The following is a 53,810-nucleotide window of genomic DNA, read 5'->3' as shown; positions in this document are numbered from 1 at the left end:
GCTTCTCGCGGTCACGTTCCGGCAGGGTGGGCGCACTCTGCGTTCCGCCGGAAAACTCCCCGTAGCCTCCCCGTAACACGACTGGTGTTGCCTACGGACCGGAGTGTTCCGGTCTGGCGGGAGTTCAGCATGGCTGTGGAACAACTCCCGGCTCAGGTGCGGGAGTTCGCGAACTACCTGAACGGTCTGATGGCGCGCCTCGATCAGGGCGGCGGCTGGTGCGGGGTGTTCTGGCAGCGCGATCCGGACGGCATGCGCGCCTGCCTCGACGGCCGTGAAATGCCGCCGTGGGACGTGGTGGAGGCGCTCCTCCAGGACCTCGCCTCGGAGTACGGCCCCGAAGCCGCCCGCGCCGAGGCGGGCGGAGCGCGCACGCGGCACGCCGCCGCGCTCCTGGCCCACGACACCCGCCCCGGCGGCCGGGACGCCCTCGGTGACCGGCTCGACGTGATGCTCCGCGAGCAGCGGTACGCCGCGGAACGGCAGGCGGAGCTGGGTCGTTCGCTGGCCGCGGCCACCACGCAGGATCACGCGGACGCACTGCGCCTCGACCTCGCCTGGGCCCGCGACGACCACGCACGAGCCACGGCCCGTTGCGCTGAACTCCGTTCGAGAATGGCCGAGTTGGACCGCCGCTCGGCGCACGCCCCCGCCCCCGGCTCTCAGGCACCCAACGCGCACGCCCCCGCCCCCGGCCCTCACGCGCCCAACACACACGCCCGCACCCCCCGCCCCCAAGCCCCCGGCACGAATACCGCGCAACCCCCTGGCCAGGCGTCCCCCTCCTGGGGCGCCGGCAGCTCGGCCGGGGCTCCCGCCCCCGTCCCCGTCCCCAAGCAGCGCAAGCGGCGTCGGGGCGGCGCTCGTTTCGCCGGGATGGGGGAGGAGGCCGCCGCCCCCGTCGTCGTACCGCCCACCGCCGTACCGTCCCTCCCCGAGCCCTCCGACGCCCCGGGCCGTCGCACCCCCAGGGGTGCCCGCTTCGCCGGGGCCGCCGAGGTCGTGGAAGCAGCCGCGCAGCCGCTGGTCGAGCCGGTGGACGGCGCGGACCGGCGCGAGGTCGCGGGGGCCGTCGAGAGGCTGCTGCGGCTGCGGCGCGAGGGCCGTAGCGGTGAGGCGCACGCGCTGCTCGCCGAGATCACGTACTCGTCGCCCGGCCGGTACCCCCTGCTCGCCGTCGAGCTCCAGCGGGCCGGGCTCGGCGCGGACTGGGCCACCCTGCTGTGGGAGGCCGCCTCGCTGCCCGCCGACCGGCTGGTCGCGGCGGCGGACGCGCTGGTCGCCGCGGGCCGCGAGGGCGACGCGGAGCAGATCATGCGGCAGGGAGTCGTCCGGTCCGCCGACGAGATGGGACAGGTCGTGCTGGGGCTCGCCGGGGAAGGGCGCCGGCGCGAGATCGGCGCCCTGCTGGACGCCTACGTACGGGTCCGCACGCCCGCGGAGGCCGCCCGCAGCGTGGCCGCGGACCCGGGAACCCTCGTACCGTTGCTGCTGGAGGCCGCACGGGGTGTGTCGGACGAGCGGCACTGGGATCTCGTCCACGCGCTGCGGGTCGCCGGCTTCGCCGCCTGATGGGCCGCGGGACTCACCCACAGGAGTGTGAAACCGGATCGCCGCAGCGGGTTGCCGACGATGGTCTTGGCAAGCCCGTCCAGGAGGCTTACGTTCGTGCCTCTACGGCCTGCATCTACGGGCGTAGAGGCTCTGACGTCCCGTCGAAGGAGCAGCTCATGGCCAACGTCGTACGCGCCGCTCTGGTCCAGGCCACCTGGACCGGCGACACCGAGTCCATGGTGGCGAAACACGAGGAGCACGCACACGAGGCGACCCGCCGGGGCGCCCAGGTGATCGGGTTCCAGGAAGTCTTCAACGCCCCCTACTTCTGCCAGGTGCAGGATCCGGAGCACTACCGCTGGGCCGAGCCCGTCCCCGACGGGCCGACCGTGCGCCGGATGCGCGAACTCGCCCGCGAGACCGGCATGGTGATCGTCGTGCCGGTCTTCGAGATCGAGCAGTCCGGCTTCTACTACAACACCGCGGCCGTGATCGACGCCGACGGCTCCTACCTGGGCAAGTACCGCAAGCACCACATCCCGCAGGTCAAGGGCTTCTGGGAGAAGTACTACTTCAAACCCGGAAACGCCGGCTGGCCGGTTTTCGAGACCGCCGTCGGCAAGGTCGGCGTCTACATCTGCTACGACCGCCACTTCCCGGAGGGCTGGCGGCAACTGGGTCTGAACGGCGCCCAGTTGGTCTACAACCCGTCCGCCACCCACCGCGGGCTCTCCTCCCACCTGTGGCGTCTGGAGCAGCCCGCGGCGGCCGTCGCCAACGAGTACTTCGTCGCCGCGATCAACCGCGTCGGCGTCGAGGAGTACGGCGACAACGACTTCTACGGGACGAGCTACTTCGTCGATCCGCGCGGACAGTTCGTGGGGGAGGTCGCCAGCGACAGCAAGGAGGAACTCCTCGTCCGCGACCTCGACTTCGACGTCATCGAACAGGTGCGGCAGCAGTGGGCGTTCTACCGTGACCGCCGCCCCGACGCCTACGAAGGGCTGGTGCAGCCGTGACGGCCGACGATCTGCTGGGACGCCACCGCCGGGTGCTGCCCGACTGGCTCGCCCTCTACTACGAGGAGCCGCTGGAGATCACCCACGGCGAGGGCCGCCATGTCTGGGACGCCGAGGGCAACAAGTACCTCGACTTCTTCGGCGGCATCCTCACCACGATGACCGCGCACGCGCTGCCCGAGGTGACCAAGGCGGTGAGCGAACAGGCCGGGCGGATCGTCCACTCCTCGACCCTGTACCTGAACCGCCCGATGGTCGAACTCGCGGAGCGGGTGGCCCAGTTGTCGGGCATCCCGGACGCCCGGGTCTTCTTCACCACCTCCGGCACCGAGGCCACCGACACCGCCCTGCTGCTCGCCACCGCCCACCGGCGCAGCAACACGCTCCTGGCGATGCGCAACAGCTATCACGGCCGCTCCTTCAGCGCGGTCGGCATCACCGGCAACCGCGGCTGGTCCCCGACCTCCCTGTCCCCGCTGCAGACGCTGTACGTCCACGGCGGGGTCCGCACGCGCGGCCCGTACGCCTCGCTGAGCGACGAGGACTTCATCGCGGCCTGCGTCGAGGACCTGAGGGACCTGCTCGGCCACACCCGGGCGCCCGCCGCCCTGATCGCCGAGCCCGTCCAGGGCGTCGGCGGCTTCACCTCCCCGCCGGACGGCCTGTACGCGGCCTTCCGCGAGGTGCTCGCCGAGCGCGGCATCCTCTGGATCGCCGACGAGGTGCAGACCGGCTGGGGCCGCACCGGCGACCACTTCTGGGGCTGGCAGGCGCACGGCAGGAACGGTCCGCCGGACATCGTCACCTTCGCCAAGGGCATCGGCAACGGGATGTCCATCGGCGGGGTGATCGCCCGCGCCGAGATCATGAACTGCCTGGACGCCAACAGTATCTCGACGTTCGGCGGCACCCAGATCACCATGGCGGCCGGGCTCGCCAACCTGACGTACCTCCTGGAGCACGACCTCCAGGGCAACGCCCGGCGGGTCGGCGGACTGCTCATCGAGCGGCTGCGGGCGGTCGGCGCGCAGGTGCCGTACGTACGAGAGGTGCGCGGGCGCGGCCTGATGATCGGCATCGAGCTGGCCGAGCCCGGGACGGACCGGGCTGCTCCCGAGGCGGCTGCCGCCGTCCTGGAGGCGGCCCGCGCGGACGGGCTCCTGATCGGCAAGGGCGGCGGTCATGACACCAGTGCGCTGCGAATCGCCCCGCCGCTGTCGCTGTCCGTCGCGGAGGCCGAGGAGGGTGCCGCGATCCTCGAACGCGCTCTGCGGAGCCTTCAGTAACGCGCTCCGCGGAGCCTTCAGCAAGGGACACCGCCATGACCACCACCCTGGAACCCGCCCTGTCGGTCCGTCAGGTCCTCGCCCTGGAGCGGGTGCTGGCCGGGGAACCCGAGGTGGTGGCCGGCGCCGGCCAGCTCGACCGGCCGGTGCGCTGGGTGCACGTGGCCGAGGCCGCCGACGTCGGCGTGATGCTCAGGGGCGGCGAGATGGTGCTGACCACCGGGGTGCTTCTGGCCGGTGACGACGGCGCCCAGGCCGAGTACATCCGGTCCCTGCACCGCGCGGAGGCCGCGGCCGTGGTCCTCGGACTCGGCCGCGCCTTCCCTGCCGCCCCGGACGCGATGCGCCGGGCGGCCGAGCGGTGCGGGCTGCCGATGGTGGTCCTGCACCGGCCCTTCCCCTTCGCCGAGCTGACCGAGGAGGTCCAGTCCCGGCTGGTGCGGCGGAAGTTCGCCGCCGTCAGCCTCTCGGAGTCGGTACGGACCGCGCTCACCGCCCTGATCACCTCGGGCGCCCCGCTCCAGCGGCTGCTCGACGAGATCGCCCTGCACAGCGCCTGCCCGGTCGTCGTCACCAACCTCGCCCACCGGGTGCTGGCCACCGCGGGCGAGCGGTCGGCCGTGGACGACGTGCTGCGCGACTGGGACCGCATCGCCCGGCAGGCATGGGGGCACCACCCAGGCCTTTCAGGCACTGGGGGAGGCAGTGCGGGCGACGGCTGGATCCGGGCCGAACTCGGCGGCCGGGGCGAACGCTGGGGCCGGATCGTGCTGTGCGGCCACCGCGGCGACACCGCCACCGGACGGCTGCTCGCCGACCGCGCCGCCGAGGCCCTGGTGCTGCACCGCATGCTCGGCGGCACCTCCGCCCGCACCTGGGAGGAGCAGTCCGCGCAGGGCCTGCTCACCGACCTGGTCAGCGGGATCGTACCGGCCAGGCAGCTGCTGCCGCGGGCGCGGGCGGCCGGACTGCCCGTCAACCGGCGCACCTTCGTGCCGCTGGTCGTCCGGGGCGGCGACCCCGTCCACCTCGACCGGGTGCTGCGGACGCTGGGACTCCCCGGCATCGTCGCGGAGCTGGCCGACCCGGTCACCGCCGTCCTGCTGAGCCTCGCCCGGGACCAGGACGCGGGCGTGCTCACCGCCAACTTCGCGACCCGGCTGCGCGCGGAGGCACCCGGCACCGTCGTGGCCGCCGCCGACCCCCGCGCCGCCTGGGACGACGTGCCCGCGGGACTGCGCGAGGCGCGGCATGTCGCCGACGCCGTGACCGACGTCCTCGACGTCCCCGCGGTGGTGCGCCTCAGGGACGTCCATCTGCGCGGCCTGATCCGGCTGTTGAGGGACGACCCGCAGGTGCAGTCCTTCGCGGAACGGGAGCTGGACGGACTGCTCCGCGGCCCGGAGGAGGACCTGCTGGCGGTGCTGCGCACCTACCTCGCCACCGGCCGCAACAAGTCCCGCACCGCCCAGCTCCACCATGTCTCCCGGCCCGCGCTCTACCGCCGGCTGGAAGCCATACAGGGCCGCCTCGGAGTGGACCTCGACGACTTCGAGCAGGCCGCCTCGGTGCACATCGCCCTGCTCGCCCACGATGCGCAACAGAGCTGAAACATGCCACGACCTGGGAAAACGGCGGTGAAACATGGGCCTGAGACAGGGTGACACCGTGGCACGCCGGATGCCCGCAGACGTGACACCGTGCCAATCGAAGCACGCGCCCGGACTTCCTAGTCTCGCTGCACACCGAGCGACCGGAGGTCCCGATGAGCCGAGTGATCCGTGCCGCCCTCTTCCAGACCGCGTGGACGGGCGACAAGGAGTCGATGATCCAGGTGCACGAGCAGGCGGCCCGCGACGCCGCCGCCCAGGGCGCACAGGTGCTGTGCTTCCAGGAACTGTTCTACGGACCGTACTTCTGCCAGGTGCAGGACAAGGCGTTCTACGAGTACGCCGAACAGATCCCCGAGGGCCCGATCGTCCGGCGGTTCCAGGCGCTCGCCAGGGAGCTGGGCATCGTGCTGATCCTGCCGATGTACGAGGAGGAGCAGCCCGGCGTGCTGTACAACACCGCCGCCGTGCTCGACGCGGACGGCTCGTACCTCGGCAAGTACCGCAAGCACCACATCCCCCAAGTGCCCGGGTTCTGGGAGAAGTTCTACTTCCGGCCCGGCAACCTCGGCTGGCCCGTCTTCGACACCCGGGTCGGCCGGATCGGCGTCTACATCTGCTACGACCGCCACTTCCCCGAGGGCTGGCGGGCACTGGGCCTCGCGGGCGCCGAGATCGTCTTCAACCCCTCGGCCACCTCGCGCGGCCTGTCCGCCTACCTGTGGCAGCTGGAGCAGCCGGCGGCGGCCGTCGCCAACGAGTACTTCGTCGGGGCGATCAACCGGGTCGGCGTCGAGGAGCTGGGCGACAACGACTTCTACGGGACGACGTACTTCGTCGACCCCGAGGCCCGGTTCGTGGGCGAGGTGGCCTCCGACAAGGAGACCGAACTCGTGGTCCGCGAACTGGACATGGCCAAGCTGCGCGAGGTCCGCGACCGCTGGCAGTTCTACCGGGACCGCCGCCCCGACGCCTACCCCCCGCTGACCGCACCCTGAGCACACCGCCCACCCCGGGAGGAGAGGGACCATGAGCAGCCGTACCGTCATCCGCGGCGGTCTCGTCATCACCGCGTCCGACGAGGTCCACGCCGACGTCCTGATCGAGGACGGCCGCGTCGCCGCCCTCGCCGTGCCCGGTACGCAGAGCTGGAGCGCGGACCGCACGATCGACGCCACCGGGAAGTACGTCATCCCGGGCGGCGTCGACGCCCACACCCACATGGAGCTGCCCTTCGGCGGCACCTTCGCCTCCGACACCTTCGAGACCGGCACCCGGGCCGCCGCCTGGGGCGGTACGACCACCATCGTGGACTTCGCCGTGCAGAGCGTCGGACACAGCCTGCGCGAGGGCCTGGACGCCTGGCACGCCAAGGCCGAGGGCAACTGCGCGATCGACTACGGCTTCCACATGATCGTCTCCGACGTGAACCAGGACACGCTCAAGGAGATGGACCTGCTGGTGGAGGAGGGCGTCACCTCCTTCAAGCAGTTCATGGCCTACCCGGGCGTCTTCTACAGCGACGACGGCCAGATCCTGCGCGCCATGCAGCGCTCCGCCGAGAACGGCGGCCTGATCATGATGCACGCCGAGAACGGCATCGCCATCGACGTGCTGGTGGAGCAGGCCCTGGCGCGCGGGGAGACCGATCCTCGCTACCACGGGGAGGTGCGCAAGGCGCTGCTGGAAGCCGAGGCCACGCACCGCGCCATCCGGCTCGCGCAGGTCGCGGGCGCGCCGCTGTACGTCGTGCACGTCTCGGCGATGGAGGCGGTCGCCGAGCTGGCGCGAGCGCGCGACGACGGGCTCAACGTCTTCGGCGAGACCTGCCCGCAGTACCTGTTCCTGTCCACCGACAACCTCGCCGAGCCGGGCTTCGAGGGCGCCAAGTACGTCTGCTCCACTCCGCTGCGCCCCAAGGAGCACCAGTCCAGGCTCTGGCAGGGGCTGCGCACCAATGACCTCCAGGTCGTCTCCACCGACCACTGCCCGTTCTGCTTCGTGGGCCAGAAGGAGCTCGGCCGGGGCGACTTCTCCAAGATCCCCAACGGTCTGCCGGGCGTGGAGAACCGTATGGACCTCCTCCACCAGGCCGTCGTCGACGGGCACATCTCGCGCCGCCGGTGGATCGAGATCGCCTGCGCCACCCCGGCCCGGATGTTCGGCATGTACCCGAAGAAGGGCACCCTGGCGCCCGGCTCCGACGCCGACGTCGTCATCTACGACCCGGGCGCCGAGCAGGTCATCTCGGCGCAGACCCACCACATGAACGTCGACTACTCGGCCTACGAGGGCAGGCGCGTCACCGGCCGGGTGGAGACGGTCCTCTCGCGCGGCGAAGTCGTCATCAGCGAGCGGGAGTACACCGGCCGCGCCGGGCACGGGGTCTACACGCCCCGCTCCACCTGTCAGTACCTCATCTAGGAGTGGCGCACATGGACTTCGGACTCGTCCTGCAGACCGACCCGCCCGCCTCGAAGGTCGTCAGCCTGATGAAGCGGGCCGAGCGCAACGGCTTCACCCACGGCTGGACCTTCGACTCCGCCGTGCTGTGGCAGGAACCGTTCGTGATCTACAGCCAGATCCTCGCCCACACCACCAAGCTGACGGTCGGGCCGATGGTCACCAACCCGGGCACCCGCACCTGGGAGGTCACCGCCTCCACCTTCGCCACCCTCAACGACATGTTCGGCAACCGCACGATCTGCGGCATCGGCCGCGGCGATTCCGCGATGCGGGTGGCCGGCCGCAAGCCCAACACCCTCGCCCGGATCAGCGAGGCCATGAAGGTCATCCGCGCCCTCGGCAGCGGCGAGGAGGCCGACCTCGGCGGCACCGTGATCAGGTTCCCGTGGATCAGACCGGGCGCCGAACTCCCCGTCTGGATGGCCGCGTACGGCCCGAAGGCGCTGAAGATGACCGGCGAGGAGGCGGACGGCTTCATCCTCCAACTAGCCGACCTGTACCTCACCGAGTACATGGTCAAAGCGGTCAAGGACGCGGCCGTCGCCGCTGGACGTCCGGCCGACGACGTCAAGATCTGCGTCGCCGCCCCCGCCTACGTCACCGAGGACGACTCGCCCGCGGCCCTCGCCCACGCGCGCGAGCAGTGCCGCTGGTTCGGCGGGATGGTCGGCAACCATGTGGCCGACCTGGTGTCCAAGTACGGCGAGCACTCCGCCGCCGTACCCGATGAACTCACCGACTACATCAAGGCCCGCGAGGGGTACGACTACTCCCACCACGGACGGGCCGACAACCCCGACACCGCCTTCGTGCCGGACGAGATCGTCGACCGGTTCTGTCTCATCGGACCCGTCGACAAGCACATCGAGAAGCTGACCGCCCTGCGCGAGCTGGGCGTCGACCAGTTCGCCGTCTACGACATGCACGACGCCCAGGAAGCCGTCATCGACGCGTACGGGGCCCACGTCATCCCCGCGCTCCGCGGCTGACCTTCCTCCCCGAGACCCCCCTCCCCGCCGTCCCGGGGAGGGGGCCCAGGGCGCATTCCCTCAGCGCACCCCCATCGGCGCCACCCGCACGGCCTTTCCCGTCCCACCGTCCCTGATTGGCCTGCCCATGACCGACACCGCTCCCACGGCGATACCGCCGTCCTCCCAAGTCACCCTGGCCGACGGCCGGGTGGAGCTCGCCCCGGGGTCCCCGCCGCCCAGCGGCCGTTACGCCAACGACGACCTGCTCCCGGTTCCGGTGGAGAAGCGGACCTGGACCACGTACAACTTCTCCGCCCTGTGGGTCGGCATGGCCCACAACACCGCCTCCTGGACCCTGGCCTCCGGGCTCATCGCCGTCGGCATGGACTGGAAGCAGGCGGTGTTCACCATCGCGCTGGCCAATGTGATCGTGCTGGTGCCGATGCTGCTCACCGGGCACGCCGGACCCAAGTACGGCATCCCCTTCCCGGTGTTCGCGCGCGCCTCCTTCGGCATCCGCGGCGCCAACCTGCCCGCCGTCGTACGGGCGTTGGTGGCCTGCGGCTGGTTCGGCATCCAGACCTGGATCGGTGGCGAGGCGATCTTCTTCCTGGCCGGGAAGCTGATCGGGGACGGCTGGGCCGACGCGGGGAGGATCGGCGGGTACGCCTGGACCATGTGGCTGTCCTTCGCGATCTTCTGGGCGATCCAGGTCGCGATCATCTACCGGGGCATGGAGACGATCCGCCGGTTCGAGAACTGGGCGGCGCCCTTCGTGCTGGTCGGCGCCTTCGTGATGCTGTGGTGGATGAGCGAGAAGGCCGGCGGCTTCGGTCCGCTGCTGGACCAGCCCTCCAAGCTCGGCTGGGGCGGTGACTTCTGGAAGCTGTTCTGGCCCTCCCTCATGGGCATGATCGGCTTCTGGTCCACGCTCTCCCTGAACATCCCGGACTTCACCCGGTACGGGAAGAGCCAGAAGGCCCAGACCTGGGGACAGGCTCTCGGACTCCCTACGACCATGACGCTGTTCGCGTTCCTGTCGGTGATGGTCACCTCCGGCTCGGCGGCGGTCTACGGCGAACCGATCTGGGACCCGGTGCAGTTGGCCGCCAAGACCGACAACGTGGTCGGACTGCTCTTCGCCCTGGTGACCGTGCTGGTGGCGACCCTGTCGGTGAACATCGCCGCCAACCTGGTCTCCCCGGCCTTCGACTTCTCCAACATCGCGCCCCGGAAGATCAGTTTCCGCGCCGGCGCGCTCGCCACCTGTGTCCTCGGCGTGCTGATCTTCCCCTGGAAGCTGTACTCCGACCCGCAGGGCTACATCTTCACCTGGCTCGGCCTGGTCGGCGGACTGCTCGGCACGGTCGCCGGCATCCTCATCGCCGACTACTGGATCCTGCGCCGCGCCCGGCTCGACCTGGCCGACCTGTACCGCACCGGCGGGCGCTACTGGTACGAGGGCGGCTGGAACTGGCGGGCCGTCGTGGCCTTCCTGGCCGGGGGTGTGCTGGCCATCGGCGGCGCGGACTTCGACCCGCTGATCGACGGCACGCCCGTCCCGGCGCTCTCCCCGCTCGCCGACTACGGCTGGGCGGTGGGTCTGGGCACCTCGATGGTGCTGTATCTCGCGCTGATGCTGCCGCGCCGGCGCAGCGCCTAGCGGACCCGCGGGAGGACGGTCACCCCTTCCGACCGTCCTCCAGCGCCGCCACCGCCTCCTTGGCGGCCTTGATGGCGCCCTTGTTGATCTCGTCCGAGCCGGGCGCCTGCTTCGTCTCGAAGTCGCTGCCGTTGTAGGTGACGACGACCAGCGCGTTGGACACCTGGGCCAGCACCACGCCCTCGCGGGTCTGCTGCTTGTCCTCGGTGGTCAGGTTCACCACCGAATACCCCGCGTCCCCGAGGCCCGGAACATCCCCTCCGCCGCTCTTGTCCTCGACTCGCTGCTGGTACGACTTCTGTGCCGCTTCGTCCGAGTCCATGATCTCGAAGGAGACGTCGAGCCAGCGGTAGTCGTACCCCTGGAGCGCGTTCCAGGAGCAGGTGCGGCGCAGCTCGGTGTCCGTGGACGGGATCTCCTTGCCGGCGGCCTTGGCGCCCGGAACCAGCGACTTGACCGTGGCCGAGGAGACGCTGTCGCAGGGCGCGGGGGCCCCGGTGTACGTCTTCGACGCGGCCGAGGTCGAGGGTGCCGAGGCCGACTTGTGCTCCGTCCTCTCCTGCGCCTGCGGCGCGGCGGCCTCCGGTTCCGCGGCGAACGGGCCGGACGTCAGCGCCCAGCCCGCCACGGCGAGCACCACGACGGGGGACAGACGGGCGGTGAGGGCGAGCGGGAGGGGGTAGGAACGCACGGCGCACTTTTCGTGGGGGACGGTGCGGAGGGGGTCCGCACTGCGGACGGGACGGCAGTTTCGCACGGCTGACTGTGGGGCGGAAGTGTCAACTCGCTCCGTGCACGGGCGGTGACGCAGGCCCACCGCCCGTGCGCCGTCTGCCCTGTTATGTCCGTGCGATGGACCGGCTCAGCGCGGACTCGATCCGGTCCACCGCCGTGAACGCCCCGTAGGCCACGAGGTGCACCAGACAGTGGTCGGTGTGCTCGGGCCGCCGCCAGGCCGCCACGTCCTCGTCGGTGATCCGGTACGGCGCGAGGGCCGCCAGCAGCGCCAGCCGCGCCCCCGGCCGCTCCCGGCGGTCCGGGAACCCCTCGAGCACCGGTCCCGGATGCCGCCCGTCCCAGTGCCACAGCCGCTCCCGTACGACGGCCTGCTCGTCGGCGCCGAGCAGCTCGGCGCCCGCCATGGCCGCCCGCAGCAGCGCCGCGTAGGCCGGTCCCACGGCACGGTCGCCCGCCCACGCGGGAGCCTCGCCGGGCTCGGGGCCGTCCAGCAGCGCGAGCGACGCGCCGGGCACGGCCGTGCGGCGCACGGTCCGGGAGAGCGAACGGCCGGCCAGGCTGCGCACCACCCTCAGCCGCTGGGCGTTCGCCGGCATCAGGCCCCCGCTCACCAGGGCCGACACCATCCGGTTGATGAAGTGGAAGGCGAGCGCCGTGCCGACGTACCCGGGAGCGTGCTCACGGGGGAAGGGGTACGGCTGCGACGCGGGGCTCGGCACTCGGGTCCGCCTGCCCCACTCCAGTACGCGCGCGTGCTCCTCGTTCGCCGGGCGCTCTCCCCGCACCAGGCGCTCGGCGAGGGCGTGGTCGCCGGTGGCGTGCAGCAGCACGGTGTGGGCGTCCACGCAGAACGGGCACTGGTTGGCCTGGGACACCCCGAGCGCCGCGAGCTCCTTGCCGGTCCGGCTGCCGGGGCCCGCGATCAGCGACTCGCGCAGCAACGCCCAGGTGCCGGTGAGGATGTCCGGTGCCGAGGAGAGCACCACGAAGGTGGCCGGTTCGTCGATGCCGAAGTCATGGGAGAGCTGCCGGTAGACCTCGGCGACACGACCGGTGGCCGCCTTGGGCGGCACGGGCCGGGTGTAACGGAAGGGTGTGGTCATGGGCAGCAGCGTGCTCCGGGCGGGGGCCCGCGGTCGTCGTACGGCCGAAGGGAGTTGACGCTGCTCCGGCCGGGCCGCCGGGGAGCGGGAACTACTGCGGGGGGAGTAGTGCCGGAGTTGTCCACAGGGCTGACGCCGGTGTCGGCGCGGGCGTCTACTGTGCCGTCATGAGCGGGATCACGGTCACACGCGCGCAGCTCGCCGACGCGGCCCTGGCGGTCGTCGTCGGCGCCCTGGTGCTGGCCACCGCCGCCGGTGCGGCCCTCGTGGACTACGCGCTCGCCGCCGCGGGCTGTGCGGCGCTCGCGTTCCACCGGGCGGCGCCCCGGGCCGTGCTGGCGGTCGCCACCGTGAGCGGCGCCGCCTACGTGCTGCACGCCCAGCCCGGAACCCTGGCCGCCCTGCCCGTCATCGGCGCCGTGCACACGGCGGCCCGGGTCGGGCACCGGGCCCTCGCGGGGGCGGCGGCCGGGGGCTTCCTCGCCGCGCACCTCGCCACCGGACCCGGCACCCAGGAGGTGCTGGAGAAGTCCGCGCTGCTCGCGGGCTGGTTCCTGTGCGCGGTGGTGACCGGGCTCGCCGACCGCAACTGGCAGGCCTACCTGCGCCAGACCGAACAGCGCGCCGTGGAGGCCGAGCGCACCCGAGAGGAGGCCGCCCTGCGCCGGGCCGGTGAGGAACGCCTGCGGATAGCGAGAGAGTTGCACGACTCGCTCACCCACAGCATCTCCATCGTGAAGCTGCAGGCCGGCGTCGCCGTGCACCTCGCCCGCAAGCGCGGCGAGGAGGTGCCGCCCGCGCTGCTCGCCATCCAGGAGGCGAGCGGGGAGGCCATGCGCGAACTGCGGGCCACCCTGGAGGTGCTGCGCACCGACGAGCCGGGCGGCGACCCGGCGCTGCTGGTGGAACGGGCCCGGGCGGCGGGCCTCGCGGCCGAGCTGGCGGTGACCGGGGACGCCCGCCCGCTGCCCGCGACCGTGGACCGGGCCGTCTACCGCATCGTCCAGGAGGCGCTCACCAACGCCGCACGGCACGCGGGACAGGCACAGGTCAGCGTGGAACTCGCCTACGGCCGACAGGACGTGACGATCCGGGTGGACGACGACGGCAACGCCGTCCCGGACCGCCCGCCGGTGCCCGGCATCGGGCTCACCGGCATGCGGGAGCGCGTCACCGCCCTCGGCGGCACGCTGCACGCGGGCCCGCGCGCGGAGGGCGGCTTCTCGGTGCGGGCGCAGCTGCCGCTGGGGGAGGCGGGATGATCAGGGTGGCGCTGGTCGACGACCAGGCGCTGATGCGGGCCGGGTTCCGGGCCCTGCTGGACGCCGAGGACGGCATCGAGGTGGTCGGCGAGGCGGCCGACGGGGAGCGGGGCGTGGCCCTCGTCCGCGCGCAAGCCCCCGACATCGCCCTGATCGACGTACAGATGCCGGTGATGACGGGTATCGAGGCGACCCGCCTGATCGCCGCCGACCCCGCCCTCGCGGACGTCCGCGTGGTGATGCTCACCAACTACGGCCACGACGAGTACGTCTTCGAGGCGCTGCGCGCGGGCGCGAGCGGCTTTCTGCTGAAGGACACCGAACCGGCCGACCTGCTCCAGGCGATCGAGGTCGTGGCGCGCGGCGAGGCACTGCTGTCCCCGTCGGTGACCCGCACGTTGATCGGCGAGTTCGTCGCCCGCCCCCCGGACCGGGCCACCGCTCCCGGCCTGGAGGGCCTCACCCGCCGCGAACGCGAGGTGACGGCGCTGGCCGCCCGCGGCCTGAGCAACGAGGAGATCGCCGAGCACATGGTCATCAGCCCCTTCACGGCCAAGACCCACGTCAGCCGCGCCATGACCAAACTGGGCGCCCGCGACCGCGCCCAACTGGTCGTATTCGCCTACGAGTCGGGACTGGTGGCGGCGCGTGGCGGGAACTGAGTCGGGGCCGGCGACAGCGCGCGGCGAGACATGAGTCAGGGGCCGGCGGCAGCGCGCGCCGGGAAGTGACCCGCGTACGATCGCCCGACCGGCAGCCGCGCAGTGAGGAGCCCGCCCGTGTTCACCTCCCGCCCCACGCTCCAGGGCACCTTCGGCATGGTGTCCACCACCCACTGGCTGGCCTCCCAGTCGGCGATGGCGGTGCTGGAGGACGGCGGCAACGCCTACGACGCCGCCGTGGCGGGGGCGTTCGTCCTGCACGTCGTCGAGCCGCACCTGAACGGCCCGGCCGGCGAGGTCCCGATCCTGCTCGCCCCGGCGGGCGGCGAGGTGCGGGTGCTGTGCGGCCAGGGCGTCACCCCGGCCGGCGCGACCGTCGCGCACTACCGGGGACTCGGCCTGGACCTGGTCCCGGGCACCGGCCCGCTCGCCGCCGCGGTGCCCGGCGCCTTCGACGCCTGGATGCTCCTGCTGCGGGACCACGGCACCAAGTCCCTCGCCGACGTGCTCAAGTACGCCGTCGGATACGCCGAACACGGACACGCGCCCGTGGAGAACGTCGGCGCCACCGTCGAGGCCGTACGGGAACTGTTCGAGACGGAGTGGACGTCGTCGGCCCGCGTGTACCTGCCGGACGGCACGCCGCCGCGCCCCGGAAGGCTGTTCCGCAACCCCGCCCTCGCCGCCACCTGGAAGCGGCTGCTCGCCGAGGTGGAAGGGGCCGGCGACCGGGAGGCGCGGATCGAGGCGGCCCGCCAGGTGTGGCGCACCGGATTCATCGCCGAGGCGCTCGTCCGGCAGGCCCGGCGGCCCACCCTGGACACCAGCGGCGAGCGCCACACCGGCACCCTCACCGCCGACGACCTGGCCGCCTGGTCCGCGACGTACGAGGCGCCGGTGACGTACGACTGGAACGGCTGGACGCTGTGCAAGGCCGGCCCCTGGAGCCAGGGCCCGGTGCTGCTCCAGCAGCTCGCGCTGCTCCCCGCCGAGCTGCCGCCCTACGGCTCCGCCGACTACGTCCACCTGCTGATCGAGGGCTGCAAGCTCGCCATGGCCGACCGGGAGGCCTGGTACGGGGACGCGGGCGAGGTACCGGTCGGGGAGCTGCTGTCCGCGCGGTACAACGCGCGCCGGCGGGCGCTCGTGGGCGCCGGCGCCTCCCACGAACTGCGGCCCGGCAGTCCCGGCGGTCGGGAGCCCAGGCTGGCGGCGCACGCGCGCGTGGTGCTCGACGACGCCTCCCTCCCGGCACCCGGCGCAGGTGAGCCCACGGTCGCCCGGCACGCGGCCTCACCCGTGCCCGGCGAGCCCCAGGTGGGCGGGGACGGGGCCACCCGGGGCGACACCTGCCACCTGGACGTCGTCGACCGCTGGGGCAACATGGTCTCGGCCACGCCCAGCGGCGGCTGGCTCCAGTCCAACCCCGTCGTGCCCGAACTGGGTTTCCCGCTCGGCAGCCGGCTCCAGATGACCTGGCTGGAGGAGGGACTGCCCGCCTCGCTGACCCCGGGGCGTCGCCCGCGCACCACGCTCTCGCCCTCGCTCGCCCTGCGCGACGGGGAGGCGGTCCTGGCCTTCGGTACGCCCGGCGGCGATCAGCAGGACCAGTGGCAGCTGCACTTCTTCCTGGCGGTGGCGCTGCGCGGGCCGGTGCGCGGCGGCCTCGACCTCCAGGGCGCGATCGACGCCCCGAACTGGCACAACGACAGCTTCCCCGGCTCCTTCTTCCCGCGCGGGACGCGGCCGGGCAGCGTGACCGTCGAGTCGCGCATGGCCGCGGACGTGATCGAGGACCTGATCGGGCGGGGACACCGGGTGACGGTCGGCGAGCCCTGGTCGGAGGGGCGGCTGTGCGCGGTCGCACGGGATCCGCATACGGGGGTGCTGTCGGCGGCGGCCAATCCGCGGGGGATGCAGGGGTACGCCGTGGGACGGTGACGGCCGGGGGAGGCCCGTCATCAACCGACGTATTCACGCCGATTCGGGATGCCCCGTGCGAATCTGCCTGTTCACGCTGATTCCACCCGGTTTTTACTGGCGGGGCGGGGATTGTCAGTGGGGCGTGCTCTCATGGAGACATGATCGTAGACACGGAAACCATCGACGAGTTTCTCGCTCGGCACGCCTCTGACGTGGAGGAAGCAGTCCGCCAGGCCGCCGCTCGGGAGATAGTGCCGCGCTGGCGGAAGCTCGCCGCGCACGAAGTCGACCAGAAGAGCGGACCGCACGACCTGGTGACGGACGCCGACCGCAGGGCCGAGCAGTACCTCACCGAGGCGCTCGGCACGCTGCTGCCCGGCTCCGTCGTGGTCGGCGAGGAGGCGGTGCACGCCAACCCCGCGACCTACGCGGCAATACAGGGCGAGGCGCCCGTCTGGATCGTCGACCCCGTCGACGGCACCCGCCAGTTCGTCCACGGCGACCCCGGATTCTGCACCCTCGTCGCGCTGGCCCAGGGCGGCGAGCTGCTCGCCTCCTGGACCTACGCGCCGGCCCGCGACCAGCTGGCCACCGCGATACGCGGCCGGGGCGCCTGGCTCGACGGCGAGCGGCTGCACTCCGGTGCGCCGGATGCGGGCCGCGACCTGCGGGTGGCGACATCCCACCCGGACTACACCACCGACGAGCAGAAGCACGCCCTGCTCGGCCTGTGGAGCGAGGGTGTGGCACCGCGTGCCTGCGGCTCGGCGGGCCTGGAGTACCTGGCCGTCGCGCGGGGCGAGTCGGACGCGGTCGCGTTCAGCTGGGAAGCGGCCTGGGACCACGCGGCGGGCCTGCTGCTCGTGGAGGAGGCGGGCGGTGCCCATCTCACCCTGACCGGCGAGCCGTTCCGCATCACCGGCGGCAACGCCCTGCCGTTCACGGCGGCGCGGGACGCGGCCACGGCGAGGCGGGTGCGGGAGCTTCTGGGGCGAGCGGCGCCCTGACCACCGAGCGGCGCGATCCGGTGGGCCCGGCCCTGCCCGTGGGCGGGCCCGGCATATCCTGACCTCGCATGGCCATCGGCTGACAAAGGAGTCCGAAGGTGCCGTCGATGCTCGACGCGGTAGTGGTGGGTGCGGGGCCGAACGGACTGACCGCTGCCGTGGAGCTGGCCCGCCGCGGCTTCTCCGTCGCCCTGTTCGAGGCGCGTGACACCGTCGGCGGGGGAGCCCGCACCGAGGAGCTCACCCTCCCCGGGTTCCGCCACGACCCGTGCTCGGCGGTGCATCCGCTCGGCGCCAACTCCCCGGCGTTCCGGGCCCTTCCCCTGGAGCGGTACGGCCTGCGGTGGCTGGACGCCGACCTGCCCATGGCGCACCCGTTCCCCGACGGGACCGCCGCCGTGCTCTCCCGCTCGGTCGGGGAGACGGCCGCCTCGTTCGGCGCGCGGGACGCGGGGGCGTACCGCAGGCTGGTCCAGCCGTTCCTGCCGCGCTGGGACACCCTGCTCCGGGACTTCATGTCCCTGCCGCTGACCGCGCTGCCCCGCGATCCGGTCACGCTCGCCCGCTTCGGCCTCGCGGGCCTGCCGCCGTCGACCTGGCAGACCCGCCGCTTCCAGGGGGAGCGCGCCAAGACCCTGTTCGCCGGTCTGGTCGCCCATGTGATGGCCCCGCTGAACGGCTTCGCCACCAGCGCCGTGGGCCTGGTCTTCGCCCTGGCCGCGCACGCCCGCGGCTGGCCGGTGGCCCGGGGCGGCTCCCAGTCGATCTCGGACGCGCTGGCCGCGTATCTGCGGGACCTCGGCGGCGCGATCCACACCGACTACGAGGTCAAGCGGCTCGACGACCTGCCGCCCGCGCGCGCGTACGTCTTCGACACCTCGCCCACCGCCCTGGCCCGGATCGCGGGGCTCGGCCGCTACTACGACACCTACCGGTACGGCGCGGGCGTCTTCAAGATCGACTATGCGCTGGACGGACCGGTCCCATGGACCGCGCCGGAGGCCCGCCGCGCGGGGACCGTGCAGATCGGCGCCGACAGCGCGGAGATCGGCGCCGCGCTGCGCGCCGCCTCCCGGGAGGGCCGGGCGCCCGAGCGGCCGTTCATGATCACGGCCCAGCCGAGTCTCGTGGACCCGAGCCGGGCCCCGGAGGGCAAGCAGGTGTTCTGGGCGTACGCCCATGTGCCCAACGGCTGGACCGGCGACCTCACGGACGTGATGGAACGCCAACTGGAGCGCTACGCCCCGGGTTTCCGCGACCGTGTCCTCGCCCGCGCCACGGCAGGACCCCCCGAGCTCGCCGCGCGCAACGCCAACTACGTGGGCGGCGACATCGGTTCCGGCGCGGCCTCCGGACTCCAGCTCGTGCTGCGGCCCAAGATCTCCCTGTTCCCCTACGGCACTCCGCATCCGGCGGTCTTCATCTGTTCCTCCGCCACCCCGCCCGGACCCGGGGTGCACGGGATGTCGGGACACAACGCGGCGAAGGCCGTGTGGAGGAGGCTGAGGCAGACATGACCACCCTCACGCTGGTCCAGGGCGACATCACCCGCCAGAGCGCCGACGCGATCGTCAACGCCGCCAACTCCTCCCTGCTCGGCGGGGGCGGAGTGGACGGCGCGATCCACCGCCGGGGCGGACCCGCGATCCTGGAGGAGTGCCGCAAGCTGCGCGCCTCCCGGTACGGCAGGGGCCTGCCCACGGGCCGGGCGGTCGCCACCACGGCCGGGGACCTGGACGCCCGCTGGGTGATCCACACCGTCGGCCCCGTCTTCAGCGCCACCGAGGACCGCTCCGGCCTCCTCGCCTCCTGCTACCGCGCATCCCTGGCCGTGGCCGACGAACTGGGCGCCCGCACCGTCGCCTTCCCGGCCATCTCCACCGGCGTCTACCGCTGGCCCATGGCGGACGCGGCCCGGATCGCGGTCGAGACGGTCCGGACGACGCCGACGGAGGTCGAGGAGGTGACGTTCGTCCTGTTCGACGAACGGGCCTACGAGGCGTTCACCGCCCAACTCCCCTGACCACCTGGCCCTCCCGGAGCACGGCGCCCACCCTCCCGGAACACCTCTACCGGCCTGACACCCCTGACCCTCCGGGCGCACCGCGCGATCAACGCCCACCCGGAACAGGCAGCCCGAGTCCAGCCGGTATCACCGGCCCGCCCCTCCCGCCTCACCCGGACGGCGTGCCACGGTCGCCGCCCTCCCGCCCCCGGGGTCTGCTGACCCCAGGGCAGAGGAGGGAGACCGGTATGGCGGGCGACGGGGAGCTGCCGCTGGGGCCTGAGGCGGAGCTGGAGCGGCTGCGGGCGCGAGTCGAGGCGCTGGAGGCCGAGCGCGCCGTGCGTCCGCGACGGCACCGCGTCAAGTCGCTGCTCGCCGCCCTGCTCGTCGTCCTGGGCTGCATCCTCACCCCGCTGGGCGCCCTCGCGGCGTGGACCGCCGACATCACGCGGGACAGCGACCGCTACGTCGACACGGTCGAACCCCTCGCGCGTGACCGGGACGTCCAGAACGCCGTGGCGGGGCGGGTCAGCGATGCCGTGATGGCCCACCTCGACCTGAAGGCGCTGCTGTCGCAGACCCCGGTCGCGGACCGGCCGCTGGTGGAGAAGGCCCTGGGAAAGCTGGGCGGTTCGCTGGAGGACGCGGTCCGCAGCTTTGTGCACGACAAGGCACAGGCGGTCATCGCCTCGGACACCTTCGACCGCATCTGGGCCGAGTCCAACCGCCGGGTCCACAAGGCCGTCGTCAAGGCGCTGACCGGCGAGGGCGGCGGCGCGGTGAAGGTGGAGGGCGACGCGGTGACCATCGACCTCGGTCCGGTCGTCGAAGAGGTCAAGAAGCGACTCGTCGACGACGGCCTGACGGTCGCGGGGAAGATCCCCGAGATCCACACCGACTTCACGGTCATCACGTCGGAGGACATCGGCCAGGCCCGTACCGGGTTCCGGCTGCTGCAGCTCACCGGATTCTGGTTCCCGATCGTCTCCGCGCTGCTGATCGCGGGCGGGGTCCTGTTGGCCACGCACCGCCGCCGGGCCCTGATCGCGGGCGCGCTCGGCTTCGCCGTCGCGGCGGGCCTGCTCGGCATCGCCCTGACCGTCTTCCGCATCGTGTACCTCGACGCCCTGCCCTCCGGCATCTCGCAGCCCGCCGCCGAGGCCGTGTACAACACCATGGTCCGCTACCTGCGCACCGCCATCCGCGTGGCGCTCGCCCTCGGCGTGGTCGTCGCCCTCGCCGCCTGGCTCACCGGCCCCGGCCGCCGCGCCCGGTTCCTGCGGCAGATGTGGCACGCGGGCATCGGCGCCGCCCGCGCCACCGCCGACCGGGCGGGTCTGCGCACCGGCCGGGCGGGTCGTTACGTCCACCGGCACCGCACCTGGATCTCCTGGCTGCTGGTGGCCGCGGCGGTGCTGGCGTTCGGGCTGTGGCCCTATCCGACCGGCTGGGTCGTCGTCGGCCTGGCGCTCACCCTGCTCTTCGCGCTCGCGATCGTCGACTTCGTGGCCGAGGACATCGTCGACGTCGTGGCCGAGGACGAGGCCACGACGTGACCCTCACTCCGTGGCGTCACTGATCCCCAGCCGCAGATGCTCCACGTGATAGACGGCCTGGTCGAGGAGTTCGGCGACATGGTGGTCGTGCAGCGCGTACACGACCGACCGGCCGCGCCGCTCACCCACCACCAGGCCCAGATTGCGCAACAGCCGCAGCTGGTGCGAGCAGGCGGACTGCTCCATGCCCACCTCCGCGGCCAACTCGGTGGCCGGCAGCGGTCCTTCGCGCAGCCGCGCCAGGATCAGCAGGCGGGAGGGGGTGGACAGGGCCTGGAGGGTGGTCGCCACCTTCGCGACATTGTCCGCGTCCAGGCGTACGCGCTCATCCGCGGTGGTGGTGACGGCTCCATGACCCATGGGCGTATCCTACTCACCACACATGAACAGATGAATGAGTCTTCATGTGTTCCTGTATGGTGGCCCGCGTGTCCACCGCACTCGCCCCCGCCCACGCCCCCGCATCCGCCCCGGCGGCCCCCCGCCGCCGTACCCGGATCCTCGCCCTGCCCGAGGCCCGCTGGGCGCTCGCCGCGACCGTCGCCTTCCTGCTCGGCCTCGCCCTCGACCTGACCGGCGCCCCCGCCTGGGCCTACGGCCCGCTGTACTCCGTCGCCTACGTCACCGGCGGCTGGGAGCCCGCGCTCGAAGGGCTCCGAGCGCTGCGCGAGAAGACCCTCGACGTCGATCTGCTGATGATCGTCGCGGCCCTCGGCGCCGTCGCGATCGGGCAGGTCCTCGACGGCGCCCTGCTGATCGTCATCTTCGCCACCTCCGGCGCCCTGGAGGCCCTGGCCACCGCCCGCACCGCCGACTCCGTGCGCGGCCTGCTCGACCTCGCGCCGACCACCGCGACCCGGGTCACCGAGGCGGGCGAGGAGACCGTACCGACCGCCGAACTCGGCGTCGGTGACGTGCTGTTGATCCGCCCCGGCGAACGCATCGGCGCCGACGGCCGGGTCCTCGACGGCACCAGCGAGGCCGACGAGGCCACCATCACCGGCGAGCCCCTCCCGGTCCTCAAGCGCCCCGGCGACGACGTCTTCGCGGGCACCCTCAACGGCGCCGGCGCCCTGCGCGTCCGGGTCGAGCGTGACCCCGCCGACTCGGTGATCGCCCGGATCGTCACCCTCGTCGAGGAGGCGTCCCGCACCAAGGCGCCGACCCAGCTGTTCATCGAGAAGATCGAGCAGCGCTATGCCGTGGGCATGGTGCTCGCCACCCTCGCGGTCTTCGGCGTCCCCCTCGCCTTCGGGGCCGAACTCACCGACGCCCTGCTGCGCGCGATGACCTTCATGATCGTCGCCTCGCCGTGCGCGGTGGTCCTGGCGACCATGCCGCCGCTGCTGTCCGCCATCGCCAACGCGGGCCGGCACGGCGTCCTGGTCAAGTCGGCCGTCGCGATGGAACGCCTCGGCGAGATCGACACCACCGCCCTCGACAAGACCGGCACCCTCACCGAAGGCGCCCCCGAGGTGACCGGGGTCCGTCCGCTGCCGGAGTCCGGCCTGGACGAGGACGCCCTGCTCGCGCTCGCCGCCTCCGCCGAGCACCCCAGCGAGCATCCGCTGGCCCGCGCGATCGTCGCCGCCGCCCGCGGCCGGGGCCTCTCCCTCGCGCCCGCCGAGGACTTCACCGCGATCCCCGGACAGGGCGTCACCGCCACCGTCGACGGGCGCCAGGTGAGCGTGGGCAGCGCCGAGGCCGACAGCGACGCGACCGTCGTCCAGGTGCACCGCGACGGTCAGCCGGTCGGCACCCTCGCGCTCACCGACCGCCTGCGCGCCGAGGCCCCCGCCACCACGGCCGCCCTCACCGCCCTGACCGGCACCGCCCCCGTCCTGCTCACCGGCGACCACGCCGGTGCCGCCGCCCGGGTCGCCGAGGCCACCGGCCTCACCGACGTCCGTGCGGGACTGCTCCCCGAGGACAAGGTCGACGCCGTACGCGAGCTGCAGCAGCAGGGCCGCAAGGTGCTCTTCGTCGGCGACGGCGTCAACGACGCCCCCGCCCTCGCCGCCGCCCACTCCGGCATCGCCATGGGCCGCGCGGGCTCCGACCTGGCCCTGGAGACCGCGGACGCGGTGATCGTGCGCGACGAGCTGACGACCGTGCCCGCGGTGGTACGGCTGTCCCGGGCCGCCCGGCGGCTGGTGGTGCAGAATCTGGTCATCGCGGGGGTCTTCATCACCGGCCTGGTCCTGTGGGACCTGATCGGACACCTTCCGCTGCCGCTCGGCGTGGCCGGCCACGAGGGCTCGACCGTGCTGGTCGGCCTCAACGGACTGCGGCTCCTGCGTGAATCGGCATGGACCCAGGACCGCCGAGGTTGATGTCGGATTCTCGCCAGCCTTCCCCCGGCGCGTGCTCGATGCTGGACGCATGCAGAAGGGGATGCACACCGAGACCGAGCACTGCGTACGGGCCGTCCAGGCCAAGGACGCGCGCTTCGACGGATGGTTCTACACCGCGGTCCTGACCACCGGGATCTACTGCCGGCCCAGCTGTCCTGTGGTCGCGCCCAAGCCGGAGAACATGGTGTTCCACCCGAGCGCGGCCGCCTGTCAGCAGGCCGGCTTCCGGGCCTGCAAGCGGTGCCGCCCGGACGCCAGCCCCGGCTCCCCGGAGTGGAACCGGCGCGCCGACCTGGTGGCCCGCGCCATGCGGCTGATCGCCGACGGCGTGGTGGACCGTGAGGGCGTGCCCGGCCTCGCCGCCCGGCTCGGCTACAGCACCCGGCAGGTCGAACGCCAGCTCCTCGCCGAACTGGGCGCAGGCCCCCTCGCCCTGGCCCGCGCCCAACGCGCCCAGACCGCCCGCCTGTTGATCGAGACGACGCCGCTGCCGATGGCGCAGATCGCCTTCGCCGCCGGGTTCTCCTCGATCCGTACCTTCAACGACACCGTGCGCGAGGTCTTCGCCCTCGCCCCGGGCGACCTGCGCGCCCGCGCACCCCGCAGCACCCCGGGGCACACCCCGGGCGTCCTCGGCCTCCGGCTGCCGTTCCGCGCGCCCCTCAACCCCGACAACCTCTTCGGCCACCTCGCCGCGACCGCCGTACCGGGCGTGGAGGAGTGGCGTGACGGCGCCTACCGGCGCACCCTGCGCCTGCCCTACGGCCACGGCATCGTCTCCCTCACCCCGAAGCCCGACCACATCGGCTGCCGGCTCACCCTCAGCGATCTGCGCGACCTGCCCGTCGCCATCAGCCGCTGCCGCCGCCTGCTCGACCTGGACGCCGATCCGGTCGCCGTCGACGAGCAGCTCGGCAGGGACGACCTGCTCGCGCCGCTGGTCGCCAAGGCCCCCGGACGGCGTGTCCCGCGCACGGTCGACGAGGCGGAGTTCGCCGTACGGGCGGTCCTCGGCCAGCAGGTCTCCACCGCCGCGGCCCGCACCCACGCGGCCCGGCTGGTCACCGCGCACGGCGAACCGGTCGACGACCCCGAGGGCGGCCTCACCCACCTCTTCCCGGCGCCCGAGGCGCTGGCGGCGGTGGACCCGGAGTCCCTGGCGATGCCGCGCACCCGCCGCACGACGCTCACCGCCCTGGTGGGCCGACTCGCCGACGGATCACTCCACCTGGGAGTGGAGAGCGACTGGGGTCAGGCCCGCGCCCGGCTGCTCGCCCTGCCCGGCTTCGGCCCCTGGACGGCCGACGTCATCGCGATGCGCGCCCTCGGCGACCCCGACGCCTTCCTCCCCACCGACCTCGGAATCCGCCGCGCGGCAGGCGGGTTGGGCCTGCCCTCCACCCCCGCCGCGCTCACCGCACGCGCCGCCGCCTGGCGGCCCTGGCGGGCGTACGCCGTCCAGTACCTGTGGGCGACCGACAGCCACCCGATCAACTTCCTCCCGGTCTAAGGACGTTCCATGTACCAGCACACCGTGATCGACAGCCCCTACGGCCTGCTCACCCTGGTCGCCGACGACGCTGTCCTGTGCGGCCTCTACATGACCGAGCAGCGCCACCGACCACCCGAGGAGACCTTCGGCCACCGCGACGACACCGCGTTCCGCGCCGCGCAGGAGCAGCTGGCGGCCTATTTCGCGGGCGAGTTGAAGGAGTTCACCCTCGAACTGCGCCTGAAGGGAACCCCGTTCCAGCGCCGAGTCTGGGACCAACTCCGCACGATCCCCTACGGCGAGACCCGCTCCTACGGCCAACTGGCCGACGCCCTCGGCAACCCCGCCGCCTCCCGCGCGGTCGGACTCGCCAACGGCAGGAACCCGATCGGCATCATCATCCCCTGCCACCGTGTCGTGGGAGCCAACGGCAGCCTCACCGGCTACGGCGGCGGTCTGGCCCGCAAGGAACAACTGCTCGGCTTCGAAAGCGGCGCGGCCCTGTTCTAGGCCCCGGCCTCGCCCGCCCGCTCCGCGGCGCCGCGCTCCACGCAGAACTCGTTGCCCTCCGGATCGGCGAGGACCACCCAGCCCTTGCCGTCCGGGGTGCGGCGGTCGTCGACCAGGGTGGCGCCGAGGGCGAGGACCCGCTCGGCCTCCTCGTCCCGGGTACGGTCCGTGGGCCGCAGGTCCAGATGCACCCGGTTCTTCACCGTCTTGGGGTCCGGCACCGTGACGAACAGCAGCCCCGCCCCCTCGATCAGCGCGTCCTCGTCGCCCGGCTTGTCGTCCTCGTGCACGGGCAGCCCGAGCACCCGGGACCAGAAGGAGGCGAGCCGATAGGCGTCGGCGGAGTCGACCGTCACATGTCGGATGGCAGAGGTCATGATCGCATTCTGGGCTACCGGCCGAGCCCGCGCAGCAGTTCCGGCAGCGCGGTGCCGATCGGCTCCCGGATCACCTCGTCGGCGCGTGCGTCGTACGGGGTCGGCTCGGCGTTCACGATGACGAGCCGTGCCCCGTGGTCGGCGGCGACCCCGGCGAGGCCCGCCGCGGGCTGCACCTGGAGGCTGCTGCCGACCGCGATGAACACCTGGCAGGCCTTGGCGATCGAGACCGCCTCCCCCAGCACCACCGGGTCGAGCCGCTCGCCGAACATCACCGTGGCCGACTTCAGGATCCCCCCGCACGTCAGGCACGGCGGATCCTCCTCACCGGCCTCGACCCGGGCCAGGGCGTCCTCCATCGGCCCGCGGGCATGGCACCCGGTGCACACCACACCGCGCGCGGAACCGTGCAGTTCGAGCACCTTGCGCGCCGGCATCCCGGCGAGCTGGTGCAGCCCGTCCACGTTCTGCGTGATCACCCTGACCGGCACCCCGGACCGCTCCAGCTCGGCGACCGCGTGGTGCGCGGCGTTCGGCTCCGCCCGCAGCGTGCGGTTCTCGCGCCGCATCTCCCAGGAGCGCCGACGGATCTCCGGGTCGCCCATGTAATAGGCGTACGTCACGAGCTTCTCGGCGTCCGGATCGCGCCGCCACAGTCCGTTCGGCCCGCGGTAGTCCGGGATCCCGGAGTCCGTGCTGATACCGGCGCCGGTGAGGAGGGCGACGAGGGGCTTGGCCATGGCACCGAGGGTAGGCCGGGGGCCGGAGCCCGGCGAACGGATATTCGGGCCACCGGGCCGCCGACAGTGGTAGCGTCCGCGCATGGCCAAGGTCACCGTCTCGCTCGACGCCGAACTCGTCGTCGAAGCCATGGTCCTGGCGGGCGTAGGCAGCCCCCAGGACGCCGTCGAACTCGTCGTCCGCGACTACATCGCGCGCGGTCACCGCACCGAGGCCCGCCTCGCCGAACGCGACGACGCGCTGCGCGAGGTCGACGCCCGGCCCCGGGACGTCGAGGGCTGACCCGGGCCCGGCTCAGCCGGCCCGGTGCCCGTTCTCCAGCTCCGCCGTGCCCCCGCCGTCCGCGAGGACGTCCAGCGCGGCCAGCACCCGGCGGCCCAGGGCGCCCGGCAGATACCCGGTGAGCTCCTCGCGCGGGACCAGACGCCAGGACAGCAGCTCCTCCTCCTGGAGCCGGATCGCCTTGAAGTCGTCCTCGCCGAGGACACCACCGTCGTACAGATAGGCGACCAGCGGCGGCCGGGCCGTGCCGTGCACCCAGTCCACCGCGAGCAGCGGGCCGAGCGGCACATCGAGGCCGATCTCCTCGGCCGTCTCCCGGCGGGCGCCCTGGCGCGGGGTCTCACCGTCGTCGGACTCGACCGTACCGCCCGGAAGCGCCCAGCCCTCACGGTAGTTGGGCTCGACGAGCAGCACCCGCCCCGCCGCGTCCCGGAACAGGGCGGCGGCACCGGCGAGGACGCGGGGCAGCCCCGCGATGTACGTGGCGAAGTCCTGAGTGGTCACCCAGGAAGGGTAACCACCGCCTCACTCGCTCCCGGCCAGCCGCAGGGTCCGCTCCGCCAGCTCGCTGATCCGCACGCCGTCGAAGCCGAACACCGCGCTGCGCACCGTGTCCTCCAGCGGGTCCCGCCACTGCGCCGGGATCGCCTCCGCCCCCGTCAGCACCCCGGCCACCGAGCCCGCGGTCGCCCCGTTGGAGTCGGTGTCCAGACCGCCCCGGACCGTCAGCGTGATGGTGCGGGTGAAGTCGCCGTCGCCGTACAGGAGCCCGGCGGTGAGGACGGCGGCGTTCGGGACGGTGTGGATCCAGCCGAGCCCCGCGGTCTCCTCGGCCACCGTGGTGAGCGTGTCCTCCCAGGTCATCCGGGTGTCGTGCAGGGAGATCACCCGGCGCACGGTGCGCGCGAGGCGGCTGCTCGCCGGGATCACGGTGAGGGCCTCGGTCAGCGCGTGCCGGACGGTGGGCGCGGCGAACGCCGCCGAGACCAGCGCCGCCGCCCACATCGCGCCGTACACGCCGTTGCCGGTGTGCGACAGCACCGCGTCCCGGCGGGCCAGGCCGGCGGCCCGGCGCGGGGCCGCGGGGCAGGTCCAGCCGTAGATGTCGGCCCGGATCAGGGCGCCGATCCACTCCTGGTAGGGGTTGTCGTAGGTGGCGGTCAGCGGCGGCTTGAGCCCGTTGGCGAGGTTCCGGTACGCCGCCCGCTCGGCGGTGAAGGTCTGCAGGTACGGCAGCCGCAGCAGCCACAGGTCGCCGACCTGCTCGGTGCTGAAGCCGAAGCCGTGGGTCTCCAGCAGGTCCAGGCCGAGGATGGCGTAGTCGACGTCGTCGTCCCGGCAGCTGCCGTGGATCCGGCCGCGCACGCACTGGCGCCACTCCGGGCGCAGCTCGAAGGCGTCGTCCTCGTCGGGCGGCGGCTCGGGCAGGTAGTCGGTGAGCGGCAGGGCGTCGGCCCGCCGCAGGTAGCGGTCGATACGGTCCCGCGTCCACAGGTCGCCGTGCTCCACCGGTTTGCCCAGCATGTTGCCGGCGATCCGGCCCAGCCAGCCCCCGAGCACGCGGTCGGCGAGCTCCGGCTCGATACCCACAGGGGTCATACGACCGGTCTACCCGATTCCGGGGGACACGGACAGCCGGGCGCGGTGTGGGCCTGTGGTTCCGGGGCACCTCGTCCAGGGACCGGGCGGTGCATGACGGGGAGGGCGTCCTGCGGTTAAGGTCGCAGCGGCGCGACTGGCCTTGACATGCGCGAGGCCCGGAGAGCAAGGGGATCACAGGTGACACAGCGCGTGCTCATCGCCGCGGACAAGTTCAAGGGCTCGCTGACGGCCGTGCAGGTCGCCGAGCGGGTGACGGCCGGGCTGCGGCAGGTCGTGCCCGACGTCGAGGTCGAGGCGCTGCCCGTGGCCGACGGCGGCGACGGCACGGTGGACGCCGCGGTCGCGGCCGGTTTCGAGCGGCACGAGGTACGGGTCGCGGGGCCGCTCGCCGACGAGGTCACGGCGGCGTTCGCGCTGCGCGGTGACACGGCCGTCGTCGAGATGGCGGAGGCCAGCGGCCTCCAGCGGCTCCCGGCGGGCGTCTTCGCGCCGCTGACGGCGTCCACGTACGGCTCCGGGGAACTGCTGCGGGCCGCCCTGGACGCGGGCGCCCGGACCCTCGTCTTCGGCGTCGGCGGCAGCGCCACGACCGACGGCGGCGCCGGGATGCTCGCCGCGCTCGGCGCGCGGTTCCTGGACGCGGACGGCGAGCCGGTGAGTCCCGGCGGTGGCGGGCTCGGTGAGCTGGCCTCGGCCGACCTGTCCGGCCTGGACCCGCGGCTTGCCTCGGTCGAGCTGGTGCTCGCGAGCGACGTCGACAACCCGCTGACCGGCCCCACGGGCGCCCCGGCGGTCTACGGCCCGCAGAAGGGCGCCTCACCGGACGACGTGGCCACGCTGGACGCGGCGCTCGCGCACTTCGCGAAGGTGCTGGAGGGCGCGATCGGCGCCGAGGCCGCCGAGCACGCCGCCGCCCCCGGCGCGGGCGCGGCCGGCGGCATCGGTTACGGCGCGCTGCTCCTCGGCGCCCGGTTCCGCCCCGGCATCGAGGTCATGCTCGATGTCCTCGGCTTCGCGCCGGCGCTGGAGCGCGCGGAGCTGGTGATCACCGGGGAGGGCTCCCTGGACGAGCAGACGCTGCACGGCAAGGCCCCGGCCGGCGTCGCCGCGGCGGCCCGGGCGGCAGGCAAGGAGGTCGTCGCGGTGTGCGGACGGCTGGCCCTGCCCCCGGAGGCGCTGGGGCGGGCCGGGATCCGGCGCGTGTACCCGCTGACCGACCTGGAGCCGGACGTCGAGAAGTGCATCGCGGAGGCCGGGCCGATCCTGGAGCGCTCTGCCGCGCGTATCGCCGAGGACTTCCTGCGCTGACCTCCCCGCCTGAGCGGGGAAACGCGAAGGGCCCCGGACCGTATCGGTCCGGGGCCCTTCGCGTGCCGGCGCTACGGCAGCTGTGCCGCCCGCGCCTCGCGGCGGTTGTCGCGGAAGTTGTTCACCCGGCGGGCCGTGGCGAACAGCGGGATCACCGCGCCCATGACCAGCTGCAGCGCGCAGCCCGTCTGGAGCAGCAGCTGACCGCTCGGGGCCTCGAACGCCCACGCCGCCAGCAGCCCCATCGAGAGCACGATCCACGCCAGCATCGCCACCGCCAGCCGCCCCCGCGGCTTCGGGTACTCCACCCGGCTCACCATCAGCCACGCCGTACCCAGGACCGCCAGCAGCGTCGCCACGAAGGGCAGCTCCAGCAGCACGATCGAGACGACGGTCAGCGCCCCGAACGGCGAGGGCATGCCCTGGAACATGCCGTTCGGCGGGGTCACGCACGAGAAGCGCGCAAGCCGCAGCACCACCGCCAGCAGCACCACGATCGCGCCGACCGCGGCCACCTTCTGGTGGGCCCCGTCGGTCACCATGCCGTAGACGAGCACGAAGTACGCCGGCGCGAGGCCGAAGCTGATCAGGTCCGAGAGGTTGTCCAGCTCGGCGCCCATCGGCGAGGAGCGCAGCTTGCGCGCGACCAGGCCGTCGAACAGGTCGAAGATGGCCGCGCACAGCATCAGGATCACGGCCGTGGCCGCGCTGTGCCGCGCCATCCCGACCTCTTCACTCCCCGTGAAGTGGGGGATGAGGATGCCGGTGGTGGTGAAGTACACGGCCATGAAGCCGCATGTGGCGTTGCCGAGGGTGAGGGTGTCCGCTATCGAGAGGCGGAGAGAGAGGGGCATCTCCTCCTCTTCGTCCACCTCGTCCGCCTCGGGCACCCAGCCCGTCTGTGTCTCCGGATCAATCACGGTCAATGCGAGTCACCCCAGCCACGGTCTTCTGCCCGACCTCGACCGCGACCTCCACGCCCTCGGGAAGATAGATGTCGACCCGCGAGCCGAAGCGGATCAGACCGATCCGGTCACCCTGCTCGACCTTCGTCCCCTGAGGGATGTAGGGCACGATGCGACGGGCGACCGCGCCTGCGATCTGGATCATCTCGATGTCGCCGAGTTCGGTGTCGAAATGCCAGACTACGCGCTCGTTGTTCTCGCTCTCCTTGTTGAACGCCGGAACGAACCCGCCCGGGATGTGCTCGACCGAGGTCACCGTGCCGGAGAGGGGCGCGCGGTTGACGTGGACGTTGAGCGGGCTCATGAAGATCGCGACGCGGGTGCGCCCGTCCTTCCACGGCATGATGCTCTGCACCACACCGTCGGCGGGCGAGATGACCCGGCCCTGGGCGATCTCGCGCTCGGGGTCGCGGAAGAACCACAGCATGCCCGCCGCGAGGGCGGTGGCGGGCACGGCCACGGCCTTGGCGGCGCCGGAGCGGCGCGCCTTGACCAGGCTGAGGGCTGCGGTGGCGACGGTCGGGAGAAGCCACGGCGATGCTCCGCGCGCGAGGCGTACGCCGGCCCGGCTGTCGCGAGGTGCAGAGGTTTGGCTGTGGGGCATGGATGACCTTCGTAGCGGATGATGCCGCGCACTGAGGGGGGACGGCGGCTTTCCCGGGATCGTACCGGTCGCGGGCCACAACTGGGCAAGCCAGGAAGCCGAGTCGGCGGCTGAAGAGTGTTGACGGGGTGTGATCTTCTTCTCGAATAAAACACCCCGAACCAGGACATCTAGCCCTGGAGTCGATACTCTTCGAGCAACCTGCGCCCGATGATCATTTTCTGGATCTCGGCGGTACCTTCACCGATCAGCAGCATCGGGGCCTCACGGTAGAGGCGCTCGATCTCGTACTCCTTGGAGAAGCCGTAGCCGCCGTGGATCCGGAAGGCATCCTCCACGACCTCCTTGCAGTACTCGGAGGCGAGGTACTTCGCCATCCCAGCCTCAAGGTCGTTTCGCTCCCCGGAGTCCTTTTTGCGTGCCGCGTTCACCATCATGGCATGGGCGGCCTCGACCTTGGTAGCCATCTCGGCGAGCTTGAACTGGATCGCCTGGTGCTGGGCGATCGGTTTGCCGAAAGTGTGGCGCTGCTGGGCGTAATGGACACCCAGTTCGAAGGCACGCTGAGCGACGCCGCAACCACGCGCCGCCACGTTGACGCGGCCGACTTCCACGCCGTCCATCATTTGGTAAAAACCTCTGCCGGTGACCCCGCCGAGCACCCGGTCGGCGGGAATCCGCAGGCCATCCATGATGAGCTCGGTGGTGTCGACCCCCTTGTACCCCATCTTGTCGATCTTGCCCGGAATGGTCAGGCCGGGGCGGACCTCACCGAAGCCGGGCTCCTTCTCGACGAGGAAGGTGGTCATCGACTTGTGCGGCTTGGCGGCCGCTTCCTCGGGGGAGAGACCTTCGTCACTTCGGACCAGAACGGCCACCAGAGACGACGTTCCGCCGTTCGTCAGCCACATCTTCTGACCGTTCAGGACGTATTCGTCGCCGTCCTTGACCGCCTTGGAGGTGATCGCCGACACGTCCGAGCCGAGCGCCGGCTCCGACATGGAGAAGGCGCCGCGGATGTCGCCGGCGGCCATCCTCGGCAGGAAGTGGTCCTTCTGCTCCTGCGTGCCGTGCTGCTTGAGCATGTACGCCACGATGAAGTGGGTGTTGATGATGCCGGACACCGACATCCAGCCCCGCGCGATCTCCTCGACACACAGGGCGTACGTCAGGAGGGACTCGCCCAGGCCGCCGTACTCCTCCGGGATCATCAGGCCGAACAGGCCCAACTCCCTGAGCCCGTCGACGATCTGCTGGGGGTATTCGTCGCGGTGCTCCAGCTGGGTCGCGACCGGAATGATCTCCTTGTCCACGAAGTCCCGGACGGTGGACAGGATCTCCTGCTGGATGTCGGTCAGACCGGTGGTCTGGGCGAGTCGCGCCATGGCTACTTCTCCTGCTCCTTGAGCTCGGGGCGGCCCGGCTGCTCGCCGCCGCGCTCCTTGATGTACGTCTCGGTCGGCACCATCACCTTGCGGCGGAACACACAGACCAGCGTGCCGTCCTGCTTGTAGCCCTTGGTCTCGACGTAGACGATGCCGCGGTCGTTCTTCGACTTCGACGGCCACTTGTCGAGCACGGTCGTCTGGCCGTAGACCGTGTCGCCGTGGAAGGTCGGCGCCACGTGCTTGAGCGACTCGATCTCCAGGTTGGCGATGGCCTTCCCGGAGATGTCCGGGACGGACATGCCGAGCAGCAGCGAGTAGATGTAGTTCCCGACGACGACGTTCTTGCCGAAGTCCGTCGTCTTCTCCGCATAGTTGGTGTCCATGTGGAGGGGGTGGTGGTTCATGGTGAGCAGACAGAACAGGTGGTCGTCGTACTCGGTGACCGTCTTGCCCGGCCAGTGCTTGTACGTCGCCCCGACCTCGAACTCCTCGTAGGTGCGTCCGAACTGCATCGCGCTCAGGCCTCCGGGATCTCGAACTTCGACGTGCGCTGCATGCCGGCGGCGCGTCCCTTGCCCGAGATGACCAGGGCCATCTTGCGGCTGGCCTCGTCGATCATCTCGTCGCCGAGCATCGCCGAGCCCTTCTTGCCGCCCGCCTCGGACGTGTAGTAGTCGTACGCGTCCAGGATCAGCTCGGCGTGGTCGAAGTCCTCCTGCGACGGCGAGAAGATCTCGTTGGACGCCTCCACCTGGCCCGGGTGCAGCACCCACTTGCCGTCGAAGCCGAGCGCGGCGGCGCGCTGAGCGACCTCGCGGTAGCCGTCGATGTTGCGGATCTGCAGGTAGGGGCCGTCGATCGCCTGGAGGTTGTTGGCGCGGGCGGCCATCAGGATCTTCATCAGGATGTAGTGGTAGGCGTCCGCCGGGTAACCGGGCGGCTGCTCGCCCACGACCAGCGACTTCATGTTGATCGACGCCATGAAGTCGGCCGGGCCGAAGATGATGGTCTCCACGCGCTGGGAGGCCGTCGCGATCTCGTTGACGTGGTTGAGGCCCTGCGCGTTCTCGATCTGCGCCTCGATGCCGATCTTGCCGACCTCGAAGCCCATCGTCTTCTCGATCTGCGTCAGCAGCAGGTCCAGCGCCACGATCTGCTGGGGCGTCTGCACCTTCGGCAGCATGATGCAGTCGAGGTTGTGGCCCGCGCCCTCGACGACGGTCACGACGTCGCGGTAGGTCCACTCGGTCGTCCAGTCGTTGACGCGCACGACCCGCGTCTTACCCGTCCAGTCACCCTCGTTGAGGAACTTGACGATGGTGTGCCGCGCCTCGGGCTTGGCGAGCGGCGCGCACGCGTCCTCCAGGTCCAGGAAGACCTGGTCGGCCGGGAGACCCTGGGCCTTCTCCAGGAAGCGCGGGTTCGAGCCCGGCACCGCCAGACAGGAACGCCGGGGGCGAAGGCGGTCAAAAGGAGGGTGCGCGGCGGAGCCGCCCGTTGAAAGGGTGGTGGCGGGCGACGGGTGGGCGGTCATGCGGGGACCTCCAGGGGGTCGAGCTTGTTCGCTGTGCGGATCTCATCGACGATGCGGCCGATGATCCCGGTGATGTCGAAGTCCTTCGGGGTGAAGACCGCGGCCACTCCGGCGGCCCGGAGCTGTTCGGCGTCACCCTTCGGGATGATGCCACCGGCGATCACCGGGATATCTGTGGCACCGGCCACACGCAGCCGTTCCAGGACGTCCGGCACCAACTGGGCGTGCGAGCCGGACAGGATGGACAGCCCCACCGCGTGCACGTCCTCGGCGAGGGCCGCGTCCACGATCTGCTCCGGGGTGAGCCGGATGCCCTGGTAGACCACCTCGAACCCGGCGTCCCGGGCCCGCACGGCGATCTGCTCGGCGCCGTTGGAATGCCCGTCCAGGCCCGGCTTGCCGACCAGGAAGCGCAGCTTGCCGACGCCGAGGTCGCGGGCCGTCTCCGCCACCCGGTGGCGGACGAGCGCCATCGCGGTGCCCTCCTCGGCGGTCACCGCGACCGGCGCGGAGGACACGCCCGTCGGCGCCCGGAACTCGCCGAACACCTCGCGCAGCGCCCCGGCCCACTCGCCGGTCGTGACGCCGGCCCGGGCGCACTCCAGGGTGGCCTCCATGAGGTTGGCGGTGCCCTGGGCGGCCTCCTTCAGCTTCTCCAGCGCCTTGCAGGGGCGCGGGTGGTTGAAGGGGGGCTGGTAGCGGGTGCCGCGCCAGTGCTCCAGGGCGGCGATCACCCGGGCCTCGACCGCGGGGTCGACCGTCTGGATCGCCGCGTCCAGGTCGGCCGTGAGCGGGTTCGGCTCGGTCGACTCGTAGATGTTGACGCCGACGATCTTCTCCTGGCCGGACTCGATCCGCGCCCGGCGCTCGGCGTGGGACGCCACCAGCTGCGACTTGAGGTACCCGGACTCGACGGCGGCCATCGCGCCGCCCATCCCCTGGATCCGCTCGATCTCCGCGAGCGACTCCTCGACCAGCGCCTCGACCTTGGTCTCGATCACCTTCGAGCCCTCGAAGATGTCCTCGTACTCCAGCAGATCGCTCTCATGGGCGAGGACCTGCTGGATCCGCAGCGACCACTGCTGGTCCCAGGGCCGGGGCAGGCCCAGAGCTTCGTTCCAGGCCGGGAGCTGGACGGCACGCGCGCGGGCGTCCTTGGAGAGGGTGACGGCCAGCATCTCCAGCACGATCCGCTGGACGTTGTTCTCCGGCTGCGCCTCCGTCAGGCCCAGGGAGTTGACCTGGACGCCGTAGCGGAAGCGGCGCTGCTTGGGGTCCTGGATGCCGTAGCGCTCGCGGGTGATCTTGTCCCAGATGCGGCCGAAGGCGCGCATCTTGCACATCTCCTCGACGAAGCGGACGCCCGCGTTCACGAAGAAGGAGATACGGGCGACGACGTCGCCCATGCGCTCCTCGGGGACCTGGCCGCCGGCGCGCACGGCGTCCAGGACCGCGATCGCCGTGGACATCGCGTACGCGATCTCCTGGACCGGGGTGGCGCCCGCCTCCTGCAGGTGGTAGCTGCAGATGTTGATCGGGTTCCACTTGGGCAGGTGGGAGACCGTGTACGCGATCATGTCCGTCGTCAGCCGGAGCGACGGCCCGGGCGGGAAGACGTGCGTGCCCCGGGACAGGTACTCCTTGACGATGTCGTTCTGGGTCGTGCCCTGGAGCCTGGTGATGTCCGCACCCTGCTCCTCCGCGACGACCTGATAGAGCGCCAGCAGCCACATGGCGGTGGCGTTGATGGTCATCGAGGTGTTCATCTGCTCCAGGGGGATGTCCTGGAACAGCCGGCGCATGTCACCGAGGTGCGAGACGGGCACCCCGACCCGGCCGACCTCGCCGCGGGCGAGGATGTGGTCCGGGTCGTAGCCGGTCTGGGTCGGCAGGTCGAAGGCGACGGACAGACCCGTCTGGCCCTTGGCGAGGTTGCGCCGGTACAGCTCGTTGGACGCCTCGGCCGTGGAGTGACCGGCGTAGGTTCGCATGAGCCACGGCCGGTCCTTCTGACGCTCAGTCATGCGGCTGTCCTCAGATGTCGCGGAAGCGGTTGATGGCGTCGAGGTGCTTGGCGCGCATCTCCTGGTCGCGCACGCCCAGGCCCTCCTCGGGGGCCAGGCACAGCACGCCGACCTTGCCCTGGTGGAGGTTGCGGTGCACGTCGAACGCGGCCTGGCCGGTGTCCTCCAGGGAGTAGACCTTCGACAGCGTCGGGTGGATCTTGCCCTTCGCGATCAGCCGGTTGGCCTCCCAGGCCTCCCGGTAGTTGGCGAAGTGCGAGCCGATGATCCGCTTCAGCGACATCCACAGGTAGCGGTTGTCGTACTCGTGCATGTACCCCGAGGTCGAGGCACAGGTGGTGATGGTGCCGCCCTTGCGGGTGACGTAGACGGAGGCGCCGAAGGTCTCGCGGCCGGGGTGCTCGAAGACGATGTCGATGTCCTCCCCGCCGGTGAGCTCGCGGATGCGCTTGCCGAAGCGCTTCCACTCCTTCGGGTCCTGGGTGTTCTCGTCCTTCCAGAACTTGTAGCCCTCGGCGTTGCGGTCGATGATCGCCTCGGCGCCCATCGCGCGGCAGATCTCCGCCTTCTGCTGGCTGCTCACCACACAGATCGGGTTGGCGCCGCCGGCCAGCGCGAACTGCGTGGCGTAGCTGCCGAGTCCGCCGCTGGCGCCCCAGATCAGGACGTTGTCGCCCTGCTTCATGCCGGCGCCGTTGCGGGAGACCAGCTGGCGGTAGGCGGTGGAGTTGACCAGGCCGGGGGCCGCGGCCTCCTCCCAGCTGAGGTGCTTGGGCTTCGGCATCAGCTGGTTGGACTTCACGAGCGCGATCTCGGCGAGGCCGCCGAAGTTGGTCTCGAAGCCCCAGATGCGCTGCTCGGGGTCGAGCATGGTGTCGTTGTGGCCGTCGGACGACTCCAGCTCGACGGAGAGGCAGTGCGCGACGACCTCGTCACCGGGCGTCCAGGCGTTGACGCCGGGTCCGGTGCGCAGGACGACGCCCGCGAGGTCGGAGCCGATGATGTGGTACGGCAGGTCGTGGCGCTTGGTGAGCTCGCTGAGCCTGCCGTAGCGCTCCAGGAAGCTGAACGTCGACACCGGCTCGAAGATCGAGGTCCACACGGAGTTGTAGTTGACCGAGGAGGCCATCACGGCCACCAGGGCCTCGCCCGGGCCGAGTTCCGGCACCGGCACGTCGTCCAGGTGGATCGACTTGCGGGGGTCCTTGTCGCGGGTCGTGAGGCCCGCGAACATCTCCGTCTCGTCCTTGTGCACGGTGATCGCGCGGTACGACTCGGGGAGCGGCAGAGCGGCGAAGTCGGCCGGCGTCGATTCCGGCGACTGGATCGCGTCCAGGATGTCCTTCACGGTCACGGTGTTGCCTCCGGCGATACGCGTCCTGAGGGGGGACGCTGAGGGTTACGTCGGTACTGCTGAGGATGTGGGTGGGTGCCGTCGGTTCGGCGTGTGGTGCGGTGCGGCGGCGCTTTGTGGCGCGGGAGGGTGCCTGTGACGCAGGCGTCCGGCGCGCGAGCCGTTGGGCTCGTCGGGACAGGCCGGACACCTCGAACGTATGACACCGCGTGTCAGGCCGCAAGGCACTGAGTGCCAGAAGTTGCTCTCAGGTGAAATCTTTACGTAACAGATGAGCGATGATCGATCGAACGGGGGCTGAAAGAAGCCGAAAAACCTGCTCTGACATGCCAAAACGGCCACCCCGGGGGGTGGCCGTCATCACAGTGGCGAAGGGTCCTCGCGGCGGGCCTCAGCGCTCCTTGAGCGCCTCTTCGATGGTCCGCATCACCTGGTCCAGCGGGGCGTCGGTCCGGGCGACGGTCACCAGGACCTCGCCCTGCGCGGAGACCGTCGCCGCGGCCGGCTGGGGGGTGGTGGCCGTCCGGCCGGCCCCGATGCCGCTGCCGAAGGTCTTGCGGACGATCGCGAAGGCATGGTCCAGCTGGGCCTCCACATCGCCCTGGCCGCCCGCCCGCAGCCAGCGCCGCAGCACATGGTTGTGGGCGGTGACCACGGCGGACGCGGCGACCTCCGCCAGCAGCGGGTCGTCGTTGGCGTCGTCGTCGTGCGCGTGCTCGTCGAAGTGGCCGAGGAGGTAGCGGGTGAAGAGACGCTCGTAGCGGGCCACCGAGGCGATCTCCGCCTCGCGCAGGGTGGGCACCTCACGCGTGAGCTTGTACCGGGCGACCGAGATCTCCGGGCGGGCCGCGTACATCCGCATGACTTCCTTGATGCCGCGGCACACCGTGTCGAGCGGATGCTCGTGCGCGGGGGCGGCGTTGAGGACCGCCTCGGCACGGATCAGGGTGTCGTCGTGATCCGGGAAGATCGCCTCTTCCTTGGAGCGGAAGTGGCGGAAGAAGGTGCGGCGCGCGACCCCGGCCGCGGCCGCGATCTCGTCGACGGTGGTCGCCTCGTACCCCTTGGTGGAGAACAGCTCCATCGCCGCGGCCGCCAGTTCTCGGCGCATCTTGAGCCGCTGGGCGGCCGCGCGACTGCCTGCGGCACTTTCCGGTGCATCGGGCGTGGCTGGTGTACGTGAAGACCTGGCGGGCTGGGGCATGACCCGAACGTACTGCATCTGCGCAGGACGGTGCGCAGGTCCCGGGCTTCCCCCGCCCTGGGCGGGCGGGGGAGCGGCCGCGGGGTCGAGCAGTCCGCCCCAGTCCTCGCCTACGCGGAACCAGTCGCCGGGACGGTCACCGGCGGGCATATTCGCGGAAGCCGCGGCCCGTCTTGCGGCCGAGGCAGCCCGCGGCCACCAGATGCTCCAGCAGCGGCGCCGGAGCCAGGCCCGGGTCACGGAACTCGCGGTGCAGAACCTTCTCGATGGCCAGCGACACATCGAGCCCGACCACGTCCAGGAGCTCGAACGGGCCCATCGGGTAGCCGCCGCCCAGCTTCATCGCCGCGTCGATGTCGTCGAGCGTGGCGTAGTGCTCCTGCACCATCTTGATCGCGTTGTTCAGGTACGGGAACAGCAGCGCGTTGACGATGAATCCGGCCCGGTCGCCGCAGTCCACCGCGTGCTTCCTGATCCGGCCGCACACCTCGCGGACCGTGGCGTGCACGTCGTCGGCGGTCAGGACGGTACGGACGACCTCGACCAGCTTCATCGCCGGGGCCGGGTTGAAGAAGTGCATGCCGATCACGTCCTGCGGGCGCGAGGTGGCGCGGGCGCAGGCGACAACGGGCAGCGAGGAGGTGGTGGTGGCCAGCACCGCGCCGGGCTTGCAGACCTTGTCCAGGGTGGCGAACAGCTGCTGCTTGATCTCCAGGTCCTCGGCGACCGCCTCGACGGCCAGGTCGACCTCGGCGAAGGAGTCGTAGGAGCCCGCCGGGGTGATCCGGTCCAGGGTCTGGGCCGCGGCCTCCGCGGTCATCCGGCCCTTGTCGACCGAGCGGGACAGGGACTTGCCGATGCGGGCCTTGGCGGTCTGCGCCTTCTCCTCGCTGCGGGCGGCGAGGACGACGTCGTAGCCCGCCTTGGCGAAGACCTCGGCGATTCCGGAGGCCATGGTGCCGGAACCGGCGACGCCGACGGAGCGGACCTCGCGGCCCGGCACCGGGACCGAGTCCTCCAGCGGGGTCAGGGCGTCCCGCACGACGGTCGCGCTGCCCGGCGCCTCGTAGGTGTAGAAGCCGCGGCCCGTCTTACGGCCCGTCAGGCCCGCCTCGCTGAGCTGCTTGAGGATCGGCGCGGGGGCGTGCAGCCGGTCGTGGGACTCGGCGTACATGGCGTCCAGGACGGTGCGCGCGGTGTCGATGCCGATGAGGTCGAGCAGGGCGAGGGGGCCCATGGGCAGGCCGCAGCCGAGCCGCATGGCGGCGTCGATGTCCTCGCGGGAGGCGTACTTGGCCTCGTACATCGCGGCGGCCTGGTTGAGGTAGCCGAACAGCAGTCCGTCGGCGACGAATCCGGGCCGGTCGCCCACCGCGACCGGCTCCTTGCCGAGGTCGAGGGCGAGGTCGGTGACGGCGGTGACGGCCGCGGGCGCGGTCAGCACCGAGGAGACGACCTCGACCAGCTTCATCGCCGGGGCCGGGTTGAAGAAGTGCAGCCCGAGCACCCGCTCGGGACGCGCCGAGTCGGCGGCGAGCCGGGTGACGGACAGCGCGTTGGTCCCGGTGGCCAGGATCGTCTCGGGGCGCACGATCCCGTCCAGCGCGCGGAAGATCTGCTGCTTGATCTCGTACGACTCCGGCACGACCTCGATCACCAGGTCGGCGTCGGCCGCCGCGGCCAGGTCGGTGGAGGTGCGCACCCGGGCCAGGGCGTCGGCGCGCTCCTGCCCGGTGAGCCTGCCGCGCTCCACGGCGCGGGCGGTGGAGGCCTCCAGGGCGGCCACCGACCGGGCTGCCGCGGCCTCGCTGATGTCGATGCCGACGACCTCGCGGCCGGCCTTGGCGAGGACCTCGGTGATACCGGTGCCCATGGTGCCGAGGCCGATGACGGCGACGGTCCGGATCGGGGACAGAGGGGTGTCGGACGGGGGAGTGGCCATCGCGGGACTCCAGGAATGAGGGTGACGACTGGGAGCGCGGCCCGGGTGCGCCGAAGCGGCGCACCGGGTGCGTGAGAGATGCGGGTGTGGTCCGGGCTACCTGCGCACACGCCCGGTGCCGTCGACGCGGACGTGCACACGTCCGGTGAACGGTCCTGCCCGACCGGCCCTGTCCCGTGGCCGAGTCGTACTGCGGTATCCGAGATACCGAACCGACAGCTTCCGCGGCGGCTGCGTCACCAGGCCACCGCGGGTGGAACGCGAGGGGGTTACCTCGCTCGTCTGAGCTTAACCGGCCGGTAACGAGCGCGCCAGTCTCCGTCCTTCACCGTCTTTGTGATGTAGGTCCCGACGCGACGGACGCGCCCATAGGCTCGATGCCATGGACGAAGAGTTGCGATCACTCACGGAGCGCTTACGGCGGGAGTCGGGCGGCGGCCCGCGTTTCGAGCGGCTGGCGGGCATCGCGGACCGGGACGAACTGGCCGAGGTCCTCACCGCACCGGGGCAGTCGCTGTGGGCCCGGGAGCTGGCCGCGTTCCGGCTCGGACTCGCGGGGGACCGGCGGGCGTTCGAAGCCCTGGTCCTGCTCCTGAACCACCGTGACCCGCAACGCTGCTCGTCCGCCGCCTACGCCCTGGCCCGGCTCGGCGATCCGCGGACGGCCCGGGCGGCGGCGGCGCTCGCCACGAACGAACTGCGCGTCGCCTACGCGCTGCACCCGGTCCGGCTGCTGGTCGAACTGCGCGCCCCCGAGGCCGTTCCCGCGCTGATCACCACCCTGGAGCGACGGCTGCGCCCGCACGACCCGTACCGCCGGGTGGCGCTCGCCTGCGTCGAAGGTCTCGGCGCGCTCGGCGACACCCGGGCCCGGACCGTGCTGAGCGAGGCGCTGGCCCATCCGGCGCTCGCGGAGGCGGCGGTGCGGGCGCTGGCACGGATCCCCAGACAGCGGTGACGCGGAGGTGCAGACAGCGGTGACGCGGAGGTGCAGGCAGTGATGGGCGCGGAGGCTCACGCTGCGGTGAGTTCTCTGGCGTACCGCACCTCCGGGACCAGCACGCCGTCCACCTCGAAGGGTTCCTCGGCGCCGTCGGGGAGGAACCCGGCCCGTTCGTAGAAGCGGCGGGCGCCGGTGTTCTCCTTCAGGACCCAGAGCAGCATGCGCGGGTACCCGGCGGCCGCGCACCGGCGTATCGACTCCTGGAGGAGGGCCTGACCGATCCCGGCGCCGTACCGGCCGGGGTCGACGTAGATCGCGTACAGCTCGGCGTCTTCACCGGGGAGGTCTTCGGCTCGGTAGGGGCCGTGGCAGGCCCAGCCGACGGTGCCGCCGTGCCGCTCGGCGATGAGGTTCACCGCGCCGCCGTCGCCCTGGGTGAAGCGGGCACGATGCCGCTCGGCGTCCTCCGCGACGCTGAGACCGTCGAGGTAGCCCTGCGGCAGCAGCCCCCGGTAGGCGGTGCGCCAGCCGCCGACGCGGATCTCGGCGACGCGGTCGCAGTCGGCGTACACCATGTCCCGCAGGCGGATGTCCGTCACTCGGCCACCACCGCGAACGCCTCGATCTCCATCCGGCACTCCGGCCGCACCAGAGCCGCCACCTGCACCGCCGACGCCGCCGGCAGACGGTCGTCCGGTATGTGCTCGGCGCGGGCCGCGCGGATCGCGGGCAGGTCCGCCAGGTCCGTGACGAAGAAGGTGAGTTTGACGACGTCGTCGAAGGTCGCCCCGGCGGCGGCCAGGCAGCGCCGCAGGTTCTCGAAGACCTGACGGGCCTGCGCGGCCGGGTCGCCCGCGCCGACCAGCTCGCCCGACTCGTCGAGCGGCAGCTGGCCGGCGACGGCCACGAAGCGGCCGGTGCCCATGACCACATGGCTGTACTGCGGCGCGGCGGCCACGCCGTCGGGGGCGGGAATCCTGGTCAGCTCACTCATGCGTCCATGGTGGACCATGGGTCTGACAACGCCCGCCCCCGAGCGGGGAGTCAGCCGCGGAAGCCGAGCAGGCCGTGCAGGGTCGCGCCCCGCGAGGACGAGGACGACGCCGGGGTCAGCGGCTTCGGGTCGGGCAGCGCGTCGCACACCGCGTCCACCTCACCGCCGCTGCGCGGCACCGTGCCGTCGGTCAGATACGCCGCCAAGTGCTGGTCCAGGCAGGCGTTCCCGCTCAGTGAGATGCCGTGGTTCTGACCGCCCTGTTCGACCACCAGGCTGGAGCCGTGCAGCATCCGGTGCACCGTCACGGCGCCGTGGTACGGCGTCGCCGCGTCCCCGGTCGCCTGGAACAGCAGAACCGGCGGCAGCTTGCCGTTGGCGACGTTCACCGGCTCCAGTGAGTCGGTGGGCCAGAACGCGCAGGGCGCGTTGTACCAGGCGTTGCTCCAGGTCATGAACGGCGCCTTCGCGTACACCGCCCAGTTGTCGGCACGCCACTGCTCCCAGTCGCGCGGCCACTGGGCGTCCCGGCACTGGACGGAGGTGTAGACGCTGTAGCCGTTGTCGCCCGCCGCGTCCACGGCGGCGAAGTTCTCGTACGCCTCCACCAGCGGATCGGTGTTCTTGTCGCCCACGTACGCCGCGAACGCCTCGGCGAGATGCGGCCAGTAGCCGTTGTAGTAACCGCCGGGCAGGAAGGTCTCCTCCAGCTCGGCGGGGCCCACCGTGCCGCCGGCCGGCTTCCTCGCCAGCGCGGCCCGCATCGCGTACCACTTGGCCTCGATCCTCGCCGGGTCGGTGCCCAGCTTGTAGGTCGCGTGGTGCTTGGCGACCCACGCCATGAAGGCGAGGTGACGGTCGTTGAAGGCGTGGTCCTGCGCGAGGTTGTTCTCGTACCAGACACCCGTGGGATCCACCACGGAGTCCAGGACCAGCCGCCGCACGCGCTCCGGGAAGAGCTTGGCGTAGACCGCGCCGAGATACGTGCCGTACGAGTAACCGAAGTAGTTGATCCGCTCGGCGCCGACCGCGTGCCGGATCCGGTCCATGTCCCGTACGGCGCTGAGCGTGTTGATGTACGGCAGCAGATGCCCGTACTTGTCGCCGCACGCCTTCGCGAAGGACTGCGCGCGGCTGAGGTTGGCCTTCTCGAGCGCCGGGGTGCTGGGCACCGAGTCCGGGCGCACCGGGTTGAAGTGGCCGGGCTTGCAGTCGAGGGCGGGCTTGCTCTTGCCGACCCCGCGCGGGTCGAAGCCGATCACGTCGTACTGCGCCGCCACCGCCTTCGGCAGCGTCTTCGCCACGAACCCGGCGAGGGTCAGGCCGCTGCCGCCGGGGCCGCCGGGGTTGACCAGCAGCGGGCCCTGGTACTTCTTCGCGGTGTGCGGCACGCGCGACAGGGCGAGCGTGATCTGCTCCCCGTGCGGATTCGCGTGGTCGAGCGGCACCTTCAGGGAGGCGCACTGGAGCGTCGGATAGGTGGTGGTGCCGCAGCTCTTCCAGGTGAGCTTCGGAGCCGGCTTCGGCACGCCGGCCTCGGCGGGGACGGCCGTGAACGTCCCGACCACGACGACGGCCGCACCGCACAGCACGGCTGCGCGTTTTCTCATCGAGTCCTCCCAGGACGGAGGTGTGCGGACCGCGAGGGTCACGGTCCACGCCGCATCGTCCCGGAAAGGCCGCCCGGAAGAACGTGTTCTGGCGATACTTGACCCAATTGGGTCGGTTGTTGCGCTCGGATGCTCTCAGATCAGGGAGAGCTGCACCGGCTCGGCCGGCTGGGGCCCGGCCGGTTCGGGCTCGCGGATCCGGCGCGGCATGCCCGCGCGCGTGGGGCCGATGCCGTACTCCTCGGCCAGCTCGTGCACCTGACGGGTGATCCGGCGCTGGTACCACTTCGGGGCGTAGGCGCCGTCCGCGTACAGCCGCTCGTACCGGCGCACCAGACAGGGATGGTGGCGTTCGAGCCAGGCCATGAACCACTCCCGGGCGCCGGGCCGCAGATGCAGCACCAGCGGGGTCACCGAGGTCGCCCCGGCGGCGGCTGTCTCCCGCACGGTGGCCCGCAGCTGGGCCGGCGAGTCGCTCAGGAACGGGATGACCGGCGCCATCAGCACCCCGCACCCGATGCCGTGCTCGCCCAGCGTGCGGACGACCTCCAGGCGCCGCTCGGGGGCGGGCGTGCCCGGCTCGACGGTGCGCCACAGCTCGGCGTCGGTGAAGCCGACCGAGACGGAGATGCCGACGTCGGTGACCGCCGCCGCCTGCTTCAGCAGCTCCAGGTCGCGCAGGATGAGCGTGCCCTTGGTCAGGATCGAGAAGGGGTTGGCGTGGTCGCGCAGGGCGCCGATGATGCCCGGCATCAGGCGGTAGCGGCCCTCCGCCCGCTGATAGCAGTCGACGTTCGTGCCCATCGCGATGTGCTCGCCCAGCCAGCGCCGGGAGCCGAGCTGGCGGCGCACCAGCTCGGGGGCGTTCACCTTGACCACGATCTGGGAGTCGAAGCCGAGCCCGGTGTCGAGGTCCAGATAGCTGTGCGTCTTGCGCGCGAAGCAGTACACACACGCATGCGAACAGCCCCGGTAGGGGTTGACCGTCCACTCGAAGGGCATACGGGAGGCCCCCGGCACCCGGTTGATGATCGAGCGGGCGCGGATCTCGTGGAACGTGATCCCGCGGAACTCGGGGGTGTCGAAGGTACGGGTGGTCACCGCGTCGGCGCCGAACAGCGCGGCGTCGGCCCGGCTGTGGTCGGACTCCAGGGCGAGGTTCTCCCAGCGCATGAGGCCTCCTCGATAGCACTGACCACAGAATAGAACACATGTTCCCTTGATCGTGCGACCTCGATTTGGGCGGCCGGGTCGCGGAGTGGTTGGCTTGCCCCCGATCCCCGAGCAATTCACCTCACGGAGGAACTCAATGGCGCAGGTCGAGGCCACTACGGAGCGGGTCGTCGCGGCGGACGCGGAGAAGGTGTTCGACGCCCTCGCCGACTACAGCGGCACCCGCGAGAAGCTGCTGCCCGAGCACTTCAGCGAGTACGAGGTGCGCGAGGGCGGCGACGGCGAGGGCACCCTCGTGCACTGGAAGCTGCAGGCCACCAGCAAGCGGGTGCGCGACTGTCTGCTGGAGGTCACCGAGCCCACCGACGGCGAGCTGGTCGAGAAGGACCGCAACTCCTCCATGGTCACCACCTGGCGCGTCACCCCGGCCGGCGAGGACAGGTCCCGGGTGGTCGTCACCACCACCTGGCAGGGCGCCGGCGGTATCGGCGGCTTCTTCGAGAAGACCTTCGCCCCCAAGGGCCTCGGCCGGATCTACGACGCCCTGCTCGACAAGCTCGCCGCCGAGGTCGAGAAGTAAGTCCCCGGTGTCCGGGGGGCGTTGACACCGCTCACCGGATCGAGTGGATCCACCCCCGTCGTACCGTTCTGCCGTAACTCGTCGCGCTTGCTCGCAGTTGTCGCCATAAGCGGGAATTGCGTGGCAGGTGCGGCGAGGGGAGCGGGACGTGGGCGGGACGACTCTGGTGCAGGACCGAGCGGTCGAGGCACCCCCCAAGACCCCCGCACCGGCCCCGTCGGCGCTCGTCGAACTCGGCCCGCGCCGGGTGCGGTTGGTTTTCGTCGGGCTGATGCTCGCGCTGCTGCTGGCCGCGCTGGAGCAGATGATCGTCGCCACCGCGCTGCCGAAGATCGTCGGCGAGCTGCACGGCCTGGACCGGATGTCCTGGACGATCACCGCCTATCTGCTCACCTCCACCATCGGCCTGCCGGTCTACGGCAAGCTCGGCGACCTCCTCGGCCGCAAGGGCGTCTTCCAGTTCGCGATCGTCGTCTTCGTCATCGGCTCCGCGCTCGCCGGACGGGCCCAGACCATGGACCAGCTGATCGCCTACCGGGCCGTCCAGGGCGTCGGCGCGGGCGGGCTCATGATCGGGGTGCAGGCGATCATCGCCGACATCGTGCCGCCCCGGCAGCGCGGCCGCTACATGGGCCTGATCGGCGCCGTCTTCGGGCTGGCCTCCGTCGCGGGCCCCCTGCTCGGCGGCTACTTCACCGACCATCTCTCCTGGCGCTGGTGCTTCTACATCAACGTCCCCTTCGGGCTCGTCACCCTCGCCGTCATCGCCGTCGTGCTGAAGCTGCCGAAGCCCACCGCCAAACCCCGCCTCGACATCCTCGGCGCGCTGCTGCTGGCCGCCACCTCCACCTGCCTGGTCCTGCTGACCAGTTGGGGCGGCACCGAGCACGCCTGGGACTCGCGCGTCATCCTCGGGCTGGGCGCGGGCGCGGTGGCATCCGCCGTCCTCTTCCTCGTCGCCGAGCACTTCGCCCCCGAACCCCTCATCCCGCTGCGGCTGTTCAGGGACTCCGTCTTCGTCGTCACCGGCCTGGTGGGCCTGGTGATCGGCGTCGCCCTGTTCGGCGCCGCCAGCTATCTGCCGACGTTCCTGCAGATGGTCGACGGGGCGTCCGCCACCGAGTCGGGGCTGCTGATGCTGCCCATGATGGGCGGCATCGTCGGTGCCTCCATCCTCTCCGGACAGCTCATCAGCCACACCGGCCGCTACAAGCTCCACCCCGTCCTCGGCGGCGCCCTCTCCGTCGTCGGCATGTGGCTGCTGTCCCGGCTCGACGCCGACACGCCCCGGCTGCACTACAGCGTCTGGATGGCCGTCCTCGGCGCGGGCATCGGCATGGTGATGCCGGTGCTGATCCTCGCCGTGCAGAACTCCGTGCGCCCCACCGACCTCGGCACCGCCACCAGCGCCAGCAACTACTTCCGGCAGATCGGCGGCTCGGTCGGCGCCGCGATCTTCGGCACCCTCTTCGCCCACCGGCTCACCGACGCGCTCGCCGACCGGCTGCCCACGTCCGCGGGCGCCGGGCTGCCCGACCCCGAGTCCATCACCCCGCAGGTGGTCCACGCGCTGCCCCCGGCCCTGCGCGAGGACTACATCCAGGCCTACGCCGACGCCATGCCGAGGATCTTCCTCTACCTCGTGCCGGTGCTCGCCCTCGGCCTGCTCCTCGCCTTCTTCCTCAAGGAGAAACCCCTGGTGTCCCACCCCACCGCCGAAACCGGGCCCGCGTCCGTCGACGCCGTCGTTCCGGGCGCCCGTTCACCGCACGCGGCCGGTATCCCCGTGTGCGGCACGGTTCAGCACCCCGACGGCACCGCCGTCCCGCGCGCGGCGCTCACCCTCATCGACGCCGTCGGACAGCAGATCGGCCGGGGCGCCAGCGGCGAGGACGGGCGGTACGCGCTGTCCACGGCCGGACCGGGGGCGTACGTCCTGATCGCCGCGGCGGGCGGACACCAGCCGCAGGCCGTCTCCGTCACCGTCGGCGAACGCCCGGTCGAGGTGGACGTGGTGCTCGGTGGCGCCGGGCGCCTGACGGGCACCGTGGTGACCGCCGACGGCAGCCGCGTACGGGAGGCGACCGTCACGCTCACCGACGTCCACGGCGAGGTCGTCGCCAGCACCCGCACCGGACGCGAGGGCGGCTACGTCATCACCGAGCTGGTGGCCGGTGAGTACACCCTCGCCGCGAGCGCGCCCGCCTTCCGGCCCGCCGCGCTCCCCGTCACCGTGCAGGCGGCCCGGGAGACCCGGCAGGACATCGAACTCGCCGGGGGCGCCGTGCTGCGCGGGACGGTCCGGGCGAGCGGCGGCAGGCCCGTGGAGGACGCACGTGTGACGCTGCTGGACGCGGCCGGGAATGTCGTCGACACGCTCATCACGGGACCGGACGGCACGTTCCGGTTCGTCGACCTGTCCTCCGGCGAGTACACGGTGATCGCCGCGGGGTATCCGCCGGTCGCCACCGTGCTCCAGGTGGCCGGCGGCGGCCGCACGGAACGCGACCTTCAGCTGGGGCACGAGGACTGAGGAGCGCGGGGGCGCGCGCCGGGGCGTGGGAGGTCGCCAATTCCGGTATTGCCGCACATCACCCTCAGCTCCCGCCGTACCGTGGAGTCGGCGGCATGAGATCTTGCCAAGCCGTGGGGAGAGAGGCCTTGGCCATGGACCGTGGCATCGAGAGGGACGGACCTCCCAGCCGCGGAGCTGGGAACGGCGTGAGCGAAGGTATCGCGACCGGCCGCGTCCCGCTGGCGGTCGTCGTGGTGGACCGCGAGGGCATGGTGTCCCACTGGAGCACCGGCGCCAGGCGGCTGTTCGGCGTCGGCAAGGACGAGGCGATCGGACGCCCCGCCGCCGACCTGCTGCCCGTCTCCGGGGCGCTGCCCGAAGCGGCCGACGCCGGCCCGTACGGGGCGTACGCCGCCTACGACGGGCTCGGACCCGGCCTCGAGTCCTCCCTCGACGGACGGCTCGACTACCCCGCCGCGGGCCGCGCCCGGCTCACCGTGCCGGGCGAGAGCCGCTCCGACGTCCTGTGGTGGGCCTACCCCCTCGTCGGACCGGGGAGCGAGCGGCTGCTGGTACTGGCGGCCGACGCGGACGCACTCCAGCAGCACGATCCCGACGGCCTCGGCTTCGAACGCATCGCGCCCGGGTTCGCCCCGCACACGGACTTCCCCGGCGCCGAGGAGCTGGCCCGCCGGCTGCCCGAGATCCTGCCCAGCATGAGCGTGGGCGAGAGCTCCCGCATCGTGGCGCAGATCCTCGAACTCGGCTACCCGGTCCTGGAGTTCAGCCAGAACGACCGGGTGCCCGTCACCCCCGACTGGGGTGTGCCGCGGCGCGCCGAGCGCAGGGCCCGCCGGGAGCGGGCCGCCCGCGCCGCGATGCTGGGGCTGCCGCTGCCGCTGCCGCTGCCGCCGGAGAGCGCCGAGGAGAGCGAGGACCTGGAGTACGCCGCGGTCCGCGAACGCCTGGAGTTCCTCAACGAGGTCAGCGGCCGCATCGGCACCTCCCTCGATCTGTCCCGGACCATCGTCGAGGTCAGCAAGGCCGTCGTGCCCCGCTTCACCGACGTCGCCGGCACCTATCTGCGCGAACAGGTCGTCGCGGGCGAGGAGTTCCCGGACGGTGTGCCGGACACCACCACCCTCTGGCACCGGGTCGCGGTCGAGCACACCGACGAACCCGGCCGCTGGGACGACGTCGTGCCGGTCGGCGAGGCGATGGCGTTCCCGGCGCACACGCCGTTCTTCCAGTGCATGACCACCGGTGAGCCCGTGCTGGTGCCGCGGATCAGCGAGGAGATGGGCCACGCCATCGCCTCCCAGTTCGAGAAGCGTGACATCCGGCCGCTGATCACGGGCCGCTCCATGCTGGTCGTACCGCTCAAGGCCCGCCATGTGGTCCTCGGCTTCATGATCCTGCTGCGCCACCCCGAGCGGCCCGTCTTCAACGACATGGACCGGGTCACCGGCGCCGAACTCGCCGCCCGCGCGGGCCTGGTGCTCGACAACGCGCGCATGTACACCTTCCAGGAGAGCGTCGCCGAGACCCTCCAGGACAGCATGCTGCCGCACATCCCGCCGCGCATGGCGGGCTGCGACATCGCCACCCGCTACCTGCCCGGCACCCTGCTCGGCCGAGTCGGCGGCGACTGGTTCGACTCCGTCAAGCTGCCCGGCGCGCGCACCGCCCTGGTCGTCGGCGACGTCATGGGCCACGGCCTCAACTCGGCCGCGATGATGGGCCAGTTGCGTACGGCCGTCCAGACCATGGCCGCGCTCGACCTGCCGCCCGCCCAGCTCCTGCGCAACCTCGACGACCTCGCCCAGCGCCTCGGCGACACCTACCTCGCGACCTGTCTCTACGCCGTCTACGACCCGATCGCCGGGGAGCTGCACCTCGCCAACGCGGGCCATATCCCGCCGGTGCTGGTGCGCGCCGAGGACGGGCGCAGCGAGCTGCTCGACCTGCCGACGGGCGCGCCCATAGGAGTCGGCGGCGTGCCCTTCGAGGCGGTCCGGGTCCGGGTCGAGCCCGGCGACCGGCTGGTGATGTGCACCGACGGTCTGGTCGAGGTGCGCGGGGAGGACATCGGGGTGGGGCTGGCGACGCTGTGCGAGTCCGCCGCGCATCCCGCCGCGTCCATGGACGACGCCTGCGACATGATCATCCGGGCCCTCAACACCTGCGGCGGCCGCAAGGACGACGTCGCCCTGCTGATGGCGCGGCTCAACGGCATCGGGCCGGAGGACGTCGCCGAGTGGCGGCTCGCCCTCGACCCCGTCGAGGTCGGCCGGGCCCGCGCGGTGGTCCGTGAGCAGCTGCACGACTGGGGTCTGGCGCGGCTTGCCGACCTCACCGAGCTGCTCGTCAGCGAGCTGGTCACGAACGCCCTGCGGCACTCGCACGGCCGTCCCGTCGCTCTGCGGCTGGTGCGCGGTGACACCCTGCTGTGCGAGGTGGACGACGACGACCACGAGCTGCCGACCCTGATGAACGCCGGGGCGGGCGACGAACTCGGGCGGGGGCTGCGGGTGGTGAGCACCCTCGCGCGGGAGTGGGGCACCAGCCGGACGGGTGCCGGAAAGACCGTCTGGTTCGAACTGACGCTGCCGCGACGCTGACCGGTCCCGCTGTGCCGGGAGCGCGCGGGGCGCACGGGGGCGTGCGCGGACCGAACGCGGCGTGAGGGTATGCGCGGCGTGCTTGTCGTGCCGCTCGGGGAGCGATAGACCGTACTCGCCCGTCACTTCGTGACTTCGTGGCGGGATGTCCGTCGGTCGCATCCTGGGGAGTTGGGCATGAGCGTGACGAGTCGGTACCGGGAGGCATGGGAGGGCTTCTGGCGGGAGGCGCCCGGGGAACAGGGGGCGGTGTTCTGGGACGCGGAGCCGGCGCTCACGGTCGGTCTCCATCTGGCGCTGTTCGAACCGCACTTGACGGCGCCGACGCTGCCGCTGGTGGATCTCGGCTGCGGCAACGGCACCCAGACCCGTTTCCTGGCCGGGCGGTTCCCGCATGTCGTCGGGGCCGACCTGTCCGGCGCGGCGATCGACCACGCCCGCCAGGCCGACCCGGCGGGCCTGGCCACCTACCGCGTCCTGGACGCGGGCGAGAAGGACGAGGCGCAGACGCTGCACGCGGAGCTCGGCGACGCCAACGTCTACATGCGGGGCGTGCTGCACCAGGCGGAGCCCGACGACCGGCAGGCGCTGGTCGACGGCATCGCCACCCTCGTCGGCTCCCGCGGCCGGGCCTTTCTGGTCGAGCTGGCCGAGGCCGCCAAGTCCGTCCTGCTGGGCCTCGCGCAGGGCCCCGCCGGCCCGCCCCCGAAACTCGCCCCCGTCTTCCGGCACGGCATCGCACCCGGCGAGGTCGCCGACGACGCGGTACCGGCGTACCTGCGGGCGGCCGGACTCGAGGTAGTGGCCTCCGGCGAACTGCCCCTCGCCACCACGGAGTACACCCCGGACGGCACCCGGATCGAGCTGCCGTCGAAGTGGGTCGTCGTCTCCCGCGTCTAGCCGGGACCGCGCCGCGGGCAGCCGGGGTTTCGGCGGCGTGGCGGGGGCGCGCGCCTGGGCTGGGTGCGGATAGAGCTGTCGTCGGAGTGGGGCGTCGTGTTCTGGGGCTGGTCGGCGGCCGGGCCGTGGTGCGGTGGCTCGCGGTCGGCGACGACCATGCGTTGTCGGTGGGCAGGCCCCGAGCGAGGTGCCTCGTAGTGGGGCGTCGTGTTCCGCAGTTGCCGGTGCCCGGGGCGTGGAGCGGTGGCTCGCGGATGGTGGTGGCCGAGTGGCGCCGCGTCGCGTGGACGCGGCGCACGGCGGACCGCTCCGATGTCCGCCGCCAGGTGGTGGTGGCCGGGGGCGGGTTCGGCGCGTAACGTGACCGGGCATGAAGATCCTCATCAGCGCCGACATGGAGGGCGCCACGGGGGTGACCTGGCCGGCCGACGTGCTGCCGGGCACCCCGCAGTGGGAGCGCTGCCGCTCGATGTTCACCTCGGACGTCAACGCCGCCGTCCTCGGGTTCTACGACGGCGGCGCGGACGAGGTCCTGATCAACGAGGCGCACTGGACCATGCGCAACCTCCTGCTGGAGAAGCTCGACGAGCGGGCCGAGATGCTCACCGGACGGCACAAGTCGCTGTCCATGGTGGAGGGCGTGCAGCACGGCGACGTGGACGGCATCGCCTTCGTCGGCTACCACGCGGGCGCCGGCATGGAGGGCGTCCTCGCCCACACCTACCTCGCCAACTCCATCACCGGGGTGTGGCTGAACGACGTACGGGCCAGCGAGGGGCTGCTCAACGCCCATGTCGTCGCCGAGTACGGCGTGCCCGTCGTGCTGGTCACCGGCGACGACGTGGCCTGCGAGGACGCCCTCGGCTACGCCCCCGAAGCCCTCAAGGTCGCGGTCAAGGACCACGTCTCGCGGTACGCCGCGGTCTGCCGTACGCCGAACCGGACCTTCGCCGACATCCGCGCCGCCGCCAAGGAGGCCGCGGCGCTGGCGGTGCGGCACGAGCCGGTCAGGGGCGGGCCGTTCACCGTCGCCGTGGAGTTCGACGCCGAGCACCTGGCGGCGGCCGCGACCGTCGTGCCCGGTGTGGAGCGGATCGGCGAGCGCAAGGCGGGGTACACCAGCGGGACCATGTACGAGGCGATCCGGACCTTCAAGGCGGTCACCACGATCGCCTCGGCGGCGGTGGAGGAGCAGTATGGCTGACCGGCAGGCACTGGAGGAGGTCGTGACGTTCACGTCGGACCTCATCCGGATCGACACCACCAACCGGGGTGGCGGTGACTGCCAGGAGCGGCCCGCCGCCGAGTACGCCGCCGCCCGGCTCGCGGAGGCGGGGCTCACCCCCACCTTGCTGGAGCGCACCAAGGGCCGCACCAATGTCGTCGCCCGTGTCGAGGGCAGCGACCCCTCCGCGGACGCGCTGCTGCTGCACGGTCATCTCGACGTGGTGCCCGCCGAGGCCCGGGACTGGAGCGTGCACCCCTTCTCCGGGGAGATCCGCGACGGGGTCGTGTGGGGGCGCGGGGCCGTCGACATGAAGAACATGGACGCGATGATCCTCGCCGTCGCCCGCTTCTGGGCCCGCCAGGGCGTGCGCCCCCGGCGGGACATCGTGATCGCGTTCACCGCGGACGAGGAGGCGAGCGCCGAGGACGGATCCGGCTTCCTCGCCGACCGGCACGCCGCGCTGTTCGAGGGCTGCACCGAGGGCGTCAGCGAGTCCGGGGCGTTCACCTTCCACGACGGCTCCGGACGGGAGCTGTACCCGATCGCCGCCGGTGAGCGGGGCACCGGCTGGCTGAAGCTCACCGCGCGGGGGCGCGCCGGGCACGGCTCCAAGGTCAACCGGGACAACGCGGTGACCCGGCTGGCCGCCGCCGTGGCCCGGATCGGCGACCACGAGTGGCCGCTCCGGCTCACCCCCACCGTGCGCGCGGCCCTGACCGAACTCGCCGCCGTGTACCGGC

48 protein-coding genes (1 of these 48 running past the window's edge) are annotated in these 53,810 nt (G+C 72.0%); 28 read left to right on the top strand and 20 right to left on the bottom strand.

The window, feature by feature from the left end; translation table 11 throughout:
* Positions 1 to 129 precede the first annotated feature (129 nt).
* From ACWD11_RS29050 to ACWD11_RS29015, 8 genes are all read left to right on the top strand, one after another.
* On the top strand, positions 130 to 1,572 hold the full coding sequence (locus tag ACWD11_RS29050) for a hypothetical protein (RefSeq protein ID WP_451286499.1): 1,443 nt from the start codon (positions 130 to 132) through the stop codon (positions 1,570 to 1,572).
* Between the two features lie 158 nt (positions 1,573 to 1,730).
* The gene (locus tag ACWD11_RS29045) at positions 1,731 to 2,573 is read left to right on the top strand and encodes a nitrilase-related carbon-nitrogen hydrolase (protein ID WP_389420705.1); all 843 of its coding nucleotides are present in this window, start codon (positions 1,731 to 1,733) and stop codon (positions 2,571 to 2,573) included.
* A complete protein-coding gene (locus tag ACWD11_RS29040) occupies positions 2,570 to 3,859 on the top strand; it encodes an aspartate aminotransferase family protein (RefSeq protein WP_451286497.1) in 1,290 nt (429 codons plus the stop codon). The genes ACWD11_RS29045 and ACWD11_RS29040 overlap by 4 nt, the downstream gene beginning before the upstream one ends.
* 35 nt (positions 3,860 to 3,894) lie before the next feature.
* Complete coding sequence (locus tag ACWD11_RS29035) at positions 3,895 to 5,469, top strand: PucR family transcriptional regulator (protein WP_451286495.1); 1,575 nt, start codon at positions 3,895 to 3,897, stop codon at positions 5,467 to 5,469.
* 155 nt (positions 5,470 to 5,624) lie between these two features.
* Positions 5,625 to 6,467 (top strand): nitrilase-related carbon-nitrogen hydrolase, encoded by an 843-nt coding sequence (locus ACWD11_RS29030; RefSeq protein WP_451286493.1) that lies wholly within the window; start codon positions 5,625 to 5,627, stop codon positions 6,465 to 6,467.
* A 31-nt stretch (positions 6,468 to 6,498) separates the two neighbouring features.
* Positions 6,499 to 7,893, top strand: a complete 1,395-nt coding sequence (gene hydA / locus ACWD11_RS29025) for a dihydropyrimidinase (RefSeq protein WP_389420709.1) — start codon at positions 6,499 to 6,501, stop codon at positions 7,891 to 7,893.
* 11 nt (positions 7,894 to 7,904) lie between these two features.
* Positions 7,905 to 8,924: a TIGR03842 family LLM class F420-dependent oxidoreductase gene (locus tag ACWD11_RS29020; protein ID WP_451286491.1), complete on the top strand. Its 1,020-nt coding sequence runs from the start codon at positions 7,905 to 7,907 to the stop codon at positions 8,922 to 8,924.
* A gap of 127 nt (positions 8,925 to 9,051) precedes the next feature.
* A complete protein-coding gene (locus ACWD11_RS29015; protein WP_389420711.1) occupies positions 9,052 to 10,569 on the top strand; it encodes an NCS1 family nucleobase:cation symporter-1 in 1,518 nt (505 codons plus the stop codon).
* A gap of 19 nt (positions 10,570 to 10,588) precedes the next feature.
* Here ACWD11_RS29015 and ACWD11_RS29010 read toward each other — a convergent pair whose 3' ends face one another.
* Positions 10,589 to 11,260: a hypothetical protein gene (locus tag ACWD11_RS29010; RefSeq protein ID WP_451286489.1), complete on the bottom strand. Its 672-nt coding sequence runs from the start codon at positions 11,258 to 11,260 to the stop codon at positions 10,589 to 10,591.
* A gap of 148 nt (positions 11,261 to 11,408) precedes the next feature.
* Positions 11,409 to 12,410, bottom strand: a complete 1,002-nt coding sequence (locus ACWD11_RS29005; protein ID WP_451286487.1) for a carboxymuconolactone decarboxylase family protein — start codon at positions 12,408 to 12,410, stop codon at positions 11,409 to 11,411.
* Between the two features lie 167 nt (positions 12,411 to 12,577).
* Here ACWD11_RS29005 and ACWD11_RS29000 point away from each other — a divergent pair, with 167 nt between their 5' ends.
* From ACWD11_RS29000 to ACWD11_RS28970, 7 genes are all read left to right on the top strand, one after another.
* The gene (locus ACWD11_RS29000; protein WP_389420714.1) at positions 12,578 to 13,672 is read left to right on the top strand and encodes a sensor histidine kinase; all 1,095 of its coding nucleotides are present in this window, start codon (positions 12,578 to 12,580) and stop codon (positions 13,670 to 13,672) included.
* Positions 13,669 to 14,334 (top strand): response regulator, encoded by a 666-nt coding sequence (locus tag ACWD11_RS28995; protein WP_451286485.1) that lies wholly within the window; start codon positions 13,669 to 13,671, stop codon positions 14,332 to 14,334. Before ACWD11_RS29000 ends, ACWD11_RS28995 begins: the two co-directional genes overlap by 4 nt.
* 117 nt (positions 14,335 to 14,451) lie before the next feature.
* The gene (locus tag ACWD11_RS28990) at positions 14,452 to 16,275 is read left to right on the top strand and encodes a gamma-glutamyltransferase family protein (RefSeq protein ID WP_451286483.1); all 1,824 of its coding nucleotides are present in this window, start codon (positions 14,452 to 14,454) and stop codon (positions 16,273 to 16,275) included.
* Positions 16,276 to 16,415: 140 nt separating this feature from the next.
* Entirely contained in the window at positions 16,416 to 17,264 is an 849-nt protein-coding gene (locus ACWD11_RS28985; protein WP_451286482.1) for an inositol monophosphatase family protein, read from the top strand.
* A 107-nt stretch (positions 17,265 to 17,371) separates the two neighbouring features.
* On the top strand, positions 17,372 to 18,781 hold the full coding sequence (locus tag ACWD11_RS28980; protein ID WP_389420718.1) for a phytoene desaturase family protein: 1,410 nt from the start codon (positions 17,372 to 17,374) through the stop codon (positions 18,779 to 18,781).
* Positions 18,778 to 19,287, top strand: a complete 510-nt coding sequence (locus ACWD11_RS28975) for an O-acetyl-ADP-ribose deacetylase (protein ID WP_389420719.1) — start codon at positions 18,778 to 18,780, stop codon at positions 19,285 to 19,287. The genes ACWD11_RS28980 and ACWD11_RS28975 overlap by 4 nt, the downstream gene beginning before the upstream one ends.
* Before the next feature lie 230 nt (positions 19,288 to 19,517).
* Complete coding sequence (locus tag ACWD11_RS28970) at positions 19,518 to 20,825, top strand: hypothetical protein (RefSeq protein WP_451286479.1); 1,308 nt, start codon at positions 19,518 to 19,520, stop codon at positions 20,823 to 20,825.
* 3 nt (positions 20,826 to 20,828) lie between these two features.
* On the opposite strand, the gene ACWD11_RS28965 is transcribed toward ACWD11_RS28970, so the two are convergent.
* Positions 20,829 to 21,185, bottom strand: coding sequence for an ArsR/SmtB family transcription factor (locus ACWD11_RS28965; RefSeq protein ID WP_389420721.1), 357 nt, complete (start codon positions 21,183 to 21,185; stop codon positions 20,829 to 20,831).
* A 56-nt stretch (positions 21,186 to 21,241) separates the two neighbouring features.
* On the opposite strand from ACWD11_RS28965, the gene ACWD11_RS28960 reads away from it, so the two are divergent.
* The 3 genes from ACWD11_RS28960 to ACWD11_RS28950 are packed head-to-tail and all read left to right on the top strand — an operon-like array spanning position 21,242 to position 25,181.
* Positions 21,242 to 23,158 carry a heavy metal translocating P-type ATPase gene (locus ACWD11_RS28960; RefSeq protein WP_451286477.1) on the top strand — a complete coding sequence of 639 codons (1,917 nt, stop codon included), beginning with the start codon at positions 21,242 to 21,244 and terminating at the stop codon, positions 23,156 to 23,158.
* A gap of 49 nt (positions 23,159 to 23,207) precedes the next feature.
* Positions 23,208 to 24,689, top strand: coding sequence for an AlkA N-terminal domain-containing protein (locus ACWD11_RS28955; RefSeq protein WP_389420723.1), 1,482 nt, complete (start codon positions 23,208 to 23,210; stop codon positions 24,687 to 24,689).
* 9 nt (positions 24,690 to 24,698) lie between these two features.
* Positions 24,699 to 25,181, top strand: a complete 483-nt coding sequence (locus ACWD11_RS28950) for a methylated-DNA--[protein]-cysteine S-methyltransferase (protein ID WP_451286475.1) — start codon at positions 24,699 to 24,701, stop codon at positions 25,179 to 25,181.
* Here the strand turns inward: ACWD11_RS28950 and ACWD11_RS28945 are convergent.
* On the bottom strand, positions 25,178 to 25,558 hold the full coding sequence (locus ACWD11_RS28945; protein ID WP_451286474.1) for a VOC family protein: 381 nt from the start codon (positions 25,556 to 25,558) through the stop codon (positions 25,178 to 25,180). The two genes, ACWD11_RS28950 and ACWD11_RS28945, sit on opposite strands and share 4 nt — an antisense overlap.
* A gap of 14 nt (positions 25,559 to 25,572) precedes the next feature.
* Entirely contained in the window at positions 25,573 to 26,298 is a 726-nt protein-coding gene (locus tag ACWD11_RS28940; RefSeq protein ID WP_389420726.1) for an SIR2 family NAD-dependent protein deacylase, read from the bottom strand.
* A gap of 82 nt (positions 26,299 to 26,380) precedes the next feature.
* Here ACWD11_RS28940 and ACWD11_RS28935 point away from each other — a divergent pair, with 82 nt between their 5' ends.
* Entirely contained in the window at positions 26,381 to 26,581 is a 201-nt protein-coding gene (locus tag ACWD11_RS28935) for a type II toxin-antitoxin system VapB family antitoxin (protein ID WP_389420727.1), read from the top strand.
* A 12-nt stretch (positions 26,582 to 26,593) separates the two neighbouring features.
* On the opposite strand, the gene ACWD11_RS28930 is transcribed toward ACWD11_RS28935, so the two are convergent.
* Positions 26,594 to 27,085 (bottom strand): NUDIX domain-containing protein, encoded by a 492-nt coding sequence (locus ACWD11_RS28930; protein WP_389420728.1) that lies wholly within the window; start codon positions 27,083 to 27,085, stop codon positions 26,594 to 26,596.
* A gap of 21 nt (positions 27,086 to 27,106) precedes the next feature.
* Positions 27,107 to 28,180 (bottom strand): ADP-ribosylglycohydrolase family protein, encoded by a 1,074-nt coding sequence (locus tag ACWD11_RS28925; protein WP_451286471.1) that lies wholly within the window; start codon positions 28,178 to 28,180, stop codon positions 27,107 to 27,109.
* Between the two features lie 192 nt (positions 28,181 to 28,372).
* On the opposite strand from ACWD11_RS28925, the gene ACWD11_RS28920 reads away from it, so the two are divergent.
* Entirely contained in the window at positions 28,373 to 29,491 is a 1,119-nt protein-coding gene (locus tag ACWD11_RS28920) for a glycerate kinase (RefSeq protein ID WP_451286515.1), read from the top strand.
* Positions 29,492 to 29,562: 71 nt separating this feature from the next.
* Here the strand turns inward: ACWD11_RS28920 and pssA are convergent, their stop codons facing one another.
* The 9 genes from pssA to ACWD11_RS28875 form a co-directional block, all read right to left on the bottom strand.
* Positions 29,563 to 30,381 carry a CDP-diacylglycerol--serine O-phosphatidyltransferase gene (pssA, locus tag ACWD11_RS28915; RefSeq protein ID WP_389420810.1) on the bottom strand — a complete coding sequence of 273 codons (819 nt, stop codon included), beginning with the start codon at positions 30,379 to 30,381 and terminating at the stop codon, positions 29,563 to 29,565.
* Positions 30,382 to 30,403: 22 nt separating this feature from the next.
* Positions 30,404 to 31,060 (bottom strand): phosphatidylserine decarboxylase, encoded by a 657-nt coding sequence (locus tag ACWD11_RS28910; protein ID WP_389420730.1) that lies wholly within the window; start codon positions 31,058 to 31,060, stop codon positions 30,404 to 30,406.
* A gap of 170 nt (positions 31,061 to 31,230) precedes the next feature.
* Complete coding sequence (locus ACWD11_RS28905) at positions 31,231 to 32,445, bottom strand: acyl-CoA dehydrogenase family protein (RefSeq protein WP_451286469.1); 1,215 nt, start codon at positions 32,443 to 32,445, stop codon at positions 31,231 to 31,233.
* A 2-nt stretch (positions 32,446 to 32,447) separates the two neighbouring features.
* Positions 32,448 to 32,960, bottom strand: a complete 513-nt coding sequence (locus ACWD11_RS28900; RefSeq protein ID WP_031136470.1) for a MaoC family dehydratase — start codon at positions 32,958 to 32,960, stop codon at positions 32,448 to 32,450.
* A gap of 5 nt (positions 32,961 to 32,965) precedes the next feature.
* On the bottom strand, positions 32,966 to 33,982 hold the full coding sequence (locus ACWD11_RS28895; protein ID WP_389420732.1) for an HpcH/HpaI aldolase/citrate lyase family protein: 1,017 nt from the start codon (positions 33,980 to 33,982) through the stop codon (positions 32,966 to 32,968).
* Complete coding sequence (locus ACWD11_RS28890) at positions 33,979 to 36,006, bottom strand: protein meaA (RefSeq protein WP_389420733.1); 2,028 nt, start codon at positions 36,004 to 36,006, stop codon at positions 33,979 to 33,981. Before ACWD11_RS28890 ends, ACWD11_RS28895 begins: the two co-directional genes overlap by 4 nt.
* A 10-nt stretch (positions 36,007 to 36,016) precedes the next feature.
* Positions 36,017 to 37,354 (bottom strand): crotonyl-CoA carboxylase/reductase, encoded by a 1,338-nt coding sequence (ccrA, locus tag ACWD11_RS28885; protein ID WP_451286513.1) that lies wholly within the window; start codon positions 37,352 to 37,354, stop codon positions 36,017 to 36,019.
* Positions 37,355 to 37,751: 397 nt separating this feature from the next.
* A complete protein-coding gene (locus ACWD11_RS28880) occupies positions 37,752 to 38,582 on the bottom strand; it encodes a TetR family transcriptional regulator (RefSeq protein ID WP_389420734.1) in 831 nt (276 codons plus the stop codon).
* Between the two features lie 118 nt (positions 38,583 to 38,700).
* The gene (locus ACWD11_RS28875) at positions 38,701 to 40,506 is read right to left on the bottom strand and encodes a 3-hydroxyacyl-CoA dehydrogenase family protein (protein WP_451286466.1); all 1,806 of its coding nucleotides are present in this window, start codon (positions 40,504 to 40,506) and stop codon (positions 38,701 to 38,703) included.
* 382 nt (positions 40,507 to 40,888) lie between these two features.
* Between ACWD11_RS28875 and ACWD11_RS28870 the strand changes: the two genes are divergently transcribed.
* Complete coding sequence (locus ACWD11_RS28870; RefSeq protein WP_389420736.1) at positions 40,889 to 41,464, top strand: adenylosuccinate lyase; 576 nt, start codon at positions 40,889 to 40,891, stop codon at positions 41,462 to 41,464.
* Positions 41,465 to 41,520: 56 nt separating this feature from the next.
* On the opposite strand, the gene ACWD11_RS28865 is transcribed toward ACWD11_RS28870, so the two are convergent.
* From ACWD11_RS28865 to ACWD11_RS28850, 4 genes are all read right to left on the bottom strand, one after another.
* Positions 41,521 to 42,024, bottom strand: coding sequence for an N-acetyltransferase family protein (locus ACWD11_RS28865; RefSeq protein WP_451286511.1), 504 nt, complete (start codon positions 42,022 to 42,024; stop codon positions 41,521 to 41,523).
* Between the two features lie 20 nt (positions 42,025 to 42,044).
* Positions 42,045 to 42,443 carry a RidA family protein gene (locus ACWD11_RS28860; RefSeq protein WP_451286464.1) on the bottom strand — a complete coding sequence of 133 codons (399 nt, stop codon included), beginning with the start codon at positions 42,441 to 42,443 and terminating at the stop codon, positions 42,045 to 42,047.
* 50 nt (positions 42,444 to 42,493) lie between these two features.
* Positions 42,494 to 44,053 carry an alpha/beta hydrolase gene (locus ACWD11_RS28855; RefSeq protein WP_451286462.1) on the bottom strand — a complete coding sequence of 520 codons (1,560 nt, stop codon included), beginning with the start codon at positions 44,051 to 44,053 and terminating at the stop codon, positions 42,494 to 42,496.
* A gap of 135 nt (positions 44,054 to 44,188) precedes the next feature.
* Positions 44,189 to 45,226 (bottom strand): Rv2578c family radical SAM protein, encoded by a 1,038-nt coding sequence (locus tag ACWD11_RS28850; RefSeq protein ID WP_389420739.1) that lies wholly within the window; start codon positions 45,224 to 45,226, stop codon positions 44,189 to 44,191.
* 136 nt (positions 45,227 to 45,362) lie between these two features.
* Here ACWD11_RS28850 and ACWD11_RS28845 point away from each other — a divergent pair, with 136 nt between their 5' ends.
* The 7 genes from ACWD11_RS28845 to ACWD11_RS28815 form a co-directional block, all read left to right on the top strand.
* A complete protein-coding gene (locus ACWD11_RS28845) occupies positions 45,363 to 45,806 on the top strand; it encodes an SRPBCC family protein (RefSeq protein WP_389420740.1) in 444 nt (147 codons plus the stop codon).
* Between the two features lie 148 nt (positions 45,807 to 45,954).
* Positions 45,955 to 48,339: an MFS transporter gene (locus ACWD11_RS28840; protein ID WP_389420741.1), complete on the top strand. Its 2,385-nt coding sequence runs from the start codon at positions 45,955 to 45,957 to the stop codon at positions 48,337 to 48,339.
* Between the two features lie 134 nt (positions 48,340 to 48,473).
* Entirely contained in the window at positions 48,474 to 50,942 is a 2,469-nt protein-coding gene (locus ACWD11_RS28835) for a SpoIIE family protein phosphatase (RefSeq protein WP_451286509.1), read from the top strand.
* Positions 50,943 to 51,119: 177 nt separating this feature from the next.
* Complete coding sequence (locus ACWD11_RS28830; RefSeq protein WP_451286460.1) at positions 51,120 to 51,842, top strand: class I SAM-dependent methyltransferase; 723 nt, start codon at positions 51,120 to 51,122, stop codon at positions 51,840 to 51,842.
* 197 nt (positions 51,843 to 52,039) lie between these two features.
* Positions 52,040 to 52,201 carry a hypothetical protein gene (locus tag ACWD11_RS28825; protein ID WP_389420743.1) on the top strand — a complete coding sequence of 54 codons (162 nt, stop codon included), beginning with the start codon at positions 52,040 to 52,042 and terminating at the stop codon, positions 52,199 to 52,201.
* Between the two features lie 11 nt (positions 52,202 to 52,212).
* Positions 52,213 to 53,046: a M55 family metallopeptidase gene (locus tag ACWD11_RS28820; RefSeq protein WP_451286458.1), complete on the top strand. Its 834-nt coding sequence runs from the start codon at positions 52,213 to 52,215 to the stop codon at positions 53,044 to 53,046.
* Positions 53,039 to 53,810, top strand: partial view of a M20/M25/M40 family metallo-hydrolase gene (locus ACWD11_RS28815; protein ID WP_389420745.1) — the 5' portion only. 533 nt of this gene lie beyond the right edge of the window; only the first 772 of its 1,305 coding nucleotides appear in the window; the start codon lies at positions 53,039 to 53,041; its stop codon lies beyond the right edge, outside the window. The genes ACWD11_RS28820 and ACWD11_RS28815 overlap by 8 nt, the downstream gene beginning before the upstream one ends.

Source organism: Streptomyces sp. NPDC002776, from assembly GCF_053592195.1.
Note: the sequence above shows the minus strand (reverse complement) of the source record. Positions and strands in the feature narration are given on the sequence as shown.

Bases quoted from the DNA above. Each gene is read 5' to 3' on its own strand.
- ACWD11_RS29050 (WP_451286499.1), top strand. From the start codon at position 130: ATGGCTGTGGAACAACTCCCGGCTCAGGTGCGGGAGTTCGCGAACTAC.
- ACWD11_RS29045 (WP_389420705.1), top strand. From the start codon at position 1,731: ATGGCCAACGTCGTACGCGCCGCTCTGGTCCAGGCCACCTGGACCGGC.
- ACWD11_RS29035 (WP_451286495.1), top strand. From the start codon at position 3,895: ATGACCACCACCCTGGAACCCGCCCTGTCGGTCCGTCAGGTCCTCGCC.
- ACWD11_RS29030 (WP_451286493.1), top strand. From the start codon at position 5,625: ATGAGCCGAGTGATCCGTGCCGCCCTCTTCCAGACCGCGTGGACGGGC.
- hydA (WP_389420709.1), top strand. From the start codon at position 6,499: ATGAGCAGCCGTACCGTCATCCGCGGCGGTCTCGTCATCACCGCGTCC.
- ACWD11_RS29020 (WP_451286491.1), top strand. From the start codon at position 7,905: ATGGACTTCGGACTCGTCCTGCAGACCGACCCGCCCGCCTCGAAGGTC.
- ACWD11_RS29015 (WP_389420711.1), top strand. From the start codon at position 9,052: ATGACCGACACCGCTCCCACGGCGATACCGCCGTCCTCCCAAGTCACC.
- ACWD11_RS29005 (WP_451286487.1), bottom strand. From the start codon at position 12,410: ATGACCACACCCTTCCGTTACACCCGGCCCGTGCCGCCCAAGGCGGCC.
- ACWD11_RS29000 (WP_389420714.1), top strand. From the start codon at position 12,578: ATGAGCGGGATCACGGTCACACGCGCGCAGCTCGCCGACGCGGCCCTG.
- ACWD11_RS28995 (WP_451286485.1), top strand. From the start codon at position 13,669: ATGATCAGGGTGGCGCTGGTCGACGACCAGGCGCTGATGCGGGCCGGG.
- ACWD11_RS28985 (WP_451286482.1), top strand. From the start codon at position 16,416: ATGATCGTAGACACGGAAACCATCGACGAGTTTCTCGCTCGGCACGCC.
- ACWD11_RS28980 (WP_389420718.1), top strand. From the start codon at position 17,372: ATGCTCGACGCGGTAGTGGTGGGTGCGGGGCCGAACGGACTGACCGCT.
- ACWD11_RS28975 (WP_389420719.1), top strand. From the start codon at position 18,778: ATGACCACCCTCACGCTGGTCCAGGGCGACATCACCCGCCAGAGCGCC.
- ACWD11_RS28970 (WP_451286479.1), top strand. From the start codon at position 19,518: ATGGCGGGCGACGGGGAGCTGCCGCTGGGGCCTGAGGCGGAGCTGGAG.
- ACWD11_RS28965 (WP_389420721.1), bottom strand. From the start codon at position 21,185: ATGGGTCATGGAGCCGTCACCACCACCGCGGATGAGCGCGTACGCCTG.
- ACWD11_RS28960 (WP_451286477.1), top strand. From the start codon at position 21,242: ATGGTGGCCCGCGTGTCCACCGCACTCGCCCCCGCCCACGCCCCCGCA.
- ACWD11_RS28955 (WP_389420723.1), top strand. From the start codon at position 23,208: ATGCAGAAGGGGATGCACACCGAGACCGAGCACTGCGTACGGGCCGTC.
- ACWD11_RS28950 (WP_451286475.1), top strand. From the start codon at position 24,699: ATGTACCAGCACACCGTGATCGACAGCCCCTACGGCCTGCTCACCCTG.
- ACWD11_RS28945 (WP_451286474.1), bottom strand. From the start codon at position 25,558: ATGACCTCTGCCATCCGACATGTGACGGTCGACTCCGCCGACGCCTAT.
- ACWD11_RS28940 (WP_389420726.1), bottom strand. From the start codon at position 26,298: ATGGCCAAGCCCCTCGTCGCCCTCCTCACCGGCGCCGGTATCAGCACG.
- ACWD11_RS28935 (WP_389420727.1), top strand. From the start codon at position 26,381: ATGGCCAAGGTCACCGTCTCGCTCGACGCCGAACTCGTCGTCGAAGCC.
- ACWD11_RS28925 (WP_451286471.1), bottom strand. From the start codon at position 28,180: ATGACCCCTGTGGGTATCGAGCCGGAGCTCGCCGACCGCGTGCTCGGG.
- ACWD11_RS28910 (WP_389420730.1), bottom strand. From the start codon at position 31,060: ATGCCCCACAGCCAAACCTCTGCACCTCGCGACAGCCGGGCCGGCGTA.
- ACWD11_RS28905 (WP_451286469.1), bottom strand. From the start codon at position 32,445: ATGGCGCGACTCGCCCAGACCACCGGTCTGACCGACATCCAGCAGGAG.
- ACWD11_RS28900 (WP_031136470.1), bottom strand. From the start codon at position 32,960: ATGCAGTTCGGACGCACCTACGAGGAGTTCGAGGTCGGGGCGACGTAC.
- ACWD11_RS28895 (WP_389420732.1), bottom strand. From the start codon at position 33,982: ATGACCGCCCACCCGTCGCCCGCCACCACCCTTTCAACGGGCGGCTCC.
- ACWD11_RS28890 (WP_389420733.1), bottom strand. From the start codon at position 36,006: ATGACTGAGCGTCAGAAGGACCGGCCGTGGCTCATGCGAACCTACGCC.
- ACWD11_RS28880 (WP_389420734.1), bottom strand. From the start codon at position 38,582: ATGCAGTACGTTCGGGTCATGCCCCAGCCCGCCAGGTCTTCACGTACA.
- ACWD11_RS28875 (WP_451286466.1), bottom strand. From the start codon at position 40,506: ATGGCCACTCCCCCGTCCGACACCCCTCTGTCCCCGATCCGGACCGTC.
- ACWD11_RS28870 (WP_389420736.1), top strand. From the start codon at position 40,889: ATGGACGAAGAGTTGCGATCACTCACGGAGCGCTTACGGCGGGAGTCG.
- ACWD11_RS28865 (WP_451286511.1), bottom strand. From the start codon at position 42,024: ATGGTGTACGCCGACTGCGACCGCGTCGCCGAGATCCGCGTCGGCGGC.
- ACWD11_RS28860 (WP_451286464.1), bottom strand. From the start codon at position 42,443: ATGAGTGAGCTGACCAGGATTCCCGCCCCCGACGGCGTGGCCGCCGCG.
- ACWD11_RS28855 (WP_451286462.1), bottom strand. From the start codon at position 44,053: ATGAGAAAACGCGCAGCCGTGCTGTGCGGTGCGGCCGTCGTCGTGGTC.
- ACWD11_RS28850 (WP_389420739.1), bottom strand. From the start codon at position 45,226: ATGCGCTGGGAGAACCTCGCCCTGGAGTCCGACCACAGCCGGGCCGAC.
- ACWD11_RS28845 (WP_389420740.1), top strand. From the start codon at position 45,363: ATGGCGCAGGTCGAGGCCACTACGGAGCGGGTCGTCGCGGCGGACGCG.
- ACWD11_RS28835 (WP_451286509.1), top strand. From the start codon at position 48,474: ATGGACCGTGGCATCGAGAGGGACGGACCTCCCAGCCGCGGAGCTGGG.
- ACWD11_RS28830 (WP_451286460.1), top strand. From the start codon at position 51,120: ATGAGCGTGACGAGTCGGTACCGGGAGGCATGGGAGGGCTTCTGGCGG.
- ACWD11_RS28820 (WP_451286458.1), top strand. From the start codon at position 52,213: ATGAAGATCCTCATCAGCGCCGACATGGAGGGCGCCACGGGGGTGACC.